The sequence below is a fragment of the Glycomyces dulcitolivorans genome (assembly GCF_003265355.1).
Lineage (GTDB): Bacteria > Actinomycetota > Actinomycetes > Mycobacteriales > Micromonosporaceae > Glycomyces > Glycomyces dulcitolivorans.
In genome coordinates, this window is record NZ_QFRW01000324.1 from 1 (window position 1) to 50,023 (window position 50,023).

43 protein-coding genes and 2 pseudogenes are annotated in these 50,023 nt (G+C 71.6%); 23 read left to right on the top strand and 22 right to left on the bottom strand.

The annotated features are described in order from the left end of the window. Positions 1 to 187: 187 nt before the first annotated feature. Complete coding sequence (locus tag DI269_RS24365; protein WP_112140843.1) at positions 188 to 775, bottom strand: hypothetical protein; 588 nt, start codon at positions 773 to 775, stop codon at positions 188 to 190. A 145-nt stretch (positions 776 to 920) separates the two neighbouring features. Here DI269_RS24365 and DI269_RS24370 point away from each other — a divergent pair, with 145 nt between their 5' ends. From DI269_RS24370 to DI269_RS24390, 5 genes are all read left to right on the top strand, one after another. Next, positions 921 to 1,346, top strand: coding sequence for a hypothetical protein (locus tag DI269_RS24370; protein ID WP_112140845.1), 426 nt, complete (start codon positions 921 to 923; stop codon positions 1,344 to 1,346). 120 nt (positions 1,347 to 1,466) lie between these two features. Then, positions 1,467 to 2,270, top strand: a complete 804-nt coding sequence (murI, locus tag DI269_RS24375) for a glutamate racemase (protein WP_112140848.1) — start codon at positions 1,467 to 1,469, stop codon at positions 2,268 to 2,270. 6 nt (positions 2,271 to 2,276) lie between these two features. Then, positions 2,277 to 3,035 (top strand): MBL fold metallo-hydrolase, encoded by a 759-nt coding sequence (locus DI269_RS24380; RefSeq protein WP_112140850.1) that lies wholly within the window; start codon positions 2,277 to 2,279, stop codon positions 3,033 to 3,035. Positions 3,036 to 3,115: 80 nt separating this feature from the next. Beyond that, positions 3,116 to 4,930: a hypothetical protein gene (locus tag DI269_RS24385; protein ID WP_112140852.1), complete on the top strand. Its 1,815-nt coding sequence runs from the start codon at positions 3,116 to 3,118 to the stop codon at positions 4,928 to 4,930. A gap of 54 nt (positions 4,931 to 4,984) precedes the next feature. Beyond that, on the top strand, positions 4,985 to 6,211 hold the full coding sequence (locus DI269_RS24390; RefSeq protein ID WP_408612332.1) for a deoxyguanosinetriphosphate triphosphohydrolase: 1,227 nt from the start codon (positions 4,985 to 4,987) through the stop codon (positions 6,209 to 6,211). Here the strand turns inward: DI269_RS24390 and trmB are convergent. Continuing rightward, positions 6,201 to 6,896, bottom strand: a complete 696-nt coding sequence (trmB, locus tag DI269_RS24395) for a tRNA (guanosine(46)-N7)-methyltransferase TrmB (RefSeq protein WP_112140854.1) — start codon at positions 6,894 to 6,896, stop codon at positions 6,201 to 6,203. The two genes, DI269_RS24390 and trmB, sit on opposite strands and share 11 nt — an antisense overlap. Before the next feature lie 39 nt (positions 6,897 to 6,935). Next, positions 6,936 to 7,748 (bottom strand): hypothetical protein, encoded by an 813-nt coding sequence (locus DI269_RS24400; protein WP_112140856.1) that lies wholly within the window; start codon positions 7,746 to 7,748, stop codon positions 6,936 to 6,938. Positions 7,749 to 8,111: 363 nt separating this feature from the next. Here DI269_RS24400 and DI269_RS24405 point away from each other — a divergent pair, with 363 nt between their 5' ends. Together DI269_RS24405 and DI269_RS24410 are read left to right on the top strand one after the other, a co-directional pair. Beyond that, entirely contained in the window at positions 8,112 to 10,598 is a 2,487-nt protein-coding gene (locus tag DI269_RS24405; protein ID WP_198667720.1) for a sigma-70 family RNA polymerase sigma factor, read from the top strand. Between the two features lie 54 nt (positions 10,599 to 10,652). Continuing rightward, complete coding sequence (locus tag DI269_RS24410) at positions 10,653 to 11,165, top strand: GtrA family protein (protein WP_112140860.1); 513 nt, start codon at positions 10,653 to 10,655, stop codon at positions 11,163 to 11,165. A 55-nt stretch (positions 11,166 to 11,220) separates the two neighbouring features. Here DI269_RS24410 and DI269_RS24415 read toward each other — a convergent pair whose 3' ends face one another. The 3 genes from DI269_RS24415 to DI269_RS24425 form a co-directional block, all read right to left on the bottom strand. Next, positions 11,221 to 11,745: a PH domain-containing protein gene (locus DI269_RS24415; protein WP_112140862.1), complete on the bottom strand. Its 525-nt coding sequence runs from the start codon at positions 11,743 to 11,745 to the stop codon at positions 11,221 to 11,223. A gap of 127 nt (positions 11,746 to 11,872) precedes the next feature. Then, entirely contained in the window at positions 11,873 to 12,865 is a 993-nt protein-coding gene (locus DI269_RS24420; protein WP_112140864.1) for a response regulator transcription factor, read from the bottom strand. A gap of 26 nt (positions 12,866 to 12,891) precedes the next feature. Continuing rightward, positions 12,892 to 13,677, bottom strand: coding sequence for a biotin--[acetyl-CoA-carboxylase] ligase (locus tag DI269_RS24425; RefSeq protein ID WP_112140866.1), 786 nt, complete (start codon positions 13,675 to 13,677; stop codon positions 12,892 to 12,894). A 45-nt stretch (positions 13,678 to 13,722) separates the two neighbouring features. Here DI269_RS24425 and DI269_RS24430 point away from each other — a divergent pair, with 45 nt between their 5' ends. The 4 genes and pseudogenes from DI269_RS24430 (at position 13,723) to DI269_RS24445 (ending at position 17,343) form a co-directional block, all read left to right on the top strand. Beyond that, on the top strand, positions 13,723 to 15,306 hold the full coding sequence (locus DI269_RS24430; RefSeq protein ID WP_112140922.1) for an acyl-CoA carboxylase subunit beta: 1,584 nt from the start codon (positions 13,723 to 13,725) through the stop codon (positions 15,304 to 15,306). Between the two features lie 148 nt (positions 15,307 to 15,454). Further along, the gene (locus DI269_RS24435) at positions 15,455 to 16,450 is read left to right on the top strand and encodes an NYN domain-containing protein (RefSeq protein ID WP_091053793.1); all 996 of its coding nucleotides are present in this window, start codon (positions 15,455 to 15,457) and stop codon (positions 16,448 to 16,450) included. Positions 16,451 to 16,454: 4 nt separating this feature from the next. Beyond that, the gene (locus tag DI269_RS24440; protein WP_112140868.1) at positions 16,455 to 16,664 is read left to right on the top strand and encodes an acyl-CoA carboxylase subunit epsilon; all 210 of its coding nucleotides are present in this window, start codon (positions 16,455 to 16,457) and stop codon (positions 16,662 to 16,664) included. Beyond that, a pseudogene (locus DI269_RS24445) lies at positions 16,661 to 17,343 on the top strand (Maf family protein). The gene DI269_RS24440 and the pseudogene DI269_RS24445 overlap by 4 nt, the downstream one beginning before the upstream one ends. Positions 17,344 to 17,416: 73 nt before the next feature. Here the strand turns inward: DI269_RS24445 and DI269_RS29215 are convergent. Then, positions 17,417 to 17,926 (bottom strand): annotated as a pseudogene (locus tag DI269_RS29215) (GntR family transcriptional regulator); the annotation flags it as partial. A 105-nt stretch (positions 17,927 to 18,031) separates the two neighbouring features. Between DI269_RS29215 and DI269_RS24455 the strand changes: the two are divergent. Beyond that, positions 18,032 to 19,210, top strand: coding sequence for an amidohydrolase (locus DI269_RS24455; RefSeq protein ID WP_112140871.1), 1,179 nt, complete (start codon positions 18,032 to 18,034; stop codon positions 19,208 to 19,210). On the opposite strand, the gene DI269_RS24460 is transcribed toward DI269_RS24455, so the two are convergent. Next, positions 19,207 to 19,749, bottom strand: coding sequence for a thioredoxin family protein (locus tag DI269_RS24460; RefSeq protein ID WP_112140873.1), 543 nt, complete (start codon positions 19,747 to 19,749; stop codon positions 19,207 to 19,209). The genes DI269_RS24455 and DI269_RS24460 overlap by 4 nt on opposite strands. A 417-nt stretch (positions 19,750 to 20,166) precedes the next feature. Further along, positions 20,167 to 20,820 (bottom strand): MerR family transcriptional regulator, encoded by a 654-nt coding sequence (locus tag DI269_RS24465; RefSeq protein WP_112140875.1) that lies wholly within the window; start codon positions 20,818 to 20,820, stop codon positions 20,167 to 20,169. A 91-nt stretch (positions 20,821 to 20,911) separates the two neighbouring features. On the opposite strand from DI269_RS24465, the gene DI269_RS24470 reads away from it, so the two are divergent. The 3 genes from DI269_RS24470 to DI269_RS24480 all read left to right on the top strand — a co-directional run bounded on the left by DI269_RS24470 (position 20,912) and on the right by DI269_RS24480 (position 24,258). Then, a complete protein-coding gene (locus tag DI269_RS24470; RefSeq protein WP_112140877.1) occupies positions 20,912 to 21,604 on the top strand; it encodes a DUF2306 domain-containing protein in 693 nt (230 codons plus the stop codon). A gap of 15 nt (positions 21,605 to 21,619) precedes the next feature. Next, a complete protein-coding gene (locus DI269_RS24475; RefSeq protein ID WP_112140879.1) occupies positions 21,620 to 22,048 on the top strand; it encodes a GNAT family N-acetyltransferase in 429 nt (142 codons plus the stop codon). A gap of 71 nt (positions 22,049 to 22,119) precedes the next feature. After that, positions 22,120 to 24,258 carry a HelD family protein gene (locus DI269_RS24480; protein WP_198667723.1) on the top strand — a complete coding sequence of 713 codons (2,139 nt, stop codon included), beginning with the start codon at positions 22,120 to 22,122 and terminating at the stop codon, positions 24,256 to 24,258. A 1-nt stretch (position 24,259) separates the two neighbouring features. On the opposite strand, the gene DI269_RS24485 is transcribed toward DI269_RS24480, so the two are convergent. Continuing rightward, positions 24,260 to 24,964, bottom strand: a complete 705-nt coding sequence (locus DI269_RS24485; protein WP_112140881.1) for a lysoplasmalogenase family protein — start codon at positions 24,962 to 24,964, stop codon at positions 24,260 to 24,262. 29 nt (positions 24,965 to 24,993) lie between these two features. Further along, positions 24,994 to 25,362 (bottom strand): hypothetical protein, encoded by a 369-nt coding sequence (locus DI269_RS24490; protein WP_112140883.1) that lies wholly within the window; start codon positions 25,360 to 25,362, stop codon positions 24,994 to 24,996. Positions 25,363 to 25,439: 77 nt separating this feature from the next. Here DI269_RS24490 and DI269_RS24495 point away from each other — a divergent pair, with 77 nt between their 5' ends. After that, a complete protein-coding gene (locus DI269_RS24495; RefSeq protein ID WP_112140884.1) occupies positions 25,440 to 27,431 on the top strand; it encodes a tetratricopeptide repeat protein in 1,992 nt (663 codons plus the stop codon). On the opposite strand, the gene DI269_RS24500 is transcribed toward DI269_RS24495, so the two are convergent. From DI269_RS24500 to DI269_RS24515, 4 genes are all read right to left on the bottom strand, one after another. Beyond that, positions 27,405 to 28,982, bottom strand: a complete 1,578-nt coding sequence (locus tag DI269_RS24500; RefSeq protein ID WP_112140886.1) for a hypothetical protein — start codon at positions 28,980 to 28,982, stop codon at positions 27,405 to 27,407. The two genes, DI269_RS24495 and DI269_RS24500, sit on opposite strands and share 27 nt — an antisense overlap. 151 nt (positions 28,983 to 29,133) lie before the next feature. Further along, complete coding sequence (locus DI269_RS24505) at positions 29,134 to 29,727, bottom strand: histidine phosphatase family protein (protein WP_112140888.1); 594 nt, start codon at positions 29,725 to 29,727, stop codon at positions 29,134 to 29,136. Between the two features lie 39 nt (positions 29,728 to 29,766). After that, complete coding sequence (egtD, locus tag DI269_RS24510; RefSeq protein ID WP_112140890.1) at positions 29,767 to 30,747, bottom strand: L-histidine N(alpha)-methyltransferase; 981 nt, start codon at positions 30,745 to 30,747, stop codon at positions 29,767 to 29,769. A 52-nt stretch (positions 30,748 to 30,799) separates the two neighbouring features. Further along, positions 30,800 to 31,687 carry a carbohydrate kinase family protein gene (locus tag DI269_RS24515; RefSeq protein ID WP_232822892.1) on the bottom strand — a complete coding sequence of 296 codons (888 nt, stop codon included), beginning with the start codon at positions 31,685 to 31,687 and terminating at the stop codon, positions 30,800 to 30,802. 209 nt (positions 31,688 to 31,896) lie between these two features. On the opposite strand from DI269_RS24515, the gene DI269_RS24520 reads away from it, so the two are divergent. Further along, positions 31,897 to 32,508, top strand: a complete 612-nt coding sequence (locus DI269_RS24520; RefSeq protein ID WP_112140894.1) for a DUF4245 family protein — start codon at positions 31,897 to 31,899, stop codon at positions 32,506 to 32,508. Here the strand turns inward: DI269_RS24520 and DI269_RS24525 are convergent. Together DI269_RS24525 and xseA are read right to left on the bottom strand one after the other, a co-directional pair. After that, positions 32,505 to 32,708 (bottom strand): exodeoxyribonuclease VII small subunit, encoded by a 204-nt coding sequence (locus tag DI269_RS24525; protein WP_112140896.1) that lies wholly within the window; start codon positions 32,706 to 32,708, stop codon positions 32,505 to 32,507. The genes DI269_RS24520 and DI269_RS24525 overlap by 4 nt on opposite strands. Then, positions 32,705 to 33,922, bottom strand: coding sequence for an exodeoxyribonuclease VII large subunit (gene xseA / locus DI269_RS24530; protein WP_112140898.1), 1,218 nt, complete (start codon positions 33,920 to 33,922; stop codon positions 32,705 to 32,707). Before xseA ends, DI269_RS24525 begins: the two co-directional genes overlap by 4 nt. 125 nt (positions 33,923 to 34,047) lie before the next feature. Between xseA and DI269_RS24535 the strand changes: the two genes are divergently transcribed. After that, positions 34,048 to 35,010 carry a 4-hydroxy-3-methylbut-2-enyl diphosphate reductase gene (locus DI269_RS24535; RefSeq protein WP_112140900.1) on the top strand — a complete coding sequence of 321 codons (963 nt, stop codon included), beginning with the start codon at positions 34,048 to 34,050 and terminating at the stop codon, positions 35,008 to 35,010. Here the strand turns inward: DI269_RS24535 and DI269_RS24540 are convergent. Further along, the gene (locus DI269_RS24540) at positions 35,007 to 36,137 is read right to left on the bottom strand and encodes a DNA recombination protein RmuC (protein WP_112140902.1); all 1,131 of its coding nucleotides are present in this window, start codon (positions 36,135 to 36,137) and stop codon (positions 35,007 to 35,009) included. The genes DI269_RS24535 and DI269_RS24540 overlap by 4 nt on opposite strands. A 41-nt stretch (positions 36,138 to 36,178) precedes the next feature. Here DI269_RS24540 and DI269_RS24545 point away from each other — a divergent pair, with 41 nt between their 5' ends. From DI269_RS24545 to DI269_RS24555, 3 genes are all read left to right on the top strand, one after another. Continuing rightward, positions 36,179 to 36,943, top strand: a complete 765-nt coding sequence (locus DI269_RS24545) for a hypothetical protein (RefSeq protein WP_112140904.1) — start codon at positions 36,179 to 36,181, stop codon at positions 36,941 to 36,943. A gap of 485 nt (positions 36,944 to 37,428) precedes the next feature. Continuing rightward, complete coding sequence (locus DI269_RS24550; protein WP_157975182.1) at positions 37,429 to 40,767, top strand: S8 family serine peptidase; 3,339 nt, start codon at positions 37,429 to 37,431, stop codon at positions 40,765 to 40,767. Between the two features lie 213 nt (positions 40,768 to 40,980). Further along, positions 40,981 to 43,710: a S8 family serine peptidase gene (locus DI269_RS24555; protein WP_157975183.1), complete on the top strand. Its 2,730-nt coding sequence runs from the start codon at positions 40,981 to 40,983 to the stop codon at positions 43,708 to 43,710. Between the two features lie 54 nt (positions 43,711 to 43,764). Here DI269_RS24555 and DI269_RS24560 read toward each other — a convergent pair whose 3' ends face one another. After that, entirely contained in the window at positions 43,765 to 44,871 is a 1,107-nt protein-coding gene (locus DI269_RS24560; RefSeq protein WP_112140926.1) for an alkene reductase, read from the bottom strand. 56 nt (positions 44,872 to 44,927) lie between these two features. On the opposite strand from DI269_RS24560, the gene DI269_RS24565 reads away from it, so the two are divergent. Beyond that, positions 44,928 to 45,305, top strand: coding sequence for a MerR family transcriptional regulator (locus tag DI269_RS24565; protein WP_112140910.1), 378 nt, complete (start codon positions 44,928 to 44,930; stop codon positions 45,303 to 45,305). 48 nt (positions 45,306 to 45,353) lie between these two features. Here DI269_RS24565 and dgoD read toward each other — a convergent pair whose 3' ends face one another. Genes dgoD through DI269_RS24580 form a run of 3 tightly spaced genes read right to left on the bottom strand, consistent with a single transcriptional unit; the run spans position 45,354 to position 48,496 of the window. Further along, a complete protein-coding gene (gene dgoD, locus DI269_RS24570; protein WP_112140912.1) occupies positions 45,354 to 46,499 on the bottom strand; it encodes a galactonate dehydratase in 1,146 nt (381 codons plus the stop codon). Positions 46,500 to 46,535: 36 nt separating this feature from the next. After that, positions 46,536 to 47,267: an SDR family NAD(P)-dependent oxidoreductase gene (locus tag DI269_RS24575; RefSeq protein WP_112140914.1), complete on the bottom strand. Its 732-nt coding sequence runs from the start codon at positions 47,265 to 47,267 to the stop codon at positions 46,536 to 46,538. Next, on the bottom strand, positions 47,264 to 48,496 hold the full coding sequence (locus DI269_RS24580) for an ROK family transcriptional regulator (protein WP_198667724.1): 1,233 nt from the start codon (positions 48,494 to 48,496) through the stop codon (positions 47,264 to 47,266). Before DI269_RS24580 ends, DI269_RS24575 begins: the two co-directional genes overlap by 4 nt. Positions 48,497 to 48,610: 114 nt before the next feature. On the opposite strand from DI269_RS24580, the gene DI269_RS24585 reads away from it, so the two are divergent. Further along, positions 48,611 to 49,957, top strand: a complete 1,347-nt coding sequence (locus DI269_RS24585) for an extracellular solute-binding protein (protein ID WP_112140918.1) — start codon at positions 48,611 to 48,613, stop codon at positions 49,955 to 49,957. Positions 49,958 to 50,023: the final 66 nt, after the last annotated feature.

Here is a 50,023-nt window from a genome sequence, read left to right on the forward strand (position 1 = left end):
CCGCGCTTCGCGCGGGCCCGGCCCTTTGGTCTGCGTCCCCCAAGGTCGGGAGTGTCGGCGCGAAGGCGCCCCCGGTTCAACGATGGCGCGGGGGTACGACAGTTCGGGGGCCGGCGCCCCCGAGGTCGGGAGTGTCCGTTCGCGATCCCCCTGTTCAAGGGTGGCTCGGGGGTACGACAGTGCGGTTTCAGCCCAGCGTGGCCTGGGCTGCGAAGGACGGGTCGATGCGCATGGTGCGGCCGATGTGGCCGGCCCAGGCTCGGGCTCGGGAGAGCGGGTGGTCGGGGAACTGGCGGTCGAAGGCCGGGTCGTCGCCGCGGTGGAACGGGAGGCGGGTGCGCAGCTGCGGGTCGAAGGGGTGCGGCATGGCCCAGTCGGTCGGCATGCCGAGCTGCGCCATGAGGGTCGCCTCGCGCAGGCCGGTCATGCCCGATTCGGCGGCCGCGTACGTCAGCTGCGCGTACACGGGGGTCTTCGGGATCGTGTAGATCGCCAGGAACACCTGCCCGGCCGGCAGGCCCGGGTGCGGGACCTTGGCCACCTGGTAGACCACCGGCACCCCGGCGATGTCGTAGCGCTCCAGCTCGATCAGGCACCCGGCCTCGGCGTACATGCCCGCGAAGCCGCGCCGCAGCGCCCCGAGGTCGTGCATCCACGATGGCTCGAAGGCCTGGCCCTCGACGGCCTTGACCTCGATCTTGTCGTCGCTTCCGGGGTTGGCCCACGAGGCCGGGCCCGTCTGCTGGAGTCCGCTGGCGTCAAAGGTGATCGGCATCGCCGCAGCCTATGCGAGTCCGGTCCGTACGCGACCGGTCACGGCACACGTCCCACTTCCGCCCCCTCCGCCACAGGTGCGGCCCGCGCCCCACGCCGCCGGACGCGATCCCGAGAAGTCCTCAGTGGGTTGCTAGCCTGAGCTGATGACCACCGGCGACCAGCGCACGTTCACCATCGGCAAGGCCAACGGGCTTCCGCGCCAAGGTGCTGCGCCGCAACCGGAACCGACGCCCGCCAAGGGCCTGTCGCTCCAGGTCGAGGGCGCCGCGATCGCGGGCCCGCGCCTCCCGGAGAAGCCCGGGATCCGCCTGCGCCGCCTCGCCGGCGTCGCGATCTGGGCCCTGGTGCTCGTCCTCGCCGGCGTCGCCTCGTCGATCGTGGGCCTGTTCAAGATCTTCGGCGAGGGCCCCGACTGGTTCACGCCCGCGTTCATCTCCGTCGGCGTCGTGGGGATGCTCCTGGCGATGATGGCGTTCGCGACCGTGCGGTTCAAGGGCGTGCCCTGGATGTTCATGGCCGCCGCGACGGTGACCCTCCTGGCCGCCTTCGTGATGCTGCGCCTGGCCTGAGCGCCGACGAAAACGGGTCCCGATCGCTGTCAGTGTGGCGATCGCCACGTTGTCATTTTGGCGACATTCCCGTGCCGAGCAGGGGCGCTGAACAGTGGTTTGGACGTACTCTCGGAGCCCATGAACGACGCGCCCATCGGGATCTTCGACTCCGGTGTCGGAGGATTGACCGTCGCGCGGGCGATCAGCGAACTGCTGCCGGCCGAGCGACTCGTCTACGTCGGCGACACCGCCCATGTCCCGTACGGACCCAGGTCCATCGCCGAGGTCCGCAAGCTGTCCCTCGACGTCTGCGACCACCTGGTCCAACAGGAGGTCAAGGCGCTGGTGATCGCCTGCAACTCCGCCTCGGCGGCGAGCCTGGCCGACATCCGCGACCGCTACGACATCCCTGTCGTAGAGGTGATCCGGCCCGCCGTCCGCCGCGCCGTCTCGACGACGCGCACCGGCCGGGTCGGGGTGATCGGGACGGTCTCCACGATCTCCTCGGGCGCGTACCTCGACGCCTTCAACGCGGTCCCGGACGTCGAGGTGACCGCGGTCGCCTGCCCGGCGTTCGTGGATTTCGTGGAACGCGGTGTGACAACCGGCCGACAGCTCCTGGGCCTCGCCCAGGGGTACCTTGAGCCGCTACAGCAGTCCGACGTCGACACAGTCGTGTTGGGCTGCACTCACTATCCGCTGCTATCGGGACTCATAGGCCTGGTGATGGGAGAGGACGTGGCACTGGTGAACTCCGCAAGCGAGTGCGCCCGCGAACTCTACCGCGTGCTGACCAAGCGCGACATGCTGACCGCCAGGACCGACCCGCCCGCGCACCGGTTCCTCGCCACGGGGGACCCGGAGGCGTTCACCAGGACCTCCCAGAGGTTCCTGGGGAACCTGTTCCCGAGCGCGGCGGCAGCCGTACTGGACAAGGTGTGATCTGCCATGAAACTCACGGTCATCGGATGCGCCGGCTCGTTCCCGGCGCCCGACACGCCCTGCTCGGCCTACCTGGTCGAGGCGGGGGGCTTCCGGCTGCTGATCGACTTCGGCACCGGCTCGCTCGGTGAGCTCCAGAAGCACGTCGACCCGCACCTGATCGACGCGGTCATCGTCACCCACCTCCACGCCGACCACTTCTTCGACGCGTGCGCGTACGCCGTCATGCGCCGCTACGCGCCCGACGGCCCCAAGCACCCGGTCCCCATGTACGGGCCCACCGGGGTCGGCGAGCGCATCGTCGCCGCCTACGGCGGCCAGGGCGAGCTGTGCCACCCGTCGCTGCGCGACGTCTACGACTTCCGCGAGCTGTCCACCGGGACCTTCGAGCTCGGCCCGCTCACCGTCACCGTCGACCGGGTCGCGCACCCGGTGGAGACCTACGGCGTCCGCGTCGAGCACGCCGGCTCGTCCCTCGCGTACACCTCCGACTCCGGCCCCTGCCAGGCCCTGGAGTCCCTTGCCGCGCATTGCGACGTGTTCCTCGCCGAGGCCTCCTACCTTGAGGGCGTGGAGAATCCGAAGGACGTCCACCTCACCGGCAAGGAGGCCGCGGAGTACGCGACCAAGACCGGGGCCGGGCGCCTGCTGCTCACCCACCTGGTCGAGCCGTGGAACTCCCGCGAGGCGACCCTCGCCGAGGCGAAGGCCGCCTACACCGGCCCCGTCGACGTCGTCCGACCCGGGCAGGTCTTCGAGTTCTGAGCGGGCCGCGACGGTCCTCTGAGGCCGCTTTGGCACGTTTCCGGGATACCGCCGTTGCACGCGCGCCGTAGCGTCGAAGGATGTCGAGCGACGCCAACCCCCAGTACCAGCAGTACCCGGGACCGCCCAGCGGCCCGGCGTACGGCAGCCCTCCTGCGCAGCAGCCCCCGCCGGGCGCGTACCAGCCGGCCCAGCAGCCGGTGCCGTACGTCGAGCCCGGCGCCCCCTACCCCCAGCAGGGCGGAGGCGGCCAGCCGCCGTACCTCCCGCCGGGCGCGTACGTCCCGGTCCCGCCGCCCCCGCCCCGCGGCGGCCGCGGCGCGAAGGTCGCCGTCGCTGCGATCCTCTCGGTGGTGCTCATCGCCGCCGTCGGCGCGGTCGTGCTCTTCAAGTTCGTCCTCAAGGGCGGACCCGACCCGGCCGAGAGCTTTCCCTCGACCGCGGCCATGTACGTCGAGTTCAACCTCGACCCGTCGTTCGACCAGACCCCCAAACTCCTTGAGCACCTCTCCAAGTTCGAGGACCTCGACTACGACTCCACCGACGACATCCTGGCCGACCTCCTCGAAGAGTCCGGCCTCGAAGGCGTCGACGCCGAGGAGGACCTCTCGTCCTGGCTCGGCAACCGCCACGGCCTCGCCATGTGGGACTTCAACGGGCAGCCCTACGCGGTCGTGAGCCTCGCCAGCACCGACTCGGGGAAGGCCGAGGACGGCCTCGCGAAGATCCGCGCCGCCGCCGGCGTCCAAGAGGACCAGATGGCCTACACCGTCGAGGACGACCACGTCCTCATGGTCGTGGGCGAGACCGGCGCGGCCGACGCGCTCGACGCCGCGAAGAGCGAGGCCGGCTCCAGCCCGCTCTCCGCCTCCTCCGGCTACGAGGAGGCCCGCTCCTGGCTCGACGGCGACCAGCTCGCCGTCTACTGGGTCGACATCGACGGCATCGCCCAGCTCGCCGACATGGCCCCCGCGGACTTCGAGCAGCTCTCCCAGCTCTACTCCGGGCAGCTCATCGCCGGCTTCTCCGCCTTCGACGACGGCTTCGAACTCTCCTACCGGCACTTCGGCAGCGAGGACGACCCCTGGACCGGCTCCGAGGACCTCCTCGCCGGCATGGGCGACCTGCCCGCCGCCGACTTCGCCGCCACCGCCCACGTCCCCGAGAACATCGGCGAGATCGCCGAAGAGGCGCTCGGCGCCTACGGCCTGCTCTACGGCGGCGAGGTCACGGCCGAACCCGCCGAACCGGCCCTCGACCCCCTCACCGCCGACGAGTACGCCGAATACCTCGAACTGGAGGCCGGCTACTACGCCGGGACCCTCACCGCCGAGCAGGAGTCCCGCTACCTCGACCTCGAGAACCGGTACTGGACCGCGGGCACCGAAGAGGACCCCTGGGTCGACGACTACGACTACGGACCCACCGAGGAGGAGGTCCAGGCGATGGTCACCGAGTTCACCGACCTCCTCGCGGGCGCCGACCTCAGCTTCGCCGGGGACTTCTCCGCCGACGAGGGCGTCAGCCCCGAGTCCATGCTCCTGTCCGCGCACCTCGCCGAGGACCGCGCCGCCGACCTCCAGGCGCTCGTCGAGGAGCTCGTCGCCGAAGAGGGCGGCACCCTCCCCGAGGGCATCACGTCCGAAGGCTCCGAGATCTCCTACACCGGCAGCGAGACCGCCTCCGGGACCCTCTCCGAGGACCCCCGCTTCAGCGACTTCGCCGCCGCCGCGCCCGACCGGTCCGCCGCCGCGGTCTGGATCGACTTCGCCGCGGCCGCCGAGACCTTCCCGGAGGACTTCGAAGGCGCCCAGGCACTCTCGGCCTTCGCGTGGGCCCACGGCTCCGACAACGGCGACGGCACCGGCGTCCTGCGCCTGTACCTGACGGATTAAGACGCAGCCTGCGGGATCGGTCGCGCTACGCTCGACAGCGTGACCGATCCCGCACTGCACCCGCTGGCCAAGCGCTGGCCGTCCGCGGAGCGGCTCGTCGCCGAACCCGGCTCGACGCGCAGCCCCTTCCAGCGCGACCGCGCCCGCCTCCTGCACTCGGCGGGATTCCGGCGCCTCGCCGACAAGACCCAGGTGCACACCGCCGGCACCGCCGACTTCCTGCGGACCCGCCTGACCCACTCCCTGGAGGTCGCGCAGATCTCCCGCGAGCTCGGCTCGGCCCTCGGCTGCGACCCCGACGTCGCCGACGTCGCGGGCCTCGCCCACGACCTCGGCCACCCGCCGTTCGGCCACAACGGCGAGGACGCCCTCCACGAGGTCGCCGGCCCCTGCGGCGGCTACGAGGGCAACGCCCAGACGCTCCGCGTCGTCAGCCGCCTCGAAGCGAAGGCCCTCGACACCGAGGGGAACTCCGTCGGCCTCAACCTCACCCGCGCCTCCCTCGACGCGATGTGCAAGTACCCGTGGGCCGCCAGCGAAGGCGTGCGGAAATTCGGCGTCTACGAGGACGACCGGGCGGTCTTCGACTGGTTCCGCGGCGGCGCCCCCGAAGGCGCCAAATGCCTTGAGGCCCAGGTCATGGACTGGTCCGACGACGTCGCCTACTCGGTGCACGACGTCGAGGACGGCATCTACGGCGAGTACATCAACCTCGCGAAGCTCATGGACGACGCGAGCGAGCAGGCCGCCGTGTGCGAGGGCGCCGCGGGCCGCTACTGCGACGACTCCACCGCGGTCCTCGGCGAGGCCCTCCAGGAGCTCCTGCGCGACCCGTCGATCGTGCGCCTGCACGACTACGACGGCTCGTTCCGCGCCCAGGTCGCCCTCAAGGACTTCACCTCGAACACGGTGGGCCGCTTCGTGAAGGCCGCCGCGAAGGCCACCCGCGACCAGTTCGGCGACGGCCAGCTGCGCCGCTACGACGCCGACCTGGTGATCCCCGAGGAGGAGCGGATCACGTGCGCGCTCCTCAAGGGCATCGCGTGGCGCTACGTCATGCAGCCGCGCACCTCGGCGTCCTGGTACACGCGCCAGCGGGAGATCCTCCACGACCTCGTCGCGGTCCTGTGCGACCGCGGCTCGGACTCGCTGGAGCCGATGTTCGCCGAGGCCTACGACACCGCCTCGGACGACGCGGCGCGGCTGCGCGCGGTCGTCGACCAGGTCGCCTCGCTCACCGACACGTCGGCGGAGGCCTGGCACCGGCGCCTCACGCGCTGATCTTGCGGAACTCCAGGTCGAAGATGTCGCGCCCGGCCTTGACGCCGCGGCGCTCGAACTTGGTCACCGGACGCCGGTCCGGCCGGGGCGCGAAGCCCTCGGCGGTGTTCTCCAGCGCCGGCTCGGCCGTGAGCACTTCGAGCATCTGCTCGGCGTAGTCGGCGATGTCGGTGGCGCAGTGGATGATCCCGCCCGGGCGCAGCAGTCCGGCCATGGTCGCCACGTGCTCGGCCTGGATGATCCGGCGCTTGTGGTGGCGCTTCTTGGGCCACGGGTCGGGGAAGTACACCCGGACCTCGTCGAGCGACCCGGGCGCGATGCCGTGCCACAGCAGCGGCAGGGCGTCGCCCTGGTAGATCCGCACGTTGTCGAGCCCGCGCGCCTCGGCCCGGTCCATGAGGTCGGCGATGCCCTGCGGGTAGACCTCGACGGCGAGGAGGTCCCGGTCGCGGTCGGCGTCGCCCATCGCGGCGGCGGCCTCGCCGTTGCCCGACCCGATCTCCAGGATCACGGGCGCGGTGCGGCCGAACAGCTTCGCGAAGTCGACCAGGCCGTCCTCGGGCGTCCACTCCACGCCGTAGCGCGGCCACAGGCGCGCGAACGCCTCGTCGTGGCGGGGCTTGTTGCGGCCCTGGCGGAAGTTGAACGTCAGGATGTGGCGGTGCTGCGGTTCCTCATCAGGCATAACCGCGCAAGTCTAGCCGCAGCACCGCTGTGACCTCGATCAGCGTTCGAGCTTGGCCGGGGCCTCGTACGAGCGCCCGCGCACGCCCGTGGGGCCCTCGGAGCCCCGGCGGTCGGGCCGCGGCGGCGGCACCGGGTCGTCGTCCTCGCCGAACAGGAACGACTCGCGGGTGTCCTCCTCGACGTAGTCGCCGTCGGGCTGCTCGGGCACGTACGTCGGCGGACCGACCTCCTCGTGCTCGGGCTCGGCCGTGAGCATCGCCTTGGGGCGGCGCTGCGGCCGCAGCCGCTTCGCGCGCTCGCGCAGGAACCACACGTACCCGCCGAGGGCCGCGGTCGAGACGCCCGCGCCGATCCAGAACCCGGGGCCGGCGACGCCGACGCCCACGAGCTCGATGGTGGTCAGCGCGATGAGCACGTAGAGGATGCGGCGATGGCGGCGCCTCCACCATTCGGCGCGCATCTGCCGGAGCCTGGCCTGCTCGTGCATTTCGGGGTCCTCGCCGGTCAACGACTGGTCGGTCTCCAACCGTACCGAGTCCCCGCGGCGCGTGCCGCGCCGCTCCCACCCGCGCGTGCCCGGACGGCGCTGAGATCGTTGGGAGGCAAGCATTTCGTCGAGCGATGCGTCCGTTTCGCCCTGGTCTGGAGACCCCGCTTCGGGACTGAGCGGGACGGTCCGGTGCGAGGCGGGACGCGAGGGCCGGTGCCCCTCGCGGTCGAGCACGCGCGCGTCGGAGGTGGAGCGGTCCTCGATCATCCGCTCGTCGGGGTCGTACCGGCGGACCAGGGCCGGGGTCAGGGCCAGCAGGGCGGTTCCGACCAGAAGCGCCAGCAGTACCGATGCGGGCATCGCTCACCTCCTTGCGTTGTTCGCGTCACAGTTTGCGTTCCCCCACGGTACGCATTGCCCTGACGTATTTCCGACAGATGCCTGGAACCCGGGCGTGAAGTCCCAATACCATCACACATGGTCACAATCGCATCACAATTCACGACTATGACGGGTTTTTGCCCTAAACTCCGAGGAATGTCCCGTTCGCTGCACCGCCCATTTCGACGCGGCGGGCGCAACCGGAGGCCGACTCGATCGTTAACCCAAGGGAGACAGCGAGAACTCCTCCAATCCAGTCGACCGACCCGCCCGACAGAGCGACGCCTCCGAGCCCCCCGATCGTACGAGCTCGGCGCAACCAGGAAGGAGCACCGGCGCACGATGCCCGAGACCGTACCCGCCGGCGATCCCCGCGGCCTAGGACCCGACGCCGCCCCTGACCCCGACGACACCCCCGCGACCCGCTCCGACCCCGAGCTCATCGCCGCCACCCGCCGCGGCGACACCACCGCGTACGCCGTCCTCTACGAGCGCCACGTCCACGCCGCCCGCCGCCTCTCGCGCATCCTCTCCCGCGACCCCGCCGGCGCCGACGACCTCGTCTCCGAGACCTTCGCCAAACTCCTCCACACCTTCCGCGAAGGCGGCGGCCCCGACCTCGCCTTCCGGCCCTACATGCTCCAGACCCTCCGCAACACCTTCTACGACCGCGTCCGCCGCGACAAGAAGGTCGAGTTCACCGACGACCTCTCGCCCCACGACTCCGGCGAGATCTACGTCGACCCCGCAGTCGAGGGCCAGGAGCGCCGCTACGCCGCCCTCGCCTTCGGGAAGCTCCCCGAGCGCTGGCGGATGGTCCTGTGGCACACCGAGGTCGAGGAGGACTCCCCGGCCAAGATCGCCACGATGCTCGGCATGACCCCGAACGGGGTCTCCGCGCTCGCCTACCGCGCCCGCGAGAAGCTCCGCCAGAACTACCTCACCGAGCACGCCGCCGACTCGCCCCGCGAGGAGTGCCGCTGGACGGTCGACCGGCTCGGCGCGCGCGTGCGCGGCAAGCTCGGCGAGCGCGACGTTCAGAAGGTCGACGATCACCTCGACTCGTGCGTCACCTGCAACCTGCTGTTCGCGGAGCTGACGGAGCTGAACTCCGGCCTGCGCGGCGTCGTCGCCGGGGTGTTCCTCGGCGGGGCCGCGGCTCCGTATCTCGCGGCCGGCGCCGTCTCGGCCGCCGGGCTCGCGGTCGGCGGGTTCTTCGCGTTCATCGGCGCGCCGTTCATCGCGGTCGCCAACTGGATCCGCCGGATCGTGCAACAGCTGGGCACCAAGGGCTCCATCGCCACCGGCACCGCCGTCGCGGTGACCGCGGCCGTCGTCCTCGTCGCGCTCAACCTGGGCGAGGAGGAGGAAGAACCGCAGGCCGCGCCCGACGACTCCACGGTCTCCGAGCCCGCCGAACCCGGCGACGAACCCGCCGAAGAGGACCCGGCCGACCCCGACGACCCTGCTCCCGAGGACCCGCTCGACCCGGCGCCCGAACCCGACCCCGAGGACCCGGCCGCCGAGCCCGAGCCGGGCGCCGAGCCCGCCTCGTACGGGATCGCCCACGGCCTCGGCACCAGCGGCCTCGTCGCGGGCGGCGAAGCGGTCCTGCCGATCCGCCTCGAAGCGCCCGAGAACTCCGGCGGCGGCTATGCGCCGCGGACCGAGCGGGCCGCCGAGTCGGCGACCGTGGGCCACGGCCAGGCCGCCGCGACCGACCGCGTCCTGCTCGACATCGTCTTCCCCGAGGGCGTCACCCTCGCCTCCGAGACCGCCGAACCCGGCTGGACCTGCGTCGAGGGCGAGACCGTGCAGTGCTCGATCGCGCAGATGCCGAGCCCCGCGGAAGCGAACGTGCACATCAGGATCGGCGAGGACGTCAGCGGCTACCAGACCTTCGAGGTCACCGTGGACGGTCCGGGGATCTCCGGCACGACCTCGCTCCAGGTCCCGATCGCCCCGGCCGGGAGCACGGTCGGCTACGCCAGCCTCGACGCCACGGGCGTCACCGCCTCCGGGAACACGTGGATGACCTGCTCGATCCCCGGCTGCCGCGAGGCCGCGCTCCTGGGCGCGGGCGACCGCTGGCCGATGAAGGCGTACAAGCCCGACGACGCGCCCGCCGGACGCGAGGGCGAGGCCGCCTCCGGCGCGGTCCTCGACGTGCCCGGCGGCGCCGAGGTCCAGTGGGCGGGCCTGTACTGGGCCGGCGTCCACGAGGACCTGCCGACCGACGTGTCCCTGTACGGCCCCGGCGGGTCCTGGACCTCGCTGTCGGCCGACGCCACGACCGACACGAGTCCGGGCGTGCAGGCCTTCGCCGACGTCACCGACCTCGTCTCCGGCGGCGGCGAGTACTGGGTCGCCACCGACAACCACCGGCTCCCGACCTCGGCGTGCAAGGCCTGGCCGATCGACGCGAGCGCGCACTGCCTCGAACCGCACTGGGCCGGGTGGTCGCTCACCGTCGTCTACGCCGAGCCCGGCGCCGACGCCCGCGAGGTCGCCGTCTACGACGGCGCGGCCGCCGCGGACACCGAGATCGAGGTGGAGGGCGGCGGCGAGGTCGACATCGCCGCGACCCTGTGGGGCGGCTCCGGGTACCTGCGCGGCGACGACCTCACCGCGGGCGGCCAGAGCCTCGGCGAGCCCGCCACCTGCCATGCGGGCGGCGCGGTGAACAACCCGGACTGGTACGCCTTCGGCGTCGACGTGCGCGTCCACAGCGCCCACACCGGCGAGGAGGCCGTGATCCGCTTCGAACGCGGCGACGACCCGTTCATCGTCGGCGTCGTCGCGGTCGCCCAGCCGCCCGTCGCCTCCTAGATCCACCCGTTCGACGGTCCCCGAAACGCCCCGCTGCGGGTATCCTGGGCGCTGATGACCACCACCGGAACCCCTGCGCCCGCGGGCCTCGTCGCGCGAGGCATCGGGCTGCTCAAGCGCCACTCGGGCGAACTCGTCGGCTTCCTCGGCGTCGGCGGCGTCGCCTACGTGGTCGACGCCGGCCTGTTCAACCTGCTGTACATCGGCTACGACTGGTCCTACTGGTACGCGAAGATCCTCTCCGGGGTCGTGGCGATGACCCTCGCGTTCTTCGGGAACCGGCACTGGACGTGGCGCGAGCGCCGCGGCAGCGCCGCCGCGCACCGCCAGTACGCGCTCTACTTCTTCTTCAACGGCATCGGGCTGCTCATCGCCATGGGCTGCCTGTGGGTCAACAGCCGCCTCGCCGAGGTCTGGCCCCACATCTTCGACACGAAGATCGCGGTGAACGTCGCGGCCATGGTCTTCGGCGTCGGCATCGCCTCGGTGTTCCGCTTCTTCGCCTACCGCACCTGGGTGTTCCGGCGCGCGCCGCAGCTCCAGGAGCCCGCGGCCGAGACCGTCTAGGACGCAAGCGAAAAGGCCCGCACCGGTCCGGTGCGGGCCTTCCACGTGTCAGGGCCTAGGAGCCGTCGCCCTCGCCGGAGCGGCGGGTGCGGTCGTCCTCGGCGAGCTGGTAGAGCAGCGCCTTGGTCTTGTCGACCTTCGGGACGTCGATCAGGTTGATCTCGCCGTCGTCGGAGGCGGAGTCGATGTTCATGTCGCCGAAGCCGAAGATCCGCTCCCAGACGTTCTGGGTGTACGAGACCGTGTTGACGCGGGCGAGCGGGATGTGGCGGCTCTCGCGGGTCACGAGGCCTTCGCGCCACATGATGCGCTGGTCGGTGATGACGTAGTGGGTCGAGCGCCAGCGGATCCACGGGATCACGGACAGCCAGACCAGGAGGGCGAGGGTGATGACGACCTCGGCGAGGATCAGCCAGATCTTCCCGTCCCATTCGAGTTGGGCGGTGTACGTGATCGCGATGGCGCCGATCGCCAGGAAGACCACGAACCACAGGACCGGGGCGATGCCTTCCTTCCAGTGCGGGCGGGTGTGGAGCTTGACAACCTCGCCGCGGGCGAGCTGGTCGTCGGGATATCCCACTGCGGACCTCCAGGAGTGAGAAACGGGCGGGGGCGGTACGAATGTTCAAAAGCACAGTACAACACTTCGTCACCGGCCTCTTGCCCACGATTGCGCGCACTACCGCGCAGAGCGCCGGCATTGCGCCCTAAGGCACCCAGCCGTTCTTCGCCGCGTGCCAGCCGAGCTGGATGCGGGTGTCCACATCGGCCAGGTCCATGAGCTCGCGGACCCGCCGCTGCACGGTGCGCAGCCCGATGCCCAGTTTGGACGCGATGGACTGGTCGGTGAGGCCCGCGATGAGCAGCCCGAGGAGCACCGCGTCGTCCTCGGCGATGCGGACGCCGTCTGAGGCCGCGCTGGTCGCGGGGATCCCGCTGGACCACAGCTGCTCGAACAGGGTGCACGCGAGTTCGGCGATCGACCGGTTCGCGGTGACGATGGCGCGCGGCCGGCCTTCGCCGGGCTCCTCCATGACGATGGTCCGCTCGTCGACGACGAGGAGCTTGAGCGGCAGGCGCTTGGCGAACCGGACCTCGTCGCCGGAGGCGAGGGCGTGCTGGAGGTACTCGGCGTACGGGTCGATGTCGAGGATGGTGCGGTCGAACAGGATCTTGTGGCAGACGCCGCGGGCCTGGAGGTCCTGGTGCAGCCGGTCCTCGGGGACCGGCAGGACCATGGGCGGCCTGACGAAGGTGCGCAGGGAGTGCTCGGCGCCGGCCTTGAGCTGGCGGAGCCGGGAGCGGATCGCGACGGCGCCGGTGACGACCTCCCAGTCGCCGCTCGCGCCGGTGCCGGGTCCGGCGCGGTGGATCTCCAGGAGTTCGCGCAGCGCCTCGTACTCGCCGAGGACCTCGCCGAGCTGGGAGGCGATGCGCCCGCCGAGGACGGCGTCGGGGCCGACGGCGCGGAAGCGCGAGTCGGCGACCATCGTCGCGAAGCCCTCGTCGACGAGCCTTGCCAGGACGGTGCGGACGTGCTCGATGGAGTGCCCGGAGTCGGCCGCGAGCTGCGCGACCGTGGCGTCGGAGCGCGACAGCAGGAGCCGGTAGAGCCCCTCGACGTCAGGATCGAGCCCGGTCGCGCCCGGCGGCTGCCGGGCCGGCCGGGTGTCGAGATGCTCGCTCGTCTGGTCGGTCAATCGCCACTCCTCGGATCGGCCTAGTTTCACGCCCGCGGCCGCAGGTGGACGACGTCGCCGGCGGCGACCGTCTCCACCGGACCGTCGCCGGGGTCCACGCGCAGGCGGCCGTCGGCGTCGATGCCGACGGCTCGGCCGGTCAGGTTGCGGCCGTTCGGGAACGATACCGCGACCTGGCGCCCCAGCGTGTCGGAGTTTCGCTCCCAGCGCTCGATGACCGGGCCCGGGCCCTGCTCCTGCCAGGTGCGGTACACGGCCGCGACGTGCGCGAGGAACGCCGCCGCGATCTGTTCCCGGTCGAGCGTCGAGGCCCCGGCGACCAGCAGCGAGGTCGCCTCCGGGACCGGCAGCTCCTCGGCCGTCAGCGACACGTTCAGTCCAGCGCCGACGATGACCGCGTTCCCTTCGGCCTGCGCGAGGATGCCGCAGACCTTCTTGCCGCCGATGAGGACATCGTTGGGCCACTTGAGCTTCGCCTTCACCCCGCACACCGCGTGCAGGGCCTCTTCGAGCGCGACGGCGGTCGCGATGCTCAGCGTCCCCCACAGCTCCCTCGGCAGGGTCGGGCGCAGCAGGAACGACATCATCAGGCTCGCCCGCGCCGGGCTCTCCCACCGCCGGTCCAGCCGCCCGCGCCCGCTCACCTGCTCCTCGGCGATCAGCACCCGGCCCTCCCCGGCCCCGTGCCTGGCCGCCTCGGCGAGGTCCGCATTCGTCGAACCCGTGACCCCGACCACGTCCAACTCGGTCCAGAAGTCGGACTTCTCCGACAACAGCGACCAGAGGACGTGCCGGTCCAGTGGCTTTCTCATCGGTGTGTCCACGCGCATAGCGTAACCACTCAAGCAGTCGATACGATCCGAAGCGTGACCGACATCGACTTCCACACGACCGCCGGGCGGCTCGCCGACCTGGCCGAGCGCCTCTCCGAATCGGCCACCGGGAACCCCCGGGCGATCGAGAAGCAGCACGAGAAGGGCAAGCGCACCGCGCGCGAGCGCCTGGAGGAACTGCTCGACGAAGGGTCGTTCGTCGAACTCGACAGTCTCCGGCGCCACCACTCGACCAGCTTCGGCATGGAGGCCAACCGGCCCTACGGCGACGGCGTCGTCACCGGCTACGGCACGATCGAGGGCCGCGAGGTGTGCGTGTTCGCGCAGGACTTCACCGTCCTCGGCGGGTCCCTCGGGCAGGTCTCGGGCGAGAAGATCACGAAGATCCAGGAGCTGGCGCTGCGCACCGGCCGCCCGATCATCGGGATCTCCGACTCCGGCGGGGCCCGCATCCAGGAGGGCGTCGCCTCCCTCGGCGGGTACGCCGAGATCTTCTTCCGCAACGTCCGGGCCTCGGGCGTGATCCCGCAGATCTCGCTCATCATGGGCCCGTGCGCGGGCGGCGCGGTGTACTCGCCCGCGATCACCGACTTCACGGTCATGGTCGACCAGACCAGCCACATGTTCATCACCGGGCCCGACGTGGTCCGCGCGGTGACCGGCGAGGACGTCGGCATGGAGGAGCTCGGCGGGGCCCGCACCCACAACGCGGTGGCCGGCAACGCCCACTACCTCGCCTCGGACGAGTCCGACGCGCTCGAATACGTCAAGCACCTGCTGTCGTACCTGCCGTCGAACAACCTCGACGAGCCCCCGGCCTACGAGTCCAAGGACTTCGAGCTCGACCTGACCGCCGACGACCTCGCGCTGGACACGGTCATCCCCAACTCCGCGAACCAGCCGTACGACATGCACAAGGTCGTGGAGTCGGTGCTCGACGACGGCGAGTTCCTGGAGACCCAGTCGCTGTTCGCGAAGAACATCCTCACCGGGTTCGGGCGCCTCGACGGCAAGCCGGTCGGCGTCGTCGCCAACCAGCCGATGCACTTCGCCGGCTGCCTCGACATCGACGCCTCGGAGAAGGCCGCGCGGTTCATCCGCTTCTGCGACGCCTTCAACATCCCGATCATCTCCTTCGTCGACGTCCCGGGCTTCCTGCCGGGCACCTCGCAGGAGCACGACGGGATCATCCGCCGCGGCGCGAAGCTCATCTACGCGTACGCCGAGGCCACCGTCCCCAAGCTCACCGTCGTCTGCCGCAAGGACTACGGCGGCGCGTACTGCGTCATGGGCTCCAAGGGCGTCGGCGCCGACCTGTGCCTGGCCTGGCCGACCGCCGAGATCGCCGTCATGGGCTCCCAGGGCGCGGTCAACATCCTCTACCGCCGCGAGCTCGCCAAGGCCGACGACGAGCAGGCCACGCGCGCCGAGCTCATGTCCGAGTACGAGGAGAAGCTGAACAACCCGTACGTCGCCGCCGAGCTGGGCCTCATCGACGCCGTCATCCAGCCGCGCGAGACCCGCGCGCAGCTCGTGCGCGGCCTGCGCATGAACGCGTCCAAGCGCGACGAGCTGCCCGCCAAGAAGCACGGCAACATCCCCCTGTAGACGGGAAGCGGGGCGGCGCGGCGGGGCCGCGCCGCCTCCGCTCCCATCCCAAGAGTCCGATCCGGGTACCGTCTTATACAGCTGGGGGAAGCGGGACGAAATGTCCCACCGGATATTGGGAGTGTGGGCGATGACACCAATCGGAGGAATGCTTCCCGGACTGCCGTCCCGGCGGTACGCGATCCTCATCGACGTCGGCTACCTCTACGCGGCCGCGGCGGAACTCCTCCTCGACGCCACCTCAAGGCGCGACTACCGGGTCGACGCCGAGAAGCTCATCAAGTCCCTCATCGAACGCGCCGCGATCCGCCTCTCCGACGGCGAGCTGCTGCGCCTCTACTGGTTCGACGCCGCCCGCGACCGCGTCCCCACCGTCGACCAGCGCGTCATCGCGAACATGGACTACGTCAAGGTCCGCCTCGGCAACCTCAACTCCCGCGGGCAGCAGAAGGGCGTCGACGCGCAGATCCGCTCCGACCTGGAGCTCCTGGCCCGGCACCGGGCCATACACGAAGCGATTCTTCTTGCCGGCGACGAGGACATGGTCCCCGCCGTCGAGGTCGCCCAGGCCTACGGCGTCCGCGTGCACCTCTGGGGCGTCGAGCCCCCGTACGGCACCAACCAGGCCGAACGCCTCGTCTGGGAGTCCGACACCGTCGAGACCATCGAGTCCGAAGAGCTCAAGGCCTACTTCACGAAAAGCGGGACCGCCGCCGCGGCCACCCACGGCATGGTCGGCGCCCCCATGGCGCAGCCCGAGCCGCGCGTGCCCAACCCCGCCGTCGTCTTCGGGACCCGCCAGTCCGTGGCCGTCACCATGACCGCCGCCGACGCGCTCGCGCAGGCCGAGTCCGCCCGGCCCAAGTTCGTGCGCACGACGCAGACCGGCGAGAAGCTCGACCCCGAGACCGTCCGCTCCATCGGCGAGTACGTCGGCCACAAATGGCTCCTGACCAGGGGCGCCGACAACATAGCGGATCTCCTGCCGGGCCCGCAGCTGCCCACCGTCATCGACAAGGAGCTGCTAGTAGAAGCCGAGAAGGAACTCGGATACTCTCTACGCGACCACCCCGAAGCGCGGATCTGGGTCCGCGACGGGTTCTGGGAGCGGGTGCACCGCGAGTTCGATTTCGACGAGGAGTAGCGCGATGGGTCTGGAACTCAGGGTCGTCCGAGGCAACCCGACCGACGAGGAGCTGGCCGCGCTGGTCGGCCTCATCACGGCCCTGCCGCGGCCGGTCGAGGAGTCCGAGGCGCCGCGGCGCCGCGCCGCCTGGACCAGCCCCGGCCTGAAGCTGCGCATCCGCCGCTCCTGGCGCGACACCGCCGTCCCCGCCCGCCGCGGGATGGACCGTTGAGCAGGCCTTTCGTTCTCGCCTCGCAGTCCCCGGCCCGCCGCGAACTGCTCAAGGCCGCCGGCATCGAGCCGCTCGTCATCGTCTCCGGCGTCGACGAGAGCCAGGTCATGGGCCACGACCCGGCCGAGCTCGCCAGCGCTCTCGCCGAACTCAAGGCGCAGGCCGTCCTCGACCAGGTCAGCCACGGGTCCCTGGTCCTCGGCTGCGACTCCGTGCTCCACTTCGGACACGAGATCCTCGGCAAGCCCGAAGGCCCCGAGGAGGCCACCTCGCGCTGGAAGCGCATGCGCGGCAACTCCGGGACCCTCTACACCGGGCACTGCCTCATCGACACCGAGGCCGACCGCCAGATCGTGCGCGCCTCCGCCACCGAGGTCCACTTCGCCGAGGTCTCCGACGAGGAGATCGCCGCGTACGTCGCCACGGGCGAGCCGCTCCACGTCGCCGGGTCCTTCACCCTCGACGGCTACGGCTCGGCCTTCATCGACCGCATCGAAGGCGACCCCGGTACCGTGATCGGCCTGTCGATGCCCTTGCTGCGCAACATGCTCGGCGAACTGGAGATCGCCCTCCACCAGCTCTGGAGGTAACTCCGCGGCCACCCGCCGCCGGCGGGTCTTCGTCGCCTCGTGCACGTCCACGGCCTCCAGCTGCCAGCGCCGGGCCGCCTCCAGCGTGAACGCCCGGCCGTCCTCGACGTGCGCCAAGGCGACCGCCGCGGCCCGATCCGGGTCGGGCTCCAGGAGGGCGGCGAGGAGTTCGACGTGCTCTTCGCGCTGGCGGACGGGGTCGCGTTCGACGGTGAGGTGGAAGACCCACCGCATCCGCGCTTCGAGCGGCTCCATTATCTGCGCGAGGAGCGGGTTCTTCGCTGCGGCGACGAGTTCGCGGTGGAAGGCGGCGTTCGCCTCGGTGCGCGATTCGGGGTCGGCGCGGGGGAGGACGCACTCCTTTAGCAGGAGCAGGTCCGCGGGTCCGGCGTTGGCGGCGGCGAGGCGCGCGGCGACCGGTTCGAGGCCGGCGCGCACGTCGAAGAGGTCGGCGATGTCCTTCGGGGTGGGGACGGTGACGATGCTGCCCTGTCCGGGGACGGCGGTGACGAGGCCGTCGGCGGCGAGGCGCTGGAGGGCCTCGCGCAGGGGGATGCGGGAGACCTCGAACTCGGCGGCGAGGTCGCGCTCGATGAGCCGCGCGCCCGGGCGCAGCCCGACGGTGACGATGCGCTCGCGAAGCGCCCGGTATACCTGGTCGGCTCTGCTCATGTCGCTCCCTCTGCGGCCCCCGGTGGACGGAAACCCGTCTAAGGTATACCGTCGATATTAATGGTATACCGCTAATGGCGGACCTGACGGGGAAAGGATCGAGACATGACCGACCTGCTGCTGCGCGACGTCCGGCTCTGGGGCCGCGAGGGACGCGCCGACCTGCTCGTCCAGGACGGCCGCATCGCCGCCATCGGCGACTCCCTCCGCGAGGACGGCGCGCACGTCGAGGACCTCGGCGGCGCCGTCGTCATCCCCGGCCTGGTCGACTCCCACGCCCACGTCGACAAGACCCTCTGGGGCGGCCCCTGGGTCCCGCGCACCGCCGGGCCCGGCCTCGCCGCCGCCATCGCCTACGGGCGCGACCGCCGCGCCGAGTTCGGCGTCCCCAACCCCGACTACATCACCGCGCTCCTGACCAACATGGTCGTCTCCGGCACCACCCACGCCCGCTCGCACGTCGACGTGGACCCCGGCATCGGCATCGGCGCGGTCGACGCCGTCCTCGAAGCGGTCGAGCGCCTCGCGGGCCGCATCGACGTCGAGCTGGTCGCCTTCCCGCAGACCGGCATCCTCGTCAGCCCCGGCACCTCCGAGCTCCTGGAGGAGGCCCTCAAGGCCGGCGTGAAGTCCATCGGCGGCATCGACCCCGCCGGGTTCGACCTCGACGCCGAGACCCACCTCGACCTCGTCTTCGCGCTCGCCGCCCAGTACGGCGCCGAGATCGACATCCACCTCCACGACGGCGGCGACCTCGGCGTCCGCGAGTTCGACCTGATCATCGAGCGCACCCGCGCCCTCGGCTACGCCGGCAAGGTCGTCATCAGCCACGCCTTCGCGCTCTGCGACGCCGACGACGCCACCCGCGAGCGCCTCATCGCCGACCTCGCCGAACTCAAGATCGGCCTGACCTCGGTGGCGCCCAAGAAGATCCTGCCGCTGCGCGAACTCGACGCCGCCGGGGTGACCATGGGCATCGGCAACGACGGCGTGCGGGACCTGTGGAGCCCCTACGGCACCGGCGACATGCTCCAACGCACCCAGTGGTTCGCCCGCAACGCCGGCTTCAGCCGCGACGCCGACATCGAGCTGGCCCTCGAAGCCGCGACCTTCGGCGGGGCGCGCCTGCTCAAGATCGACGGCTACGGCCTCGCCGTGGGCGACACCGCCGACCTCGTGGCCGTCAAGGGCCGCAACCCTTCAGAGGCCGTCCTCGAACACCACCCGCGCAAGCTGGTGGTGAAGGGCGGCCGGATCGTCGCCCGCGACGGGGAACTTGTCTAAGCCCGCCATTTGATGCCGCACCCGGTCGACGGGTAGTGCGGCAGCGGCACCGGCTCGCCCTTGCGGACCTGCTCGATCGCCGAGGCCAGGTACTCCCCGGTGACGGGCACGCCGTTGCCGGGGGTCGAGCCGTCGAACGCGCCCCGGTACGCGAGCTTGCGGTCCGGGCCGTACAGGAAGAAGTCCGGGGTGCAGGCCGCGTTGTAGGCCCGCGCGACCGCCTGCGACTCGTCGACCAGGTACGGGAAGGTCCACTGCGCCCGGGCCGCCTGCTCGGCGAGGCCCGCGGGGGCGTCGTCGGGGTAGTTCTCGGCGTCGTTGGCGCACACCGCGACCACGTCGAGGTCGGCCTGGCCGGCGGAGAACGCGCCGAAGGCGTGCTCGATGTGGCGCACGTAGGGGCAGTGGTTGCACGTGAACGCGACCAGCAGCGCCGTCGCTTCGAAGTCGGACAGCGACCGGAGGGCGCCGTCGAGGTCCGGGAGGGAGAAGTCCGGCGCGGCCGTGCCGAGCGGGACCATGGACGAGTTGAGGGCCACGTGAATCGCACTCCAAGGGAATAGACGATGTCGACTCCATCGTATGGAGTCCTGAGCTTCACCTCAACCGCCGCAAAAAGGCGGCGGGGCTCCGGGCCAGGTGCTGCGCCTTTTGGATCACCTGGCCAGCCCCGCCAAAAGGCGGCGGGGCTCCGGGCCAGGTGATCGGAACCCCGCCGCTGGGCCGTCCGTCTACCCCACTTCGGCGGACGACCTCCTGGTGATGGCGGCAAAGTCTCTTGTCGAGCAGGCTTGGTCCTTGCCGCCGCGCCACCACTGGGCGTTGTAATCAGCGTAGAACCACCCAATCGACTTGCGAAGTCAAAAACCCGACAAGTGCAGACATTGCCATTCGCGCATGAAATCGAACGGAGGAGTGCCGGGATCAGGGAAAACAATATCCACTGTGGATGAGAACTACTCTTCTTCTTTCGGGTTCCGTTGCCCTCGTAGGTATACCCGCCCCGAGACCTCGGCTTGGGCGATGCGGCGCAGTGCTTCGAAGATCGCGTCCCCCAGGACCGTCCCGACGACCATCGCCTCAAGGATTTCGTCGCGCTCCTGCCGGGTCGACAGCAGCGCCAGGTCGAACTCGGCCACGATCTCGGCCGCCCGGGCGTACTCGCCGGTCATGTCGACCATGTCGGCCAGGCCGAGCTCCCGCAGCCGCCGGATGGCGTCGGCGAGGGTCCACATGTAGTCGTGGTCCGCCGGGAGCGCATGCCAGCCCCGGCGCCGCACGACGTCCTGCGCGAGTTCGAGGTCCTCCTCGGCGGGACGCTCGGCCGGCACCCGGTGCTGCGACAGGGCCCGGCTGGCGACGCCGAGCGTGGAGTCCAGGTCGCGGTCGGGCTCCTCGATCTCGGCCAGCACCTCGCGGACCTTCGCGATCGGGACCGACCCGACCTCGACCATCGCGCGCACCAGCCGCAGCCGCCGCACGTGGTCCTCGCCGTACTCGACCTGGTTGTGGCTGCGGCGCTCGCCGCCGGAGAGCAGGCCCTCGCGCACGTAGTACTTGATGGTGGCCGCCGGGACCCCGGTCCTCGCGCTCAGCTCTCCGATTCGCATGGCTCCTTCTTACCCGAAGCGCGGTTGACCCTCGCGCTTCTCAAGTGATAGCGTCACTATCGATAGTGAAACTCACACCTGGAGCACCCCCATGACCGCCACCCTCGACACCAGGCGCCCCGCGCGCCGGGGACGCGTGACCGTCCTCGTCGTCGCGATCCTCAGCGTCGCGATCGTCCTCTACGCCGTGCCCGCCTACCTGGTCCCCGACGTCGACTCCCGCGTCGGCATCCGCGAGGACGTGCCCTTCCACCTGCCGTTCCTCGTCGTCCACGCCGCGACCGCCGGGATCGCGCTCCTGGTGGGGCCCTTCCAGTTCTTCGCCTCGATCCGCAGGAACCACCCGAAGGTCCACCGCGTCATCGGCTGCGTCTACCTCCTCGCCGGGGTCCTTCCCGGCAGCATCAGCGGGATCGTGGTCGCCGTGCTCACCACGGCCGGGCCGATCCCGCTGGTGACGTTCGTGCTGCTCGACGTGTTCTGGTTCTACTCGGCCCTGCGCGCCTACCGCGCGGTCCGCGCCCGCGACTTCGCCTCGCACCAGCGGTGGATGCTGCGGAACTTCGCCGCGACCTTCGCGGCCGTGAACCTGCGCGTCTACCTGGGCCTGTTCATCGCCGTCCAGCTGCCGCTGCTCGACGGCTACTACGGCGGCGACTTCGAGCCCCTGTTCGACCTCGCCTACACTGCGGCGGTCGTCTCCTCGATCGTCCTCAACCTCGCGTTCATGGAAATCTATTTGCGGCGCAAGGCGACCCGGGGCACGCTCGAACCGACGACCTGAACGCACGGAGGCAGCATGGGCAGCGAAGCGTACGAGATCTCGACCGATCCCGACCGGCTCGACCGCGAGTGGATCCACCGGGTCATCTCGACCGACACGTACTGGGCCGAGGGCCGCAGCCGCGAGGACATGGACCGCGCGATCGAGCACTCGCTCCCGTACGGCGTCTACGACGAGTCGGGGAAGCAGGTCGTGTTCGCGCGCCTGGTCACCGACCGGACGTACTTCGCGTGGCTCAGCGACGTCTTCGTCGACCGCTCCGCGCGCGGGCGCGGCCTGAGCAAGCTCCTCATGGAGCGGATCGTCGCCGACGCCGAGGAGATGGGCCTCAAGCGCGTCGTCCTCGCCACCGACGACGCCCAGGGCCTGTACCGGCAGTTCGGCTTCGACGACATCGGCGACCAGTACTCCTGGATGTACCGGGTGTGGGACACCCGTCCCTAGTCCACGATCGGCGGACGGGTGTCGCGCGGGCGCGCTAGGCTGGTGCGTCCCGAATTCGAGCGAGGAGCGCCGTGTCCCAGGAACCAGGCCCCGCCGACGCCCGCCAGGAGGACGTCGACACGTCCCACGCAGTGCCCGATCCCGATCCCGCCAACACCCCCGAGCAGGAGATCGCGATCGAGCAGACCTTCGTCGACCGCGTCTACGACCGGGTCGACATCCTCCGGGCCGACGCCGTGGGCGACCGCGACGCCGGCTACCGGCACCTGGCCGCCACCGTGCCCGGCGCCCAGTTCGAGCGCGACGTGTTCGTCTACCGCGCCGCCCGCCGCATCGCCGACCTCGACTCCCAGCACGAGGGCCTGGTCTTCGGGCGACTCGACTTCGACGACGGCCGGGTCCGCCACATCGGACGCCTCGGCGTGCGCGACGAGGAGTACCGCACGCTCCTGGTCGACTGGCGCGCCCCCGCCGCCGCCCCGTTCTACCGCGCGACCGCCGTCGACCGCCAGGAGGTGGCGCGGCGGCGCGTGATCCGCTCGTTCGGCCGCAGCGTCGAGGAGATCAGCGACGACCTGCTCAACGAGGACGCCGCCGAGCGCCTCCCCGTGGTCGGCGACGGCGCGCTCATGGCCGCCTTGGGCCGCAAGCGGACCGGGCGCATGCGCGACATCGTCGCCACGATCCAGGCCGAGCAGGACGCCGCGATCCGCGCGCCCGGGCGCGGCGCCACGATCATCACCGGCGGCCCCGGCACCGGCAAGACCGTCGTGGCCCTGCACCGCGCCGCGTACCTGCTGTACCAGGACCGCAGCCGCTACGAGGCCGCCGGCATCCTCGTCGTCGGCCCCTCGGCCGTGTTCATGAAGTACATCGGCCGCGTCCTCCCCAGCCTCGGCGAGGAGACCGCGGCCCTGTACTCCCTCGGCGAGCTGTACGCCGGGGTCGAGGCCACCCGCCAGGACCGGCCCGCGGTCGCGGCCGTCAAGGGCGGCACCGTGATGCTCCCGATCCTGCGGCGCCTGGTCCGCCAGACCCCGCCCGAGGCCCCGAGCGAGCTGCGGATCGTCTACCGCGGCGACGTGTTCAAACTCGACGCCGCCGACCTCGCGGCCGCGCGCGCCCGCGTGTTCGAGAAGGAGCCGCGCCCGAACCTCGCCAAGACCGAGGCCGGCCGGGCCCTCCTGGTCGCCCTGTGGCGCAAGGTGAAACCCGTCGTCGCGGACGCCGAGCCCGCGAAGTACTCGCGCGACGTGGGCTCGCGCGGCGAGTTCCTCCAATTCCTTGACCACTGGTGGCCCGACCTCGACCCCGCCGAGGTCCTCGGCTGGGCCGGCGACCCGCGCCGCCTCGCCTCCGCGTCCGAGGGCCACCTCAAGCGCGAGGCCGTCGACGCGGTCGCCGCGTCGCTGCGCGAGGCCGACTTCTCCATCCCGGACGTGGCGCTCCTCGACGAGCTGCGCATCCTCCTCGGCGTCAAGCGCCAGCCGCGCGGGCGCGACCGCATCCGCTCGTGGGACGGCATCCAGGAGGTCTCGACCGCCCAGGACCGCTTCTACGACCGGCCCGAGCGCCAGGCCCGCGACGCGTTCTACGAGGACTACGCGCACGTCATCGTCGACGAGGCCCAGGACCTCTCGCCGATGCAGTGGCGCATGCTCTCGCGCCGCGGCCGCGCCGCCGGGTGGACGATCGTCGGCGACGAGGCCCAGTCGAGCTGGCCGCGCCCCAAGGAGAGCGCCGACGCCCGCCGCCGCGCGGTCCCCAGCGGGCGCGTCCACGAGTTCCACCTGACGAAGAACTACCGGAACTCCAAAGAGGTCTTCGAGTACGCCGCCGAGTGGGCGAAGCCGCGCCTGCGCAGCATCGACCTGCCCGAGGCGGTCCGCGAGACCGGCGTCCCCGTCGAGGTCAAGTCCGTCGACCCCGAGGCGCTGCTGCCGGAGCTCGCGGGCGCCGTCGCCCAGGCCCTGGAGGCCGTCGAGGGCACCGTGGGCGTCATCGCGCCGTACGACCGGCACGCCGAGCTCGCGGCCGTCGTCCACGACGACCGCGTGACCCTGGTGGGCCCCTTGGAGTCCAAGGGCCTCGAATGGGACGCGGTCATCGCCGTCGACCTCGACTCGGTCGCCAAGGCCCACGGCCCGGGCGTCGCCTACGTGGTCCTCACCCGGGCCACCCAGCGCCTCAAGCGCATCGACCTGGGCTGACCTACCGCGCGGGGGAGCGCAGGTGCCTCCTGACCCCGACGGTCAGGAGCAGCTGCGCGACCCCGTACGTCGCCATGACGGCCAGCCCCGCGCCGGGCAGGTCGAACCCGGCGACGCCGAGGCCCAGGACCAGGTCCGAGACGACGAACAGCGCGCCGCCCCAACCGGCGAGATGCCCTGCGGCGCCGACGAGTCCGAGGCCCGCCGCGAGCGCGGCCATCGCCACCAGCAGCAGGCTGTAGACGGCCACGGGCGCCGCGAGCGGGCCCAGCCGCGTCCACAGCGCGGTGATGAGCCCCGCCCAGAACGCGAGGTAGCAGGTCGGGACCAGGTACCGCGGCCCGAACGCGCGCACCGCGCCGAGCTTCGCGAACGCGGCGATGTACAGGACCTGCATGATCCCGAACAGCCCCATGCCGATCAGGAACGCCGTCGTGCCCTCGACCAGGAGCGCGGCGTCGGCGGCGCACGCGACGAGCAGGCCCAGGCCGAACACGCGCGCCGGCGTCTGTCCCGGTGCGACCGAGACGATCAGGTAGCCCAGGAGCAGCAGCGTCAGCAGGAGCTTGGAGGCCCAGCGGACGCCGTCGAGATGCAGGGCGACGGCGGCGAGCTCGACGGCGAGGACGGCCGCGAACGCCCACAGCCAGGTCCGGGCCCGGACACGAATGATCTGGGAGCGGAGCAGCAGGAGGGGAGGGCTCATGGTCCGGGGACGTTACCAGACCCTCGCGCTCAGTTGAGGTTCTGGATGTTGATCGTCTCGCCCTGGACGACCTTGCCGGGGCCGTCGCCGTAGAAGTTGTTCTGGAACATGACCTGCTGCCCGGCCTGGTTCACCTGCGTCACCTGGATCTTGCGGCCCGCGAGCGCTTCGAGCTGCGCCAGGAACGCCGGGTCGGCCGCGGCGGCCTCCTCGATGGCGGCGGCCAGGTCCGCGACCGGCACGCGCCCGGTCTCGGCGCGCATGAGGACCGCTTCCTGCTTGTCGTCCTTGGCGAACCGGTCCTTGACGAACTTCCCGGCCGCGACGATGCCGCCCGCGGCCGCTTCGGCGAGCTTCCCCGCCGCGGCGGTGGCGATCGACAGGAGAATGGGGTCCACGTGGCCTCCTCAGGTGTGCAGCGTCCAGCCTATTCCTGTGCGACCATATCCGCAGCCGTCGCAGCCCGGGAGCGCAGATGACCGAGACCCCCTTCCCGCACAGCAACTACTGGGGCCGTGTGGGGAACGTCCTGAACGCCAACACCATGACCGTCACGCTCGACCCGCGCCCGCGGCCGAGCGAGGTCCCCGCCCCGACGCTCTGGTGGACCAACCATGAAGCCCTGCTCGACGGCATCGTCCAGCTCTTCCGCGACGGTGCCCGCGGCGCCGTCGTCGTCCACGCCGGCCGCTTCCACGGGCTCTCCGCGTTCGCGTCCGAACTCGCCGCCCGCATCGACGACGAGCTGACCGGCGGCCACCGCTACATCGACCTGCGCGGCCTCACCGACTGGGACGCGCTCGAACTGTTCTTGCAGCGCAACGGCTTCCCGGTCGGCCCCGGCGCCGATCTGCCGTCGCTGACGAGCGCGTACCGCACCGTCGTCGGGAACCGCCGCGCCCTCGTCGTGGTCGACGGCGTCGCCGACCTCGGCACGGCCAAGGTCTTCCGGCCCGCGAACGGCGTGTTCTACGTGGTGCTCAGCGAAGACCCCCTCCAGTCGTGGACCGAGGCGCGGCGTTTCAAGCTCCCGCCGCTCGAACGGGCCCACGCCGTCTCGATGCTCACCAAGATGGACCTCGGGCTCGACGCCGACACCGTCGGCGAGATCGCCGACTCGCTGCCGCGCCTGCCCGGCCTGCTGCGCGACGCGGCCGTCCTCGTCTCCCAAGGACTCCCGCTCGCCGAACTGGTCGACCTGGCCGGAGACGAGCAGCGGTTCTTCCTCGCCGCGTTCAATCTCCTGCCGCCGACCGCCCGGCGGTACTACCGGGTGCTCGCGGCACTCGGCGGCGGCGAACTCCAGCAGTGCATGCTCACCGGACTCGCCGGAACACTCGGCGCCGATCCCGAAGCGCCGCTGCGGCAGCTGGAGACCCACCGGCTCATCGAGGAGCTCCGGCCCGGCGTCTGGCGCCTCCGCCTCGCCCCGCAGCCGCTCGACACCCCCGACCGGGGCGCGGACGCGCTCCCCGCCGACCTCGCCGACGGCGTCCGATTCACCACCCGCTGGCTGATCCGCCGCGCCCAACTCGCCGACCGGGCCTCCATGGGCAGGCGCACGCGGGCCGTCCCCGACCTCCTCGACCTCGAAGGCGCCGAGGACGACTGCCCCGGCTTCGACGGCCAGACCGACGCCCGCGAATGGTTGACCGCCAACCGCCGGATGCTCGTGCGGCTCGTCCACTCCCCGAGCCGCCGCACCCCGCACGAAGCGGTCGCCCTCTGCGAAGCCCTGTGGGCCTTCTACTCCGGCGCCGCGCACTTCGATGAGGCCGCCGGATGCTACGAGACCGCCGTTGAAGCGGCCGAAGGCGACCCGTGGGCGCAGGTCCGCATGACCCAGCTCCTCGGCAAGTGCCTCGCGAACCTCCGCCGCTGGGAGGCCGCACTGGACGTCCTCCACCGGTCCCTCGACATGGCCGACCGCGACGGCGACCCCGTCCTGGTCGGCACCTCCCTCGAATTCATCGGCAGGACCCTCCACAAGGCCGGGCGCTCCGCCGAGTCGCTCGACTGGCTCGAACGGGCCGCCGCCAACGGCGTCATCGAAGCCGACGACCGCGCGATCGGCCTGCGCCGCTGGATGCTCGGCGACGCCCACCGGGCCCTCGGCGACCTTCCCCGGGCCGTCGCCGAATACCGCTCCGCGATCGAGCACCTCGACCGCGCCGAGGACATCCGGACCACGATCATCGTCATGATCGAACTCTCCTTCGCCGAACTCGCGACCGGGGACCCCGCCGCCGCGGCCCGCCTGGAGAGCGCCGTCGACTTCGCGAACGCCAAGCACCTCACCCGCTACGAAGCCGACGCCGCCCGCCGGTACGCCGAGCTCCTCGAAGCACCCGCGAAATCCTTCTGGCTCAAGCGGGCCGGCCGCCTCTACCGGGCCGAGGGCCACCCGGCCGCGGCCGAGATCGAGCAGGAGCTGAACGCGTCAGGGCAGACGTTCGACGAGGACTGAGACCCGCTCCCCGCCGAACCCGACCGCGAACTCCCCTGAACCGGACCCGCCGTACAGCAGCGACGGCGCCAGATCGAGCACCCGCGGATCACCGCTGACCAGGTGCCGGCGCCCTTCGCCGAACACCACGGCCCGCCCCGGCGCGACCCGCACGCTCACCAGCGCACACCCCGGATACGCCCCGAACAGCTCCGCAGCGATCCGATCCGCCTCGCCCTCAACGCGATCCGCGCCGTGCACGACGAACACCCGCGCCTGCCGCCGCAGCGCGTCCACCGGACACGAATCCCGCACCACCAGGTGACCGGCGCCGATCGGGGCCTCGAACACCGCGAAGCGCTCCACCCGCACCGCACCGCGGTCGAGCGCCGTGACCCGCGACGCCCAGGCCGACACGCCCGCGGAGTCCGGGACGACCACCGGCCGCGGCAGCAGCTCCAGCGCCGCGACGCCCTCCGGCTCCAACCTCAAGAGCCGGTACAGATGCGACCGGACCGACTCGGCGGCACCGCCCGACTCGTCCCACGCCGCTTCCAGCCATGCCTCTCGCAGACCTGCCGCACGCGCCCCCACCGGACGGTCCGCGGCCGCCCTGATCTGCGTCGCCGGATCGTCCCCGCGCCGCAGCCACCGGGCCGCCTTCCCGAACGCCTCCTGGGGCGTCCCCGGCGCCGTCTCGTCGAACCCGAACGCGCCCAGCAGGACCGGTATGCCGAGGTTCGCCGCGTACAGCGTCACCGACCCGTGGTCGCCGATCACGCAGTCCGCCGCGACCAGCAGCGCCCGCCAGCCCTCCTCCGGCGGCACCGCGATCAACCCGTTCCGCGTCAGCGGACGCAGCCAGGCCGCGAGGTTCCCGCCGTGATCGGCGTCGATGTTCGGATGCGGCACGTACGCCACCCGGAACTCATCGGCCGGAAGACTCGACAACAGCCGCCTCGGCAGGTCCCGGTCGGCGGCGGTGAGCGAATGCGGCCCCCAGGTGGAGGACACGACCACGAGCCGCTGATGCGGTGCGACGCCGAGCGCCTCGCGGTAGGCGCGGCGCATCGGCCGGCTGATGCGGAGCCGCTCCATGCACAGGTCGCCGGTGACGGCGGCACCCGCAAGCGCCTCGGGGCAGTCCTCGGTGAGGCGCTCCACCGCCGCGGACCCGGGCATCGCCATGAACGCGGGCAGTTCGCCCCCGGGGCCGACGAGATGCTCGCGTGCGGTTCCCGCCGCGCCCGAGAACCCGTCGCCGACGCGGTTGTACGTGGCGCCGTGGGGGAGCAGCGCCACCGGCGCCCCGGCCTCGTGGAGCTCGGGCCCGGCGCTGGCGGAGACGACGAGGTCGGGACGGGCGGCCGCGGCCCGCTTCCAGGGGACGAGCGGGATGCCGAGCGCGGTGGCCCGGCGCTCGGCGAGTTCGCGGCGGTCGGAGCCGTCGTTCAGGGCGTAGACGAGGCGGAGCCGGTGGTCGACGGCCAGCAGGGGTGCGAGGTCGAAGTGAAGGCGCGCAAGGGATTGCAGGGTCCGTCCGGCGAGGACGACGGTGCGGCTAACGCCCAATGCACCGGGGTCCGGGGTCCGGGGTCCGGGGTCCGGGGTCCGGGGTCCGGGGTCCGGGTTGTGCGGCATGTTATCTGATCAACCTTCGGATATCCGTCTGTCTGCGGCGTGGCGCGTCGACTACGTTAGCGCGCACCGGACTGAAGAGGCGTCACATGCCGGCCGCGGCCGCGGCGGTCAGGTTCCACAGGGTGATCGCGTGGCCGCCGTGCTCGTAGCCGAGGGCGCCGATCGAGGCGGTGTCGATGGTGAGGTCGCGGCCGTCGCGGGCGGGCCGGCCGAGCCAGCGGGCCGCGGCGACGCGAAGGCTGTGCCCGTGGGCGACGAACGCGACGTCGCCCTGCACCAGCAGCGGCTCGGCCTCGGCCAGGGCCCGGTCGAGGCGGGCCGCGATGTCCTCCGCGGACTCGCCGCCGGGGCCCTTCCCGCCGTCGGTCCACAGCGACCAGTCCGGGTCCTCCGCGTGGATCTCCTCGCTGGTGCGGCCCTCGTAGTCGCCGTACGCCCACTCGGCCAGGTCCGGGATGACGGCCGTGACGGCGAGCCCGGCGAGGTCGGCGGTGACGAGGGCGCGCTTGCGCGGACTCGACCAGACCGCCGCGAAGCGCCGCGCCGCGAGCAGCGGCGCGAGCGCCTTCGCCTGCGACACGCCGTTCTCGGTGAGGTCGAGGTCGGTGACCGAGGTGTGCTGGCCCGAAGCGGACCAGGTCGTCTCGCCGTGGCGGATGAGCACGATCTCTCCCATGCCCGCCAGCCTAGTTCGGGGACGCGACCGGCACGCGCGTTAGACCGCTTCGGCGAGGAACACGCCCATGTAGCCGTGCTCGTCGGTCCAGGACGCGGACGGTTCGAACCCGGCGGCCCGCAGGTCGGCCTCCAGTTCGGCGGGCCGGAACTTCACGGAGATCCCGGTGCGGATCTCCTCCCCGACGGTGAACTCCACGTCGAGGCCGAGCCCGGCGACGTCCACGGCCATCGGCTTCATCGCGCGCAGCCGCATGTCGACCGTCTCGGCGCCCGAGTCCCACACCGCGACGTGCTCGAAGTGGTCGGGCTCGAAGTCGGCGTCGAGGCGGTGGTTGAGCACGTGCAGGACGTTCCGGTTGAACTCGGCGGTCACCCCGGCCGCGTCGTGGTAGGCGCCGAGGATGACCTCGGGGTCCTTGACGAGGTCGGCGCCGAGGAGGAACCGGTCGCCGGGGCGCAGGGCCTCGCGCAGGTCGGCCAGGAACTGGGCGCGCTCGGGGGCGGCGAAGTTCCCGAAGGTCCCGCCGAGGAACGCCACGAGCCGCGTGTCGTGGTGGTCGGGCAGGTGCGCGAGGTGGCGCGTGAAGTCGCCGACGATCCCGCCGAGGTACGCGTCCGGGTAGGCGGTGGCGAGTTCGAGGAGCACGTCCCGGACCTCGCCTTCGGCGACGTCGAAGGGCCAGAACGCGTCGAGGCGCCCGGCCGCGGTGAGCGCGTCGAGGACGGGCCGGATCTTCTCGGCCCGGCCCGCCCCGAGCTCGACGACCGAGACGGGGCCGGTGCCGAGGGCCGCGGCGATGTCGGCGGCGCGGTCGCGCAGGACCGCGCGCTCGCTGCGGGTCTGGTAGTACTCCGGCTGCCTGGTGAGCTCGCCGAAGAGGGCCGACCCGCGGCCGTCGTAGTGGAGGCGCATGGGGAGGTGCTTGGGGCGCGAGGTCAGGCCGCGCCGGGCGTCGAGGCGGAGGCTCGCGTCGAGATCGTCGTCGTCGAGGCAGATCCGCAGTTCCGGTTGTGACACGAGTCCATTTTATGCCGCTCGTGTCCGAGTTACGGGAGAGTGAACCAGCCGGTCAGGGGGCGCCGGGGACGGTGCACGCCTGGGCGGCGATCTGGCTCGCGTACCGCAGGGCCGCCGCGATCACGGTGGCGTTGCCCCAGGACGGGAGCCGGTCGCGGGACATCCAGCCGGCGGAGGTGAGCCAGCCGAGGAGCCCCGAGGTGTAGGCGTCGCCGGCGCCGATCGCGTCGACGACGTCGACTTTCACGGCGGTCATCTCGGTGACGTGGTTGCGGTGGAACGCGACCGACCCGGCGTCCCCGAGCGTGACCACGACCAGTTCGGGCCCGAGGGCGAGCCAGTCGCGGGCGACCCGGTCGACGGGGACGCCCGGGTAGAGCTGCGCGAGGTCGCGTTCGGAGGCGCGCACGAGGGTCGACAGGCCCACGAGGCGCTCGGTGCGCTCGCGGACCTTCGCGGCCTCGCCCATGGCGCCGAGGCGGATGTTCGGGTCGAAGGTGACCGGGACGGACCCGCGGGCGCGGTTCACCCAGTGCTCGATGATGCGCGCGGACGGCTCCAGGTAGGCCGCGAGCGACCCGAAGTGGACGAGGTCGACCGTGCCCGGGTCGGGCCTGGGCAGGGCCCGGCCCTCCCACGCGAAGTCGGCGGTGCCGGTGGTCCAGTAGTCGTAGTGCGCGGTGCCGTCGCCGTTGACGACGGCGAGGCCGAGCGTCGAGGGCAGTTCGGTCCGCTGGAGCCAGTCGCGGCGGACCCCGGCGGAGATGTGGCGGCGCCAGACGCGGCGCCCGAAGTGGTCGCCGCCGACCGAGCCGACGAGGGCGGTGGGGATGCCGCGCTTGGCGAGGGCGACGGCGGTGTTCGCGGGTCCGCCGCCGCAGGTGGGGCGGAGTTGGCCTTGAGGTGCGGGCACGAGGTCGATGACGTTCTCGCCTGCCACGAGGATCAACGGGGGCTCCTTCCGGTCGGGCGCGAGTGCCGCTGCGGAAAGGTTATTGCAGTGCCTGGGAGGCCCGGAAGTCGGATTCGCGCCTCGATGGCCGGACGCGTCCCGGTTCGGCGGTGGCGTCTGGCGGCACCCGGGACTCGTGGGCCACGCCGCGGCGGGGCGGTTCGGGGCCGCGCGGGGCGGTCGTTCAGGATGGGAGGATGTCCAGCGAAGAGGTCAGGACCGGGGTCCAGGACGCCGGGGGCGATGTCGACGTCGACGAGGCGCAGGCCGAGGCCGAGGCGAACGCCGAGTCGGCGCGGTCGTCGCGTCCCAAGCCGCGGCGGATGCGCGACATGGCGATGTCGATGGCGGTCCTGCTGGTGCCGCTCGGCCTGTTCTACTGGGCGTGGAGCTGGCTCGCCGAGGACCGCCAGGTGAACGTGGTCGACACGGGCGAGAACTACGCGGCGGCCGCGGGCCTGGGCCTGCCGGCGATCGAGCCGGAGCTGACCGAGGACTGGAAGCCGATCTCGACGCACCTCGCCGCCGACGGCGAGACCACGACGCTGCGGACCGGCTGGTACTCGCCGGACGGCAACGGGCTCCAGATGTCGGAGACCAGCGGCGACGCGACCGAGGTCGACGAGGGCATCACCGGCGCCGGCACGCCGGTCGAGGCCGGCGGCATCGCGTGGGCCTCGTACGAGCTCGACTCGGGCGAGGCGTGGGTCGCCGAGATCGACGGCGTCACGGTCGTCCTCTCCGCCGAACCCGACGGCATCCCCGACCTCGACGGCCTCGCCGAAGGCGTGGCCGCCGCGGTCGGCTAGTCCTCGGATTCGGGCTGCGTGCGCGCCTGGAGGCGCTCGCGGGCGCCTTCGAGGTGCGACTGGCACAGGTCGGCGAGGGCCTCGCCGCGCTCCCAGAGCTTCAGCGACTCCTCCAGCGTGGCGCCGCCCGCCTCCAGGCGCTCGACCGTCGCCACGAGCTCGGCCCGGGCCTCCTCGTACGTCAACCGCTCATCGCTCACTCGTCGTCCTCCCTAGTCTCGGCGACCGTCTGCACGACCGCCGCCCGCAGCGATCCCGCCGCGAGCCGCACTTCGATGGCCTCCCCGGCGTCGGCCGCCGCCCGCAGGACCGCCCCCGACGCGGTGTCGGTGACGATCGCATAGCCGCGGTCCAGTGTGGACTGCGGTGAGAGGGTCCTGATCCGCGCCCGCAGGTGCTCCAGGTCGTCGATCGACCGCTCCAGGCGCGAGTCGACGCGGGACCGCATGCGGTGCACCAGGTTCGCGAGCGCCTCGGACCGGGCCTCCAGCATCGTCTCGGGCCTAGCGAGCACCGGCCGGGCGCGCATCGCGGCGAGCGCGTCGCCCTCGCGGGCGAGCATCGCGCCGACGGCCTGGCGCAGCCGGGTGCGGCTGATGTTGAGGCCGCGCTGCTCCTCGGCGAGGTCGGGGACGACCTTCTTCCCGGCCTCGGTGGGCGTGGAGGCGCGCCAGTCGGCGACGTAGTCGAGGATCGGCGTGTCCGGCTCGTGCCCGATCGCCGAGACCACGGGCGTGACGGCCTCGGCCACGGCCCGGCACAGCGTCTCGTCGGAGAACGGCAGCAGGTCCTCCATCGAGCCGCCGCCGCGCGCGATGACGATGACCTCGACGTCGGGGTCGCGGTCGAGCTCGGCGAGCGCCGCGCACACCTCGGTGACCGCGCGCGGCCCCTGGACGGCGACCTCGCGGACCTCGAAGTCCGCCGAGGGGAGGCGGGCCTTCGCGTTCTTGAGGACGTCGCGCATCGCGTCGGAGGCGCGGCCGGTGATGAGCCCGATCCGGTACGGCAGGAACGGCAGCGGCTTCTTCCGCTCGGCCGCGAACAGGCCCTCGGCGGCGAGGAGCTTCTTGAGCCGCTCCAGCCGCGCGAGCAGCTCACCGAGGCCGACCTGGCGGATCTCGCGGACGTGCAGCGACAGCGAGCCGTTCTTGTCCCACCACTGGGCCTGGGCCCGGATGACGACCTGGGCGCCGTCGCGCAGCGGCGGGTCGCAGGCGGCGACCGCGCCGGTGAAGTCGACGACGCGCATCGAGACCTCGGCGGAGGGGTCGCGCAGCGTCAGGTAGACGGTGCGGCCCCGGTGGCTGATCTCGGTGATCTGCCCCTCGGTCCACACCTCGCCCAGGCGCGCGAGCCAGTCGCCGATCTTCTTCGACACCACCCGCAGCGGCCACGGGTTCTCGGCGCTCATCGGCGCGCCCGGCCCGGCGGCCGGGACCGGGGCGCTCGGCGCTTCGCTGCTCTGCTCTGCGGCTGACACGTGGCAAGCCTAACTGTGGGGTGTGACCAAACCGGGCGTCCGGATACCATCGAGGCGTGGCAGACCCGAAGCGAGTGTTGTTGGCCAAGCCGCGCGGGTACTGCGCGGGCGTGGACCGTGCAGTGGTGACCGTCGAGAAGGCGCTGGAGCTGTACGGCGCTCCGGTGTACGTGCGCAAGGAGATCGTGCACAACCGCCACGTCGTGGACACCCTCGCGGCGAAGGGCGCGGTGTTCGTCGAGGAGAACGAGGAGGTCCCGCCCGGGTCCGTCGTCGTCTTCTCCGCGCACGGCGTGGCGCCCGAGGTCCACGACCAGGCCGCCGAGCGCGGCCTCAAGGCCATCGACGCGACCTGCCCCCTGGTGACCAAGGTCCACAAGGAGGCGCGCCGGTACGCCGAGGAGGACTACGACATCCTGCTCATCGGCCACGAGGGCCACGAGGAGGTCATCGGCACCTCCGGCGAGGCCCCCGAGCACATCCAGCTCGTCGACGGCCCCGACTCGGTCGACGGGGTCACCATCCGCGACCCCGAGAAGGTCGTGTGGCTGTCGCAGACGACGCTCTCGGTCGACGAGACCATGGAGACCGTCGACCGGCTCAAGAAGCGCCTGCCGATGCTCCAGAGCCCCCCGAGCGACGACATCTGCTACGCGACCCAGAACCGCCAGCAGGTCGTCAAGGACATCGCGGCCGACTGCGACGTGATGCTCGTGGTCGGGTCGAAGAACTCGTCGAACTCGGTGCGGCTGGTCGAGGTCGCGGTGCAGCACGGCGCGCGCACCGGGCACCTCATCGACTTCGCCCACGAGATCGACGAGGCCTGGCTCGAAGGCGCCTCGACCGTGGGGCTCTCCTCGGGCGCCTCGGTGCCCGACAACCTCGTGCAGGACGTCCTCGCGCACCTCGCCCAGCGCGGGTTCACCAGCGTCGAGGAGTTCGAGCCGGTGACCGAGAAGATCACCTTCCAGCTTCCGCGCGAACTCGTCACCGACCTCCGTGCCGCCGGCCGGGCCTAACGCAGGTTCTCGTCCCACGACGGTTTGCGCGCCGGCGTCACCACAGGTGCCGGGGATTCGGGCGGGTCTCCCGCGACCTCCAGTTCGCTGAAGCGGCGGGCCGTCACCAAGAGCCGCGACTCGACGCTCGCGACCGCCGCGTTGTAGGAGCCGACCGCGGCCTCCAGCGACGAGCCGAGCCGCGAGAAGTGCCCCGCGACCGACCCGAGCCGCTCGTGCAGCTCGCGCCCCAGCTTGTGGACCTCTTTGGCGTGCAGCGCCAAAGCCTCCTGCCGCCACGTGTGCGCCACCGTCCGCAGCAGCGCCATGAGCGTCGCCGGCGAGGCGATCACCACGCCCCGCGCGAACGCGTCCTCCAGCAGCGCCGGGTCCCCGCGCAGCGCCGCGTCCAGGAACGCGTCGGCGGGCACGAACAGGACCACCATCTCCGGGGTGTCGTCGAACGCCCGCCAGTACTCCTTGCCCGCCAAGGCCTCCGCGTGTCGGCGCAGGTGCTTCGCATGCGTGCGCAGCAGGTCGTCCCGGCCGCCCTCGTCCTCGATCTCCAAGGCCTGCAAGTACGCCTGGAGCGGCGCCTTCGCGTCGACCACGAGGGTCCGCCCGCCCGACAGCTTCACCACCAGGTCGGGGCGCACGCCGCGCCCGTCGACCGATGCGGTGTGCTGCTCGGTGAAGTCGCAGTGCTCGACCATCCCGGCGGCCTCGACGATCCGCCGCAGCTGCACCTCGCCCCACTGGCCGCGCACCTGCGGCGACCGCAGCGCGCCCAGCAGCCGCCCGGTCTGCTCGCGCAGGCCCTCGGAGATGTCGGCGACGCCGGAGAGCTGGATGCGCAGCTGCGCGTACGCGTCGACGCGCGCCCGCTCCACGTCCCCGAGCCGGTTCTCGTAGCGCGCCAAGGTCTCCGTGATCGGCGCCAGGACCTGCCCGACGGCTTCGCGCGAATGGTCGGTGGCCTCGTAGGCGACGGTGCGGAGCGTCGCCTCCAGCCGGTGCTCGTTCTCGGCGGCCGCTTCCAGCCGGGCGGTCGCCGCCGCCAGTTCCGCGGCCTGGCGCGAGCGCCCCGCGAACCAGCCGCCGACGCCCCCCGCCGCCAGGCACACCGCCGCCAATAGGACCCACGTCATAGGGGCCAGTGTAGGCGCGCGGCCACGGGTAGGCTCGGACCATGACGCTGTGGTTGATCCTGCTGGCGGTCGCGCTCGCCGTCATCTTCTACGTGGTCCGCTCCAATAAGCAGCGGGCCGAGGCCGAGCTGGCCGACGCGCAGGCCGAGGCGCGGCGCCTGCACGAGCGCCTCGGCGGGCAGACCATGAACCTCGTCGCCCCCGGCGACAACCTCCCCGCCGCGCAGGCCCTCGCCGACGCCGGCGAGCGCTACACGGCGACCGGCTCCCAGCTGGACCTGGCGCAGTCGATCAACCAGTACCGGCTCGCGGCCGAGACCGCGATCGAGGGGCTCCACTACGTGCGGGCCGCCCGCACCGCGATGGACCTCGACCCGGGCCCGGAGATCCCCACGATGCGCGGACAGCGCCGCACCGGCGCGCTCACCGAGCCGGTCAGCGCGGAGGTCGAGGGGCGGCGGTACACCGGTTCGCCGGATCCGAGCGACGAGAACCGCCACTACTATCCGGGCGGCAATGTGGACGGTCGTCCCGTCCCGTCCGGGTGGTACAACACGCCGTGGTGGCAGCCCGCGCTGGCGGGCGCCGGCGGCGCGTTGGTCGGGATGATGATCTTCGATGCGATGATCTCCCCGGCGTACGCGATGGGCGCGGTCGAGGGCGGGTACGCCGACGGCTACCAGGACGGGTTCTCCGACGGCGGGGACGCTTCCGCGGATGCGGGGGACTCGGGCGGGGACTACGGCGGCGGCGATTTCGGCGGCGGCGACTTCGGTGGCGGCGGCGATTTCGGCGGGTTCGAGTAGCCCGGACGCGACGGCTTCCAGGCCCCTGCCCGTGTGGGCGGGGGCCTTTCCCGTGCCCAGGGGTGCAGAAGGGGTAATGCGGCCACTACTCGACGTGAGTCCCAAGGGTCCCAGTGACTATGCACAACCTTCTTTATGATCTTGGTCACCGAGTTTACTCTACGTAGCGTTTCCGGGCTGTTGACGAAGCGTTACTCCGGGCGCGGGCACGTCCCCCTTCCGCCGTACTGCGAGGGAATCTCCCGAGTTCAGGGGCTCTGCCGGGGCTTCCCGGTACGGGCCTTTCGTTCACTTTGGATCATCTGGCCGTTACCGGAGTTCTGTGAACGCGTGACCGAACCATACAAAGTGGGGCCTTGTGCGTTCGTTTGTGGACTGGCACCGTGTCTTCGTCGGCGTCCGTGAATCCGCGCGGCGCGCCGGCGCGACCCCCCTTGCTCCGGGGCGTCACCCCGCACCCGGAGCCCAACAGAACAGGAGCCGTCGTGACGAATCAGCAACGACGATGGCGTCGAATCCTCGCGGCCTCGGCTGCGGGCCTGCTGGTATCGGCGATGCCCGGTACCTCGGCCCTCGCCCAGACCGACACCGACGCCCTCATAGAGGAGAAGGCCGCCGCCGACCTCCTCGCCCTGATCGAGAACGAAGGCGAGGCCGAACTCTGGGTGCGCTTCGAAGGAGCCCCCGACTTCAGCCCCGCCCTCGCCGCAGACACCAAGACCGAGAAGGGCTCCGAGGCCGTTGCAGCGGCCAAGGAGTTCGCCGAGGCCTCGCAGAAGGACGTGATCGACCTCCTGGAGCAGTCCGGTGTCGAGTACGAATCCTACTGGGGGTCCAACACGATCCGCGCCGTCGGCGGCAAGGACCTGGTCGCCGACCTCGTCCAGATCGACAATGTGGACGCGCTGATCCAGTCCCCGGAGTACGAGCTCATCGAGCCCGTCACCGACTCCGGGTTCGGCACCACCGCGACCGAGTGGGGCGTCGACGCGATCAACGCCCCCGACGTGTGGGACCTCGGCTACGACGGGACCGGCGTCGTCGTCGCCTCGATCGACACCGGCGTCGACTACGACCACCCGGCCCTGGTGAACCAGTACCGCGGCAACAACGGCGACGGCACCTTCACGCACGACTACAACTTCTACGACGTCGCGAACACCTGCGCCGGGGACGCCCCCTGCGACACCAACGGCCACGGCACCCACACCATGGGCACCATGGTCGGCGACGACGGCGGCGCCAACCAGATCGGCGTCGCCCCCGGCGCCGAGTGGATCGCCGTCAACGGCTGCTGCCCGAGCGCCGCCGCGCTTCTGGACGCCGGCGAGTGGATCGCCGCGCCCACCAAGGCCGACGGCACCAGCCCCGACCCGTCCAAGGCGCCCGACGTCGTCAACAACTCGTGGGGCACCACCGCCTCCGTCGACGACCCGTTCTACGAGGACATCGTCGCGCTGTGGCACGCGGCCGGGATCATCCCGGTCATGTCCCTGGGCAACAACGGCGAAGAGGGCTGCGAGTCGGCCGGATCGCCGGGCCTGTACCCGAACGTGATCGGCGTCGGCGCCTACGACTCCGCCGGCGAGATCGCGTACTTCTCCGCCCGCGGCCCCGGCCGCGACGGCCAGGTCAAACCCGACCTCGCCGCCCCCGGCGTCGCCACCCGATCGGCGATCCCCGGAACCGGCTACGGCCTCAAGAGCGGCACCTCCATGGCCGCACCGCACGTCGTGGGCGCCGTAGCGCTGATCCTCTCCGCCGCACCGGCACTGGACGGCGACTACGAGGGCGTCTACGAAGCGCTGACAGGGACGGCGGTCCCCGTCGACGACGACCAGTGCGGCGGCACCGCGGACCTGAACAACGTCTGGGGCCACGGCAAGCTCGACGCGCTCGCGGCGGTCCTCGCCTCCCCGATCGGCGACACCGGGTCCATCACGGGCACGGTCGTCGACCAGGACGGCGCGCCCGTCGCGGACGCCGACCTCGTCTTCACCGGCGACTTCACCCGCTCCGCCACGACCGGCGACGACGGGACGTTCACGCTCCCCGTCGTCCCGACCGGGACGTACGCGGTCACCGTGAACAAGTTCGGGTACGGCGAGACCACCGGCTCGGTCACCGTCGCCGCCGATGAGGCCGCGGTGTTCGACGCCGTCCTCACCGCGGTCCCGTCGTCCTCCATCAGCGGCACCGTCGTCGACGGCGGCGGGCACGGCTGGCCGCTCGCGGCCACCGTGAGCACCACCGGCGGCGAGGTCTCCACCACCACCGACCCGCTCACCGGCGAGTTCTCCCTGACCCTCCCCGAAGGCGAGTGGGAACTGGTCGTCGAGGCCGACTACCCCGGCTACCAGCCCGTCACCGTGGACGTCGTGTCCGCGGCCGACCTGGTCGTCGAGGTCCCGATCGCCGACAGCTGCACCGCGCCCGGGTACGGGTACGAGCCGCTCGGCAACGGCTTCGAGAGCGGGAGCCTCCCGGCCGGCTGGACCGTCGTCGACCGCGGCGTCACGCCGTGGGAGTTCGACGACCCGGGCGCCCGCGGCAACCGCACCCCCGGCTCCGGCGGGTTCGCCGTCGCCGACTCCGACGAGCAGGGCTCGGGCAACAAGCTGTTCGACTCCGACCTGATCTCGCCGGTGTTCGACCTGTCCGCCGCCGACGAACCGGTCCTCACCTTCGCGACCGACTACTACAAGGGCTCCTACAACACCGTCGCCGAGGTCCTCTTCAGCCCCGACGGCGGCACCACGTGGGAGACCGTGTGGGCCCCGACCGCGAACGCCCGCAACCAGACCGTCACCGTCGACCTGTCCGAGTGGGCCGACTCCACCGAGTCGCAGCTCAAGTTCCACTACAACGACAACCGCACCTGGGCCTGGTGGTGGGAGGTCGACGACGTGTTCGTCGGCACCTCCCGCGACTGCGCCCCGATCGAAGGCGGCCTGGTGCGCGGCACCGTGACCGACCAGGAGACCGGGGAGCCCTTCGAAGGCGCCGTGGTCACCCACACCGCCTCCGGCTACTCGGCGACCACCGGCGCCGACGGCGGCTACTGGACCTTCGCGCCGGGCTCGGGCCCGTCCGAGTTCACGGCCGTCGTCGCCGACTACGGCTCCGCCACCGAGGAGGTCGCGATCGTCCCCGACGGGGTCGTCGCCGCCGACTTCGCCATCGGCGTCGCCAACATCTCCGTCAGCCAGACCTCCATCAGCACCTTCGTCGCCCAGGGCGGCTCGTGGTCGACCAAGCTGAAGCTCACGAACTCGGGCACCGCCGACGGCGAGGTCACGTTCTCCGTGGACGACGGCGGATTCGCGATCCTCGGCTACGAGTACCCCGGCGACACCTCCTGGCTGACCACGAGCACGAACTCGGTGCTCGTCCCCGCCGGGAAGTCCGTCACCGTCACCGTCAAGACCAGCGCCACCGCCGCCGGCGGCGTCGACCAGCCGGGCACCTACACCGCGACGCTGACGGCCAACGTCGTCAGCCCGCACCCCTCGCCCACGGTAGACGTCTCGATGCTCGTCGTCCCGACCGTCGACCAGGGCAAGGTGACCGGGACGGTCCTCGCCGCGACCTGCGAGGGCACCACCGTCCCGATCGGCGACGCCCAGATCCAGGTCCGGCCCGCCGACGGCGACCGGTTCCACTTCTGGACCGCCGACGACGGCACCTACGCCTACTGGTTCCCCGAAGGCGACTTCACCGTCATCGCCTCCAAGGACGGCTACGCCGCCGACTTCGGGAGCCTCGCGCTCCCGGCCGGCGACACCGCCGACCTGAGCTTCACCCTGGAGGAGCTGAACTGCTGATACCGAAGTGAACAAGCCCCCTGCCGCACGACGCGGCAGGGGGCTTTTCCGTGTGCCTAAAACGGATCGAATGCAACCGGTCCGGGCCTTCGGGGCGTACGTCCGTTGGGGACCCCAAAGTGGAGCTACCCCTGTCAACATGTCAATAGTCATCCAATTCCCTCCATACCCAACGGCTCCGGCGCCGCCGGGGCCACCCCCAAGGAGAAATTCGTGACAGTTGCACAGCGGCGCACGCGCCGCATCCTCGCCGCCGCCTTCGCAGGCGCGCTCGTACCGGGGCTCGCCGCCACCGGCGCGGCCGCCCAAGAGGCCGAGACCACCGAAGCCCTGATCGCAGAGAAAGTGGCCCCCGAACTCGTCGCCGAGATCGGCGACGAGGGTGACGCGGAGCTTTGGCTCCTCTTCACCGGCGCCCCCGACTACGACGCGGCGCTCGCCGCCGACACGAAGGAGCAGAAGGGCGCCGCCGCGGTCGCGGCCGCCAAGGCCTACGCCGAGACCTCCCAGCAGGAGGCCGTCGCCGCACTCGACGCCGCCGGCGCCGACTACGAGACCTACTGGGGCGCCTCCACGATCAAGGTGCAGGCCGACGAGGACCTCCTCGCCGACCTCGTCGCCCTCGACACCGTCGAGCAGGTCGTCGCCGCACCCGAGTACGGCATGATCGAACCGATCGCCCCCGGCGGCAAGGACGAAGCCGACGGCGGGTTCCAGACCTGGGACGCCGTCCAGTCCGCCGCCGCCGAATGGGGCGTCGACGACGTCGGCGCCCCCGAAGTGTGGGACGAGGGCTTCACCGGCGAGGGCATCGTCGTCGCCAACATCGACACCGGCGTCCAGTACGACCACCCCGCGCTCGCGGACTCCTACCGCGGCAACAACGGCGACGGGACCTACACGCACGACTACAACTTCTACGACATCCAGGACGCCTGCGAAGGCGACGACCCCTGCGACGGCGACGGCCACGGCACCCACACCATGGGCACCATGGTCGGCAACGACGGGATCGGCGTCGCACCCGACGCCGAGTGGATCGCCGTCAACGGCTGCTGCCCGAGCATCGAGACGCTCATCCTCGCCGGGCAGTGGATCGCGGCCCCCACCAACTCGGAAGGGAAGAACCCCGACCCGCTCAAGGCGCCGCACGTCGTCAACAACTCCTGGGGCACCACCATCCCCGGGTACGACCCGATCTACGCCGAGGTCGTCGACCTGTGGCACGCCTCGGGCATCATCCCGGTGTTCGCGGCCGGCAACAACGGCCCCGCGTGCCTCACCATGAGCACCCCCGGCGTGTACGAGAACGTGATCGCCGTCGGCGCGTACGACGAGGACCACGAGATCGCCGAGTTCTCCTCCCGCGGCCACGGCCTCAACGGGACCCTCAAACCCGACGTGTCCGCGCCCGGCGTCGACGTCCTGTCGGCGCTCCCGGGCGACGAGTACGGCCTCGGCGACGGCACCTCCATGGCCGCACCGCACGTCGCCGGCTCCATCGCACTCCTGATGTCGGCCTCGCCGACGCTCGAAGGCGACTACGAGGCCGTCTACGAGACGATCACCGGCACCGCCGTCGACACTCCCGACGACCAGTGCACCGGCGACGACGAGGCCAACAACGTCTACGGCCACGGCCGCATCGACGTCGAAGACGCCGTCGACGAAGCCCCCGCAGGCAAGTTCGGGTCCCTCTCGGGCGCCGTCACCGACCAGGACGGCAACACCGTCCCCGGCGCCAGGCTCGTCTTCGAAGGCGGCGTCGTCCGCGAAGCGACCACGAACGCCGACGGCGAATACGCCTTCGAACGCATCCCGGCCGGACGCTACCGCGTCACCGTCTCGAAGTTCCTCTACGGCGAGACCACCGGCGTCGTCCGCGTCAACCGCAACGGCGCGGCCGTCTTCGACGCCGAGATCGAACGCCTCGCCACCCGCACCGTCGCCGGCAGCGTCGTCGACGGCGGCGGCCACGGCTGGGCCCTCGACGCCGTCGTCTCCACCGCCGGCGGCGAAGCCGTCGGCGAGACCGACCCGTTCACCGGCGCGTTCAGTCTGGAGATCCCGGACGAAGGCGACTGGCCGCTCACCGTCGAGACCGCCTACCCCGGCTACCAGGTCGTCACCGTCGACCCCGACGACGCCGCACTCATCGAAGTGCCGCTCCTTGAGGGCTGCCTGGCGCCCGGCTTCGGGTCCAGCGTGCTCGACGAGCGCTTCGAATCCCTTGCGGCGCCGAGCGGCTGGGAAGTCGTCAACAACGGCGAGGACGACTTCCCGTGGGTGTTCGACGACCCGTGGGGCTACGGCAACTTCACGCCCGGCTCCGGCGGCTACGCCGAAGCCAACTCCGACGCCTCAGAAGTCGACCTGCTCACCGACACCGACCTCGTCACCGCGCCGTTCGACCTGAGCGCCGCGGCCGACCCGACCCTGTCCTTCGCGAACTTCTTCGTCGACGGCGGCATCGGCTCCGAAGCCGAAGTGCTCGTCTCGGTCGACGGCGGAGCCACCTGGGAACAGGTCTGGTACACCAACGAAGACCTCGAAGCCACCATCGAGACCGTCGACCTGACCGACTGGGCCGACCAGACCGCCGTCCAACTCAAGTTCCACTTCACCGACAACGCCACCTGGGCCTACTGGTGGATGGTCGACAACGTCCGCGTCGGCGGCTGCGAAGCCCTCGACGGCGGACTCGTGCGCGGCACCGTCACCGACGCGGCCACCGGCGACCCGATCGCCGGCGCCCGCGTCTACGACCCGGCCGCGGCCACCGCCGCCGTCACCGACGCCGAAGGCAAGTACGTCCTCTTCACCGACGCCGGCGACCGCACCCTCGAAGTGAGCGCCGGAGGCTACACCGCCGGCACCGCCGAAGCCACCGTCGTGAACGGCGAGATCACCGGCGCCGACGCCGAACTGGAGGCCGAAGCCTGAACTGACGCAAAATAAACGGGGCTCCCTGCTTTCGCAGGGAGCCCCTCTCTCGTTCTACGCCTGAAGGAACGGGTAGTCCACGTACGCCTCAGGACCCCGCCCGTACATCGACCGGTCCTCCCGCACCGGATTCAGCGCCGCACCCGTCCGGTACCGCTCCACCAGGTCCGGGTTCGCCAGGAACGCCCGCCCGAACGCGATCACGTCCGCACCCGCCTCCAGCAGCGCCACACCCCGCGACAGGCCACCGTCCACCGGGATCGGCAGCGCCTCGCCCAGCTCCGGATTCGCCACCAGCGGCCCCGCCCAGCGCCGCCGCAACTCGGCGAACAGCGGCTCGCCCGGCAGCGCCCGCCCGACGTGCAGATACGCCAACCCCAAGTGCGACAACGCGTCCAGCAGCGCCGGGAACACCGCCTCATTGTCCGACACGTCGATCCCGTTCCCCGTGTTCCACGGCGAGATCCGCAGCCCCGTCCGGTCCGCGCCCACCTCCGCGACCACGGCCTCCACGACCTCCACCACGAACCGGATCCGGTTCTCCACCGAACCCCCGTACCGGTCCGTCCGCCGGTTCACGCTCGTCGTCAGGAACTGGTTCAGCAGGTACCCGTTCGCCGCATGCACCTCCACGCCGTCCGCGCCCGCGCACCTCGCGTTCCGCGCCGCCGCAGCGAACTCGCCCACGGTGTTCTTGATGTCCGCCTCGGTCATCTCGACCGGGACCGGCGCGTCCTGGTGCCCCGTCGGCGTGTGGATCCCGCCGGGCAGACGCACCGCCGACGGCGCCAGCGGCAGGTGCCCGCCCGGGTTGTTGTCCGGGTGGCCGATCCGGCCGCCGTGCTCGATCTGGAGCACCAGCAGCCCGCCGCCCGCGTGCACCGCGTCGGCCACGGCCCGCCAGCCCTCGACCTGGTCCTCCCCGTAGAGGCCCGCGATCTCGGGGTACGTGAACCCGTACGGGCTCGGCGTCGACGCCTCGCCCACGATGAGGCCGGCGGACGCGCGCTGGCCGTAGTACTCGGCCATGAGCGGCAGCGGCACGCCCTCGAACGTGGCGCGGTTGCGCGTCATCGGGGCCATGACCATGCGGTTGGGGAGCTCCAGGGCCCCGAGCCGGATGGGCTCGAACAGGCGCCGGGCGGTCGATTCGTTCGTCATGCGGGTAGCGTAGAACCTGACACCCATGTGAGGTTCAAGGGAATGTGAGGCACGCCATGCGAATCGGGGAGCTGGCCAAGCGGACCGGCGTCAGCGTCAGGTCCCTGCGCTACTACGAGGAGCGCGGCCTCCTCGCCTCAGAACGTACTCCAGGCGGCCACCGCGAGTACGCGGAGAAGGCCGTCGACCGGGTCATCCGCATCCAGGTCCTGTTCGCCGCCGGGCTCAACTCGGCCACCGTCGACTCGATCCTGCCGTGCATCCACGACGAGGACGGCGGCCCCAACGAGCACACCACCGAGAGCCTCGCCCGCGAGCTCACGGCCGAGCGCGAGCGCATCGACCGCACCATCGCCGACCTCCAGCGCACCAGGGCGATCCTCGACGAGGTCATCGCCACCGCGGCCCTCCCCGAGCCGGTCGAGGCCCGATAGGGAAGGGGCGGAACGCATCGCGGCCCGCCCCCGGTTCCTACGCGGCCCCTACCACTCCGCGAAGGTCCCGTCCTCCAGGCGCCACACCTGGTTGCGCCACCGGTGCGGCGACTCGGCGGCCTTGCGGACCGCGGCCTCGTCGACCTCGATGCCGAGCCCCGGTTTTGTCGGACGTGCGACGTACCCTTCGTCGAATGCGAACACCGAGGGGTCCACCAGGTAGTCGAGCAGGTCGTTGTCCTTGTTGTAGTGGATGCCCAGGCTCTGCTCCTGGATCAGGAAGTTCGGGGTCGCGAAGTCCACCTGGAGGCTCGACGCCAGCGCGATCGGCCCCAGCGGGCAGTGCGGCGCCAGCGCCACGTCGTACGCCTCCGCCATCGCTGCGATCCGCCGCACCTCCGAGATCCCGCCGGCGTGCGACAGGTCCGGCTGCGCGACTGCGATCCCCGCCGGGAGCACGTCCCGGTAGTCCCAGCGCGAGTACAGGCGCTCGCCCGTGGCGATCGGGATGGAGGTGCCCGCGGCGACGGCCGCGAGGTCCCGCGAGAACTCCGGCAGGACGACCTCTTCCACGAACAGCGGCAGCACCGGTTCGAGCAGGGGCAGCACGCGGCGCGCCATGGCCGTTGAGAAGCGACCGTGGAAGTCGATCGCGATGTCGAAGTCGTCCCCGACCGCCGCCCGCAGTTCCGTGAACTGGTCGACGATCCGGTGCACGGCCGCCGGGGACTCGATGTGCCCCAGCTGGGCCGCCGCGTTGCACTTCGCGGCGTCGAAGCCGTTCGCCTTGGCGCGCAGTGCATCCTCGGCCAGGGCCTCGACGGTGTCGCCGCCGATCCAGGTGTACACGCGGACCTTGTCGCGGACCGCGCCGCCGAGCAGCTCGTGCACGGGGACGCCCAGGGACTTGCCCTTGACGTCCCACAGGGCCTGGTCGATCCCGGCGACGGCGCTCGACAGCACCGGCCCGCCGCGGTAGAACCCGCCCTTGGTCATGACCTGCCAGTGGTCCTCGATCCGCGACGCGTCGGCGCCGATGAGGCGCTCGGCGAGCGTCTCGACGACCGCGGCGACGGCTTCGGCGCGCCCCTCGACGATCGGCTCGCCCCAGCCGACGACCCCGTCGTCGGTCTCGACGCGCACGAACAGCCATCGGGGCGGGACGAGGAAGGTCTCGATTCTGGCGATGTTCAAGGGAACCTCAATCTCTCGTGGAGGAATCTCAAGGGGCTAGCGGTGCTTGACCTGCCAGCCGCCGTCGACGGCGAGCTCGGCGCCGGTGACGTACGCGGCCTCGTCGGAGGCGAGGAACGCGATCACCGCGGCGACCTCCTCGGGTCGGCCGAGTCGGCCCGCGAGGGTCTTCCCGGCCTCGTCGGCGATCGACTCGGAGGACAGGCTGGAGAACTGGCGGGTGAGGATCGGGCCGGGCACGACCGCGTTGACCCGCACCGCGGGCGCGTATTCGACGGCGAGCTGGCGCACGAGCGCGGCGAGGCCGCCTTTCGCGGCCGCGTACGCGGCGAAGCCGGGGTAGGAGGCGTGCGCGTGGACGCTCGACACCGCCACCACCGAACCGCCTGCGGCCGTGAGCGCTTCGGCGAACACCTTGAGCCCCAGGTAGGTCGCCTTCAGCGTGACCGCCTGGACCACGTCCCAGTCGTCCTCGGGCAGTTCGTGCGGGGCGCCGAAGCGCAGCGCGTACGCGTTCGAGACGAGCACGTCGAGGCGCCCGTGCTCGCGAACCACACACTCCGCCAAGGACTCCCAGTCCGCCAACCGCGAGACATCACAGTGGACGAACACGGCTCCGGTCTCGGCGGCGGTCTTCGCGCCCGCGGCGTCGTCGACGTCGGCGAGGTACACGACCGCGTCCTCCGCGATGAGCCGCTCAACGCATGCGGCTCCGATCCCCATCGCGCCGCCCGTGACCACGGCGACCTTGCCTTCGAAGCGGCTCATGAGGCAACCCCCTCCGTAGAAGCCGGAGGCGGATCGGTGAGGTCCACCAGGGCCGCGGCCAGGTCCAGCCGCTCGCGCAGCACCAGGGCCGCGCCGCCGACCGCTCCGGCCTTGGCGCCCAAGTCGAGTGCCGCAGGGACCACGTCCACCTCGCGCACCAGCGTCAGCGCGTACCGCCGGATCGCCGTCCGCAGCGGCTCCAAAAGCACTTCACCGGCCCGCGCCAGCTCGCCGCCGATCACGATCCGCTCCGGGTTCAGCAGGTTGCACAGGCTCGCCAGCACCCGCCCGGTCATCTGCCCGACGTCCGCCAGCACCCCCTCACAGGCCCGGTCCCCGGCCGCCGCAGCGGCCAGCACGTCCTCCACGGTCGCCTTGGCCCCCAAGTGGGGACGCAGCGCCGCGAGCACCGCCGGAATTCCCGCGTGCAGCACCAGGCAGCCGCGGTTCCCGCACGGGCACGCCGGACCGTCCACGTTCACCGACGTGTGCCCCAGCTCCCCGGCCGCCCCGACCGCGCCGCGGAACACGCGGCCGTCCAGGATCAGCCCGGCCGCGATCCCGCTCGACAAGCCGACGTACAGCAGGTCGCGCACGCCGCGCCCGGCGCCGCTGTAGGACTCCGCGACCGCTTCGAGTCGCGTGTTGTTCTCGATCGCGACCGGCAGCCGCAGCCGCTGCGCGAACTCGTCGGCCGCGTGCACGTGGGACCACGGCTGGCCCGGCAGCGAGGTCGACACGATCCCCGTCGACTTCTCGATCGGCCCCGGCAGCCCGATCCCCGCCCCCACGATCCGGGCCCGGTCGAGCCCGTTCGCCTCGATGAGGCGGTCGAGGAGGTCGGCGGCGACGTCGATGCGCTCGGCCCAGCCGAGGTCCACGTCCACGGCCTGTCCGGCGCCGGCGATCTCGTTGTGGCCCAGGTCGGAGAGGTGGACCCACACGTGGTCGAAGGTGAAGTCCATGCCGAGGGCGACGGCCGCGGCGGGGTTGACGACGAGGGTCTCCTTGGCGCGGCCGTCGGACCCGGGGCCGGCGCCGCGGGACTCGACGACGAGGCCGCGGGCCATGAGGTCGGCGACGATCGTCGACACGGTCGTGCGGGAGAGGTCGGCGAGGCGGGCGAGCTCGGCGCGGTGCACGGGCCCCTTGCGGAGCAAGAGGGTGAGCAGGCGCTCCTGGTTCGCGCGGCGCAGTGACTGGAGGGAACCGCTGCTTGTCCGGGGCATGCGGCGATCATACCCGTCGGGCATAAATCTTTGTCAAGAGTCTTGACGAAATTGCGTCCGCGACGTTAAATTTCGTCCACAGACTTTCGTAACCCCTTTTTGAAAGGCGAACCCATGCGTGAATCCCTCGGGACACCGCTGTCCCGTCGCGGCCTGATGCGCGGCACGGCCCTCGGCGCGGCCGGCGTCGCGGGCGCCGGCGCCCTCTCCGCCTGCGCCCCTTCGGCGGGCGGCGACAGCGGCAAGACGACCCTCACGATCATGGCCCCGGAGAACGAGTTCAGCCCGGAGTTCCTCAAGTCCGCCGAGGAGCAGCTCGACGTCACGATCAAGCGCGTCGAGGTCGACGCCACCAAGCTCACCGCGATGCTCGCCAGCGGCACCGCCCCCGACCTGGTCCGCGGCCTCGGCGCGGTCGAGACGCCGTACATCGTCGCCCGCGACCTCGCGCTGCCCCTCGACGACTACTTCGCGTCCAGCGAACTGCTCAAAGAGGACGACATCGACCCCGTCAACGACGTGTGGCGCTACGACGGCTCCGTGCAGGGACAGGGCCCGCGCTACGGCATGGCGAAGGACTACTCGCAGGACGCCATGTTCTGGTACAACACCGCCCTGTTCGACGCCGCCGGCGTCGCCTACCCGTCCGAGACCGAGCCGGTCACATACGACCAGTGGCTCGACATGGGCAGGGAGCTCACCCAGAAGGACGGCGACACGACCACCGTCTACGGCCTCTCCGCGGGCGGCCTCGGCCTGTTCATCAGCCTCGCGAACATGACCGCCTCCGCGGGCGGCAGCCTCCTGTCCGAGGACCTCGGCGCCGTCGACTTCTCCTCGCCCGAAGGCCAGAAGGCCCTCACCTGGTTCCTGGAGTACGCCCGCGCCAAGGTCGGCTTCTCGCCGGTCGAACCGAACCCCGACGGCTGGGACTGGCCCCCGTACCAGACCGGCCGCCTCGCGCAGTCCTGGTCCGGCTACTGGTTCGGCGGCGCGATCGGCGCCGAGGCCGAACTCGCCGCGACCTCCCGCCTCGCCCCGGCCCCGACCATGGGCGGCGACCGCCTCAGCCCCTGCTTCGGCGCCACCGGCTACTGGATCCCCAAGGCCTCCAAGCAGCAGGACGAGGCCTGGCAGCTCTTCGAGTGGTTCATGGGCGGCGACCCGGCCAAGGAGCGCGCCGCCGGCGGCTGGGGCCTGCCGAGCCTCCTCTCGCTGCGCGCCGACCTGCCCACCGGCACCCCCGCCCAGGAGCAGGCGCTCGCGGCCGTGGAGGCCGAGGCCGACTACTTCAAGGTCCTGTCGTTCTCCCCGTACGTCAAGGTCGAGGCCCTCGACGCGGTGCTCAACCAGTACCTGCCCGACGCGATCAACGAGAACGCCAGCGCGGGCTCCCTCGCCGACACCCTGAACGCCGACATGAACGCGCTGCTCGACGAGGGCAAGGAACTCGTCAAGTGACCGCGGTCCTCACCTCGCCCGAGGCTCCCCCGGAGTCGCCCGCCCGGCCGCGCAGGAGGCGCGGCC

Bases quoted from the DNA above. Each gene is read 5' to 3' on its own strand.
- DI269_RS24365 (WP_112140843.1), bottom strand. From the start codon at position 775: ATGCCGATCACCTTTGACGCCAGCGGACTCCAGCAGACGGGCCCGGCC.
- DI269_RS24370 (WP_112140845.1), top strand. From the start codon at position 921: ATGACCACCGGCGACCAGCGCACGTTCACCATCGGCAAGGCCAACGGG.
- murI (WP_112140848.1), top strand. From the start codon at position 1,467: ATGAACGACGCGCCCATCGGGATCTTCGACTCCGGTGTCGGAGGATTG.
- DI269_RS24380 (WP_112140850.1), top strand. From the start codon at position 2,277: ATGAAACTCACGGTCATCGGATGCGCCGGCTCGTTCCCGGCGCCCGAC.
- DI269_RS24385 (WP_112140852.1), top strand. From the start codon at position 3,116: ATGTCGAGCGACGCCAACCCCCAGTACCAGCAGTACCCGGGACCGCCC.
- trmB (WP_112140854.1), bottom strand. From the start codon at position 6,896: ATGCCTGATGAGGAACCGCAGCACCGCCACATCCTGACGTTCAACTTC.
- DI269_RS24400 (WP_112140856.1), bottom strand. From the start codon at position 7,748: ATGCCCGCATCGGTACTGCTGGCGCTTCTGGTCGGAACCGCCCTGCTG.
- DI269_RS24405 (WP_198667720.1), top strand. From the start codon at position 8,112: ATGCCCGAGACCGTACCCGCCGGCGATCCCCGCGGCCTAGGACCCGAC.
- DI269_RS24410 (WP_112140860.1), top strand. From the start codon at position 10,653: ATGACCACCACCGGAACCCCTGCGCCCGCGGGCCTCGTCGCGCGAGGC.
- DI269_RS24425 (WP_112140866.1), bottom strand. From the start codon at position 13,677: ATGAGAAAGCCACTGGACCGGCACGTCCTCTGGTCGCTGTTGTCGGAG.
- DI269_RS24435 (WP_091053793.1), top strand. From the start codon at position 15,455: ATGCTTCCCGGACTGCCGTCCCGGCGGTACGCGATCCTCATCGACGTC.
- DI269_RS24440 (WP_112140868.1), top strand. From the start codon at position 16,455: ATGGGTCTGGAACTCAGGGTCGTCCGAGGCAACCCGACCGACGAGGAG.
- DI269_RS24455 (WP_112140871.1), top strand. From the start codon at position 18,032: ATGACCGACCTGCTGCTGCGCGACGTCCGGCTCTGGGGCCGCGAGGGA.
- DI269_RS24465 (WP_112140875.1), bottom strand. From the start codon at position 20,820: ATGCGAATCGGAGAGCTGAGCGCGAGGACCGGGGTCCCGGCGGCCACC.
- DI269_RS24470 (WP_112140877.1), top strand. From the start codon at position 20,912: ATGACCGCCACCCTCGACACCAGGCGCCCCGCGCGCCGGGGACGCGTG.
- DI269_RS24475 (WP_112140879.1), top strand. From the start codon at position 21,620: ATGGGCAGCGAAGCGTACGAGATCTCGACCGATCCCGACCGGCTCGAC.
- DI269_RS24485 (WP_112140881.1), bottom strand. From the start codon at position 24,964: ATGAGCCCTCCCCTCCTGCTGCTCCGCTCCCAGATCATTCGTGTCCGG.
- DI269_RS24495 (WP_112140884.1), top strand. From the start codon at position 25,440: ATGACCGAGACCCCCTTCCCGCACAGCAACTACTGGGGCCGTGTGGGG.
- DI269_RS24505 (WP_112140888.1), bottom strand. From the start codon at position 29,727: ATGGGAGAGATCGTGCTCATCCGCCACGGCGAGACGACCTGGTCCGCT.
- DI269_RS24520 (WP_112140894.1), top strand. From the start codon at position 31,897: ATGTCCAGCGAAGAGGTCAGGACCGGGGTCCAGGACGCCGGGGGCGAT.
- xseA (WP_112140898.1), bottom strand. From the start codon at position 33,922: ATGAGCGCCGAGAACCCGTGGCCGCTGCGGGTGGTGTCGAAGAAGATC.
- DI269_RS24540 (WP_112140902.1), bottom strand. From the start codon at position 36,137: ATGACGTGGGTCCTATTGGCGGCGGTGTGCCTGGCGGCGGGGGGCGTC.
- DI269_RS24545 (WP_112140904.1), top strand. From the start codon at position 36,179: ATGACGCTGTGGTTGATCCTGCTGGCGGTCGCGCTCGCCGTCATCTTC.
- DI269_RS24560 (WP_112140926.1), bottom strand. From the start codon at position 44,871: ATGACGAACGAATCGACCGCCCGGCGCCTGTTCGAGCCCATCCGGCTC.
- DI269_RS24565 (WP_112140910.1), top strand. From the start codon at position 44,928: ATGCGAATCGGGGAGCTGGCCAAGCGGACCGGCGTCAGCGTCAGGTCC.
- DI269_RS24575 (WP_112140914.1), bottom strand. From the start codon at position 47,267: ATGAGCCGCTTCGAAGGCAAGGTCGCCGTGGTCACGGGCGGCGCGATG.
- DI269_RS24580 (WP_198667724.1), bottom strand. From the start codon at position 48,496: ATGCCCCGGACAAGCAGCGGTTCCCTCCAGTCACTGCGCCGCGCGAAC.
- DI269_RS24585 (WP_112140918.1), top strand. From the start codon at position 48,611: ATGCGTGAATCCCTCGGGACACCGCTGTCCCGTCGCGGCCTGATGCGC.